The sequence below is a fragment of the Mesorhizobium sp. NFR06 genome (assembly GCF_900115245.1).
Taxonomy (GTDB): domain Bacteria; phylum Pseudomonadota; class Alphaproteobacteria; order Rhizobiales; family Rhizobiaceae; genus Mesorhizobium.
This window is the reverse complement of record NZ_FOVT01000018.1, coordinates 1-56761: the sequence shown is the minus strand read 5'-3', so window position 1 is coordinate 56761 and position 56761 is coordinate 1. Positions and strand designations below refer to the sequence as shown.

Here is a 56761-nt window from a genome sequence, read left to right as displayed (position 1 = left end):
GCATTAAAGGCGACCTTTCCGGGACTTTTAAAATTTGAAGTGAGACGCCATTTTCACGATACGTGACGCGCATAAGTTGTGGATAAAGTCGGCGTCGGCATGCCATAAGCGACCTATGACAACGACACCCGATCCCGCCCGCTTCGCCCATGTCACGGATTGGGTGTTCGACCTCGACAACACGCTCTATCCGCATCACTCGAACCTGTTCGCGCAGATCGACGTCAAGATGACTGCCTATGTCGGCGAGCTGCTGACGCTTTCGCGCGATGACGCGCGCAAGCTGCAAAAGGAGCTCTACCTCGAATACGGCACGACGCTGAACGGGCTGATGAAGCGGCACGGCATCGATCCCGACGATTTTCTCGAGAAGGTGCACGACATCGACTATTCGAGGCTGGTGCCGGATCCGGTGCTGGGCGCGGCGATCCGCCAGCTTCCCGGGCGCAAATTCATCTTCACCAATGGCGACCGCAGGCATGCCGAGCGCACCGCGCGCCAGCTCGGCATACTGGAGCATTTCGACGCCATCTTCGACATCGTCGCGGCGGGGCTCAATCCAAAGCCGGAGCGTCAGACCTATGAGCGCTTTGCCGAATTGCACTCCGTGACGGGACACAATGCGGTGATGTTCGAGGATCTGGCGCGCAATCTGGCCGTGCCGAAAACACTTGGCATGACGACGGTGCTGGTGGTGCCGCGCAATTTCGAACCGACCTTCTCGGAGATCTGGGAACGCGACCCGGCAAATGAGGACGACGTCGATTTCGTCACCGACGATCTCGCCGGTTTCCTGACCGCGATCGTCGACGTCATGGCCTGAGCCAACTCCAGATTGCCACGCGCCGTGGGGCGCAACGCCCTCCGGTGGCGCGGATGATTCGGTTTCCGCGAACCAGCGAACCGGGCCTAGATCAAAGAGATAGAAGCACGATCTCCTCCGAAAACTGCTTCACGCTTTTCGGCATCATGTACGGAGGAAATCTCCTCGCGGCTCAACCTCGGCATAAAAACCATCGAGACCTACCGGACCAGGGCGACGGACAAGCCGGAGCTTCACTGCCGCGCGGCAATCGTCCGTTTCGCGCAGTCGAACGGCTGGCTGCTCGAGCTGCAATGACGAGCGGCACCGCCTCACAGCTTGTAGAAGCGGCGGATGATGTCCCAGGCCTCGTCGGCCGTGTCGACGAAATCGATGATGTCCTGATCGCCGGGCGAGATCGTGCCCTGCTCGGCAAGGAAATCGAGATCGATCGCCCGTTGCCAGAATGCCTTGCCGAACAGGATCACCGGCACGCGCTCCATGCGCCCGGTCTGGATGAGGGTCAGCGTCTCGAAGAATTCGTCCATCGTGCCGAAGCCGCCCGGAAACACCGCGACCGCCTTGGCGCGCATGACGAAATGCATCTTGCGGATGGCGAAGTAGTGAAAGTTGAAGCAGAGCTCCGGCGTGACATAAGCGTTGGGCGCCTGCTCGTGCGGCAGCACGATGTTCAAGCCGATCGACGGTGCGCCGACATCGTCGGCGCCGCGATTTCCCGCCTCCATGACACCAGGCCCGCCGCCGGTGACGACGACGTACTCACGATAATAGGAGGTGGCGGACTGCAGCGAGCAGAGGCGAGCGAATTTGCGCGCTTCCTCATAATATTTGCTGTTTGCCTCGAGGTTCTTCCTCTGCGTCTCGTTCTTGGCCGCCCAGGCCTCGCCGCCGGGTTCGGGCAGGCGCGCGCCGCCGAACAGGATCACGGTCGAGCGGATGCCGCGTTCGGCCAGGATCATTTCGGGCTTCAGGAGCTCGAGCTGCAGCCGCACGGCGCGCAATTCTCGCCGCGTCATGAAGCCGGGATCGTTCCAGGCCAGCCGGTAGGTTTCGGCCCGCGTTTGCGGAGTATCCGGCACGCTTTTCGAGCGTTCCAGGTCCTCGTCCGAATGCGGCAGCGGCGTCCACCCTGCCTTTTCCATGGGAGTCATCGAATCCACCCGTCCAATTCCCTTACTTGCGCCGTCCCGTGACGCAGGCGCGATTGACCCCCATTGAGCCTTAACATAGGGTCCGCGCGACTTTTAAACAGGTTAAGGCGCAGCCCCTTAACAGCTTGGTAATGGAGCGAAATCATGTCGAAGCCCGATCTGGCGAGTCTCGAGAAGACCATCGAGAAGGCCTTCGAGGAGCGCGACGCGATTTCGACCGCGACGCGCGGCGAAGCACGCGAGGCCATCCAGGCCGCGCTCGACCTGCTCGATCGTGGCGTGGCCCGCGTCGCCGAACGGCACGATGACGGCAAATGGCACGTCAACCAGTGGCTGAAGAAGGCAGTGCTGCTCTCCTTCAGGCTGAACCCGATGGAGATCATCAAGGGCGGTCCCGGCCAGGCCGTGTGGTGGGACAAGGTGCCGTCTAAGTTCGACGGCTGGAGCGCCGTCGATTTCGAGAAGGCCGGCTTCCGCGCCGTGCCGTCCTCGATCGTGCGCCGCTCGGCCTATGTCGCGCCGGGCGCGGTGCTGATGCCGTCCTTCGTCAATGTCGGCGCCTATGTCGATACCGGCACCATGGTCGACACCTGGGCCTCGGTCGGTTCCTGCGCCCAGATCGGCAAGAACGTCCATCTTTCCGGCGGCGTCGGCATCGGCGGCGTGCTGGAGCCCATGCAGGCCGGCCCGACCATCATCGAGGACAATTGCTTCATCGGCGCGCGCTCGGAAGTGGTCGAAGGCTGCATCGTGCGCGAAGGTTCCGTTCTCGGCATGGGCGTGTTCATCGGCCAGTCGACCAAGATCGTCGACCGCGCCACCGGCGAGGTGTTTTACGGCGAGGTGCCGGCGAACTCGGTGGTCGTCGCCGGATCGCTGCCGGGCAAGCCGCTACCCAATGGCGAGCCGGGCCCGAGCCTCTACTGCGCCGTCATCGTCAAGCGGGTAGACGCCAAGACCCGTTCCAAGACCTCGATCAACGAATTGCTGCGCGATTGATCCTCCACAACGGAGCGGACGCCATTGTCTGACAGATCGCAATTCCTCTGGCTGTTCTTCAGCCTTTCGGGGCGGCTGAGCCCGGTCGCCTATGCGCTGGCCGGGATTTTGCTGATCCTTGTCCAGTTTTTTCCGTTCTACCAGTTCGCCCGGGTGGAGCTCGGCTCCTCCGCCAGCCAGAACTGGGCCATGATATGCTGGGGCGTGCTGCTGATCTCGGCCTGGGCCACGTTCGCGGTGACGGCAAAGCGCTTCCATGATTTCGGCAAGCCGACCTATTTTGCGCTGATCTCGCTTATCATCGGTCCCATCCTGCTTATCATCCTCGCCTGTTTCCGCAGCGATCCCGGACCGAACCGCTACGGCAGGCGCACCAACGCGCCGGCCGATTCCTGAGACCGTCATGCGCTACCGCGCGCTCGACCCGCAACTGATCATCGAGACAGCCGAAAGGCTGGAAGGGCGGATCGGCGACCGTTTCCCGGAAACCGGCCTGCGCGGCGTCGCCGGCGAACTGGTGTCGCTGTCGCGGGACCTCGCCAAGGCCGCCAGGGAGTTGGAGGCGCCGATCTGGTGGTTGCGCATCGCGATCGTCGCCGCTTTCGTCGCCGGCGTGGCGATGTTTTTGTTCGTCGGCACAATCCTGCCGCTCGACCGTATTTCGGGCACCGACGATGCCGTGCAGTCGATGCAAGGCATCGAGGCGACGATCAACACGGTGATCCTGGCGGTGCTCGGGCTGCTGGCACTGGTCCGTGCCGAGGAGCGGATCAAGCGCAAGAGAGTGTTCCGGCAACTGCACGGGCTGCGCTCGCTGATCCATGTCATCGACATGCACCAGCTGACCAAGGATCCGGCGGCGCTGTCGGCCGACTTCAAGCCGACCGCGCATTCGCCGCAACGCATCACCAACGCCGGCGACCTTGCGCGCTATCTCGACTATTGCTCGGAGATGCTGTCGATCACCGGCAAGATCGCGGCGCTGTTCGCGCAGTCGGTCAATGACGAAGTCGTCATCCACGCCGTCAACGACATCGAGAACCTGGCCTCCAACCTGTCGCGTAAAATCTGGCAAAAGATCACGCTGATCGAGGACCGGGGTTGACGGCATCGGGCGTCAGCCCGGGCGGACCACGCTTGCCCGCTTCCGCCTGACGCACCAGCGCCATGACGCGTTCGTTGATCGGCGTCGGGGTGCCCGTCTGCCTGGCCAGGCGAATGACCGCGCCCTGCAATTCGTCGATCTCGGTCGGACGACCGCGCTTCAGGTCGTCCCACATCGAGGAGCGCGCCTGCGCGTCGATCGCCAGCATGCGGCGCGCCAGGAGCCCGAAAAGCCAGTCGGGAAGCCGCAACACCTTCGGCAGCAGCGACGGCGGCAGGCCTGTGATGCGCGCCGGCGCCACAGCCGCAGCCTTCATCGCGGCGAGCGCCTCGTCGATCTGGCCGGCCAGGATGACGCGCCAGCGGCGGTCGGCCAGTTGCCTTGCCAGCGGCAGGTCGGAGAGCGCCACCAGCGCATTGTTGAGGTTCATCAAGAGCTTGCCCCACTGCACCGCCTTCATGTCGGCGCGCGCTTCCACGGCAAGCCCATCGACGTCGAGCCGATCGGCAAGGCCATCGATGCCGCCGTCGATCATCACCTCGCCCTGGCTGGCGCGATGAACGCGGAACGGCACCTCGCCGTCCGGCGACTGGACGACGTTGAACATCACCATGCCGGCCAGCACTTGCCGGCCGGGGAGCCCGGCGCGCAACCTGTCCGCGTTGTCGACGCCGTTCTGCAGGCTGGCCACGACGGCATCCGGGCGCCCGTGGGCGGCGATAAGCTTGGCCATCTCCGCGGTCCCGCCGCTCTTCACCGTCACCAGGATGATGTCCGCGTCACGCAGCGCGGTCGCCGGATCGTCGGTGGCTGAAATCGCCTGCGCTTCGACGCGGCGATCGCGGCCGTCGAGATCGCTGACGCGGAGTCCGCCCTGGCGCATGGTCTCGACGACGCGGCCGCGGCCAAGCAAAACAACCTTGCGTCCGGCGAGCGCCAGGCAACCGCCGACATAGCAGCCGATGCTGCCAGCGCCGGCAATCGCGATGGTGCTTGCTTCACTGGCCATGCATTCGTTCTCGCTTGGCCCGCAACTATACGCGACGAAAACCATATTGTCGGCGGGATGACCGGCGATCATCTGCCACCGTGACACGACAAACGCTTTCGATTATCGCTTGCCCATGACATTGCCGACCGACCCCGCCGCGAATCTCGCCGCCCTGATCCGCTGCCCTTCCGTCACGCCCGCCGAAGGCGGCGCGCTCGCGGCGCTGGGAGACATGCTGAAGCCGCTGGGCTTCTCGGTCGAACGGCCCGTGTTCTCGGAAGACGGCACGCCGGACATCGAAAACCTCTATGCCCGACGTTCGGGCAACGGCCCGCACCTGATGTTTGCCGGCCATACCGACGTCGTGCCGGTGGGCGACGAGGCGGCCTGGACGCATCCGCCCTTCGCCGCCGAAATCGCCAATGGCGAGATGTACGGCCGCGGCGCCGTCGACATGAAGGGTGGCATCGCCTGCTTCATCGCCGCGGTGGCGCGCCATGTCGAGAAGAATGGCGGCCCGAAGGGCTCGGTCTCCCTGCTGATCACCGGCGACGAGGAAGGTCCGTCGATCAACGGCACCACCAAGTTGCTCGACTGGGCGGCGGCCAGGGGCGAGAAGTGGGATGCCTCGATCGTCGGCGAGCCGACCAATCCCAATGCGCTCGGCGACATGATCAAGATCGGCCGGCGCGGCTCGCTGTCGGGCAGCGTGACGGTCAATGGACGCCAGGGCCATGCCGCCTATCCGCAGCTTGCCGACAACCCGGTGCGCGGGCTCATCAGCCTGGTCGACGCGCTGCTCCATCCGGTGTTCGACAAGGGAACGAGGGATTTCCAGCCGACCAATCTCGAAGTGACGTCGATCGATGTCGGCAACCCGGCGACCAACGTCATTCCGGCGAAGGCGACGGCCATTTTCAACATCCGCTTCAACGACACATGGGATGCCGAAGCGGTCCAGGCCGAGATCCACAACCGGCTCGACAAGGCGGCGGGGCGCAAGAAATACCGGCCGGGCAAGACGACGCCGGTCGACTATGAGCTCGTCTGGCGCGACCGGCCGAGCCATGTCTTCCTCACCCGCGACGACAAGCTGATCGAGACGCTGGGCAAGTCGGTCAAGGCGGTGGTCGGCAAGACCCCGGCGCTCTCCACCTCCGGCGGCACCTCGGACGCGCGCTTCATCAAGGATTATTGCCCGGTGGTCGAGTTCGGCTTGGTCGGCAAGACCATGCATATGGTGGATGAGCGCGTCGCGCTTGCCGACCTCGAGACGCTGACGCAAATCTACGAACGCTTCATCGAAGACTGGTTCGGACAAGGCCTTTCGTGACCATGCTTTCGGCGGACGAAACCTACGCTTCGCTGGCCGGCGCCTGGCGGCTGATGTTCGGCAAGGCCGACGGCCTGCGCCTGCTCGACCTTTCGGCCGACGGTTTCTGGAATTCGTTCTTCGCCATTATCGTGGCGGCGCCGGCGCTGATCGTCGGCTGGGTCGGAATCGCCAATGAGCTCGGCGATCCCGAAGCCTTCGCCGGGCGCCTCGGCATGCTGATCCGGCTGGCCACCGTCGATATCGGCTCCTGGGTACTGCCGCTGGTGGCGCTCGCGCTGGTCGCGCCGCGTGCCGGCATCGGCAGCCGCTTCGTCCACTATGTCGTCGCTTCCAACTGGACGTCGGCGATCATCGCCTGGCTCATGCTGCCGTCGGCGCTGCTGAGGCTCTTCCTGCCTTCGACCAACGAGGTCAGCGGGCTGGTGTCGCTGCTTTTGTTCGCCCTGTCGATGGTGCTGACCTGGCGCATGACCAACGCTTCGATCGGCAGGGGCGCCACCGTGGGCACCGCCGTCTTTGTCGGCATGTTCATTGCCTCGCTGCTCGTCCTGTTCGGCCTGCAGGCGCTGCTCGGCATCGACATACCGGACGCCACGACGGGCTGACCGTGGCCCGGAGTTATGTCGATCGCGGAGCGCCGACACTGGCCGTCTTTGGCACCGATTGGAACCTAGGCGTTTGCCGGTTACGGCGCTGATGCTCTATGCAGCGGTCAGCTGCCTTCCGGGTAATCGACACCCACCAGAAACAGCCCGTCCGGTGGCGCAACCTGGCCGCAGGCCGCGCGGTCGCGCGCTTCGAGCGCCGCCTTGAGATCCGACGCGCCCCAGGAGCCGTCGCCGACGCGCCGCAGCGAGCCGACCATCGAGCGCACCTGATTGTGCAGGAAGGAGCGCGCCGAGGTCCGCACCTCGATGAGATCGCCCGAACGGGTGACGTCGAGACGGCCAAGCGTTCGCACCGGGCTCTCGGCCTGGCATTGGGTGGAGCGGAAGGTGGTGAAGTCATGCCGGCCGAGCAGCACTTTGGTCGCCTCCTGCATGGCCTCGGCATCGAGCCGTTTCGGCACCCACCAGACCTTGCCCTTTTCCAGCGCCGATGGCGCGCGCCGGTTGAGGATGCGGTAGAGATAATGGCGGCCGGTGGCGGAAAAGCGCGCGTCGAAGCCGTCGGCGACGACGCGCGCCTCGAGGATGGCGACGCGCGCGCCGGCCGCCTGCAGATGGGCGTTCACGGCATCGCGCACCTTGTCGCCCGGCCAGTCCCTGGCCAGATCGACATGCGCCACCTGGGCGGTGGCGTGCACGCCGGCATCGGTGCGGCCGGCGGCTCGCAACCTTACCGCTTCGCCGCAGAACTTCTCTATCGCCTGCTCGATCGCCTGCTGCACCGAGGGCTGGTCGGCCTGATGCTGCCAGCCGGCGAACTGGCTGCCGTCATATTCAATGTCGAGCCGAAAACGCGGCATAAGCGATGAGCGCTGGCCGCCTAGGCGGCCAGCGCGGTGAAGGCCGAAGCGTAGACCAGCTTGCCGGTGTCAGGCGCGTCGCCCCAGGCCAGAGCCTGCAGCGCCTCGCCCTGGTATTCGCTTTCGAACTTTCCGGCGCGGGCATGGGAGTAGCCGAAGCGGCCGTAATAGACCGGATCGCCGAGAACCACGGCCAGCGTCTCGCCGGCTTCCTTGAGGCGCACATGCGCCTCGCGGATCAGCGCGCCGCCGATGCCGGTGCCGTGGAAAGACGGCTCGACCGCCAGCGGCGCCAGCGCCACGGCCGCGAAACGCTTGCCGCCATTCTGCACGTAAAGCCTGGAAAACAGGATGTGGCCGACGACCTGGCCGTCTTCCTCGGCAACCAACTCGACGACGGCATCGCCGCCGGTGACAAGCGCGTCGACCAGGCCGGCTTCCGCCTGCTGGCCAAAGGCATGTTCTTCGACGAGGCGGATCGCCTCGCGATCCCGCGGCGTCGCCGCACGTATCGACATCATGCTCATTTGAGTTTCATTCCTTTTTCGATCTTGGCTCCGCGCAAAAACTCCTGCGCGGTGGCTGGCCTTCCGCCAGCCCGTTGAACTTCGACCAGCCTGACCGCGCCTGCCCCGCAGGCGACCGTGAGGCGGTCATCGAGAATTCCTCCCGACTCGCCGACGCCATCCGATAGCGTCGAGCGAAGCAGTTTCAGCCGCTCCATGCGGCCGCCAATGTCGACCTCGCACCACGCGCCCGGAAAGGGCGAGAGGCCGCGAATGTGATTGTGGACTTCGCCAGAAGGCCGCGTCCAATCCACGCGTGTCTCCGATTTATCGATCTTTCGGGCGTAGGTCACCCCTGCCGTTGCCTGTTGGGTAAATGTCAGACAATTTATCCCCAACTGCGCGAGCGCCCGTACCATTAGCGAAGCGCCTTGAAGCATCAGGCGGTCGTGCAATTCGCCGGCCGTCATATCGGGTGCGATGGCGCATTTTTCAACCATTGCCACCGGCCCGGTGTCCAGGCCCTCTTCCATCTTCATGACCATCATGCCGGTCTCGGTATCGCCGGCCATGATGGCGCGCTGGATGGGAGCGGCACCACGCCAGCGCGGCAGAAGTGAGGCATGGCCGTTGAGGCAGCCGAGTCTGGGCGCTTCCAGAACCGGCTTCGGCAGCAGCAAACCATAGGCGACGACCGCGGCGACATCGGCCTGCAAGGCCGCGAAGGCCCGCTGCTCGGCCTCCGCCTTCAAAGATCCCGGCGTGCGCACCTCGACGCCCAGCCTTTCGGCCTCGCGCTGCACCGGCGAAGGCGTCAGTTCCAGCCCGCGCCGACCGGCGGCGCGCGGCGGCTGCGTGTAGACGGCCGCGATTTCGTGGCCGGCCCCGGCGATGGCGCGTAAGGTCGGCACGGAAAAATCCGGCGTGCCCATAAAGATGACGCGAAGCGGCATTGTGGCGATCCTCAGGCGTCCGCTTCGAACGGATTCACGAGCTTCAAGTCAAGCTCGTCGAAGTCTCGCACATTGCGGGTCGCGAGCGTCGCGTCATGGACCAAACAGATCGCGGCAATCATCGCATCGGAAAGACTGATAGGGCGACCAATCTTTTCCCGCTTTGCCCGAAGCTTGCCAGCGAGACGAGGGATGGGACCAGAAAATTCAACGATCCGGCCCGCGAACTGCTCCGAGATCAGACGGTCTAGCGCGCGAATATGGCGTTCGGATCCTGTTTTGTTCAGAAACCTCTCGGCACCAAAGGATTGCTCCATTACGACTGGGCCGCAAAGATAGAGATCGAGGAGTTCTTGTTTGCCAAACCATTCGATCACCTTCGGGTCAGGTGTCGTTCTGCTTGCTTCAGAAACCACATTTGTATCAAGGATTATCACTCGAAATCCTCGATCCGGCGCCCGAAGTCTTGTTTCCTCTCGGCTTCGATTTCGGCCATTATATCGGCAAATTCGTTGTCAATTGCGCTTTCGTTTGCAAATGCAGAACGAATACTGTCCCATGCGGATAGGTTAGGTTCCAGCCTCGCCTCCTTCTCCGCAATCATGCCCTTCCATAAAAGGTCGATGGCTTTGCCCGACAAGCTCTGGCCAACCTTTCGGGCAGCCTGCTCAATTTCGCGTTTTAGCGGCTCGGGAACATTTCGGATTAGCATATCACTCACGGCCAGCCTCCGATTTGATATCATGATATCACGACAAGATGCTCTACTCAACCGGGCTTAATAAGGGCTTTCGCTGCGCTGAGGACTGATCGTTAACTAAGTTCAAATACCTTCCTTCATATGATTCGGCCGCTTGCCTCCTCGGAGCCATTCATATGAAAGCCCGCAAAAAGACATTTGGGACACGCCGTGCGCCAATCGCTGAGTTCAGATCGCTTGAGGAGGAGTTTACGAAAGGCGAGTTGTCCAAAAGGAGTGAGCGAGCATTCGCTATCTATCTCACGCCGCTGTTCGCACTTGCCGTAGTCGCGATTCTAATATTCTCGCCAGAATCCCGCGCACTTGCGTTGGAATTGGGTTCCAAAGCCATCGAACTGGGGAAAGATTGGGTTCTGCGCGGATTACTCGAATAAGGCTTAGCCCACCATCTTGCCCGGCGCCTTGTCCTTGGCGAGCTTCTTGAACTTCCTCACCACCATGTCGCGCTTCAGCTTCGAGATGTGGTCGATGAACAGCACGCCGTTGAGATGGTCGATCTCGTGCTGCAGGCAGGTGGCCATCAGCCCTTCTGCCTGTATCTCCTGCAATTTGCCGTCGCGGTCGAGATATTTCACCCGCACCGAAGCCGGGCGCTCGACCTCGGCGTAATAATCGGGGATCGAGAGGCAGCCTTCCTCATAGACCGAACGCTGGTCGGCGCTTTCGAGGATTTCCGGATTGATGAAGACGTGCGGCTCCGGCGGCTCGCCTTCCTTGGCAAGATCGATGACCAACAGCCGCCGCGGCTCGCCGACCTGGATAGCCGCGAGGCCGATGCCCGGCGCGTCATACATGGTCTCCAGCATGTCGTCGGCGAGCTTGCGCAGGTCGTCGTCGACGCGCTCCACCGGCTTGGAAACCTGGCGCAGGATGGGATCGGGAAGGATGATGAGCGGCTTGATCGACATGGCGTCTCACCTAAGACGTCGTTAGAAAAGCGTCAACGGGGGCATGCGCACGCCGTTCACGTTTTGATCTGTGCCGGCAGGCCGAATCGGTTATGCTGCCGGCATGAACGACACCATGACCACCATCCTTTCCGAGCCTGTCGCGCGGCTCGGCGCCACCACGATCACGCTTGGCCAGGCGTTGGCTTTCGGTGCGATCCTCCTGCTTGTGCTGTTCGTGGCGCTCGTCGTCGCCTTGTGGAGCGCCGCCGGGGCGCGCGCGGCGGCAGCCGCCGAAGCCGCCGACCATGCCCGCGATGCCGAGGCGAGGATGGCCGACATCATGCAGGCGCAGGCAGAGATGCAGGGCCGCATGGGCGCGATCGCCGAAGTGTTCGGAGCAAGGCAGGCCGAGCTCACCCAGTCGCTCGGGCAGCGACTGGACGCCATGACCGGCCGCCTCGGCCAAACGATGACCGAGCAGACCAAGTCGACGCATGAAAGCCTGGCCAAGCTACAGGAGCGGCTGGCGGTGATCGACACGGCGCAGGGCAACATCCAGTCTTTAGCCGGCCAGGTCGTGCAGCTGCAGGCAATCCTGTCCAACAAGCAGACGCGCGGCGCCTTCGGCCAGTCGCGCATGGAGGCGATCGTCGCCGATGGGTTGCCGCACGGCGCCTACGAGTTCCAGGCAAGCCTTTCCAACGGCAGCCGGCCCGACTGCCTGGTGCGGATGCCGAACGGCGCGCCGATGCTTGCCATCGACGCCAAGTTCCCGCTCGAAGCCTGGAATGCCATCCGCGCCGCCGAGGGCGCCGATATGCAGAAAGTGGCGGCGCAGGTCTTCCGCCGCGACATCGAGGTGCATATCCGCGATATCGCGGAAAAATACCTGATCCAGGGCGAGACCCAGGACACCGCTTTCATGTTCGTGCCGTCGGAATCGGTGTTCGCCGAGATCCACGAGAATTTCGAGGCGGTGGTGCAAAAGGCGCATCGCGCCCGCGTCGTCATCGTCTCGCCCTCGCTGCTGATGCTGTCGATCCAGGTCATCCAGGCGATCCTGAAGGACGCCCGCATGCGCGAGCAGGCGCATCTGATCCAGGGCGAGGTCATACGGCTGATGGAGGATGTCGGGCGCGTCGACGAGCGCGTGCGCCGCCTGCAGACGCATTTCGGCCAGGCGGCCAAGGATATCGACGACATCCTGGTTTCGACTTCGAAGGTCACCAAGCGCAGCCAGAAGATCGAGGCGCTGGAATTCGCGGAAGGCGAAGCCGCGGCGCCGCCGGCCAAGGTGGAGGCTGGCGCGCGCGTGGCCGATTCCAAGACGGGCCAGCTTAGGCTGCGCGTCGTCGAGGGCGACGATTGAGCTGCCGCAAGTAGCTACTGACCCTCAACGGTGGTCATGCCTTCGAATTCTGGCAACCAATGCAATGCCGAGCGGTGCCAAACCTGCTTTTTCGGGACGAGTTGCTGGCGCTGACGCGCCGTACCGACCCTGATGCCGTAGATTTTCGGTCCGTCTCCCACGGACGTGGCATAGAGATGCGATCCGCAGTCGCCGCAGAAGGCTTGCGCGCGTTTGGCGCCGCTCGATCCAGTCTTGATGTAGACCTTGGGCGTGCCGCTGGTGATCCTGTAGTCGCTTTCCGATGCAGGAACAGTCACCCGGAACGCGGTGCCGGTGAGTTTCTGGCAATCCGTGCAATGGCAGATCGAGGTCTTTTCGGGATCGACCTCCGCCTCATAGGTGATGGCGCCGCAATGGCACCCGCCGTCGATCTTCATGAGTTTTTCTCCTTACGGGTTCGCGGCGTTAAGCCTAGCCCTCTTCCGATGCCTCTGCGATGGCCTTTCGCCGCAGCTCCCATGTACCAGTGGCCTGCGGCTTGACGAACAGCCTGGCGATCTCCGGCATCTCCTGTTTCAACCGCGCCTCCAGGCGCTCGACGCAGGCCTCGATCTCCGGCGCAGTCAGATGGTCCTCGAACTCGATGCTGAGGCCCGCCACGATTTCCTCCGGACCGATGTGAACGCTCAATATGCCGTTCGCCCGCTGCACCGCGGGATCCTGCTCGGCGATCGCCAGAACCTTGCGCTGCACTTCAGGAGAGGCGGGCTCGCCCATAAGCAGCCCCTTGCTCTCGCGCGCGAGAAAGATAGCGGTGGCGCCAAGAATGATTGCGATGCCGATCGAGCCCACGCCGTCGAGCTCGGGAATTTCCAGCAGCTCGGATGCGAGGATGCCAGCGAACGCAACGACCAGGCCAAGCAGTGCGGCGCTATCCTCGAACAACACCGTGTAGACGCTCGGATCCTTGCTCGATTGCACGGCCTGCAGCCACCCCTGCTTGCCTTTCTGCTGACGAAACTCTTTCAGCGCCACCAGCCAGGAGCTGCCCTCGAACAGGAAGGAGAAACCAAGCACGATGTAGTTGATCTTGGCGTCGACGACCGGCTCAGGCGCCATGATGTGGATGACGCCTTCATAGAAGGACACGCCGGCGCCGAGCGCGAACACCAGAAGCGCGACGATAAAACTCCAGAAATAGAGCTCGCGCCCGTGACCGAGCGGATGCGCGCGATCGGGCGGCCGCGCGGCGCGGTGCATGCCATAGAGCAGCAGCGCGCCGTTGCCGGTGTCGACCAGCGAATGCACGCCTTCCGACAGCATGGCGGACGAACCGGTAAAGGCTGCCGCCGCGAATTTGGTCAGCGCGATCGCCAGGTTGCCGGCAAGCGCGGCGTAGATCACTCGTCTCGACCCGGAATGCCCTGCCATCCGATCTCCCGGCCATGCCCGATACGCCCCGAGCTTAGCGACCCGCCGGCCGAAGCTCCACAGACATTGCGCGGCCGGCGCGAAGTTCAAGCGACGTCAGCGACTTTCGCACGGGCATGTCGACGGGAAATCGGTTGACATCCGGCTAGCCGGCTCTCGAAGCGGCGAACGGCTCTTGCGGTCCGCCGTTTCTCTTGTTTCATTTACATGCCCAAAATCGGAGGAACGAATCATGGCTAAAGGTGCGATGAAGGCGGGCAAGGAAGCCCGCAAGCCGAAGAAGGACGCCAAGAAGCCCGCCGCGGCCCCGGCTCCGAAGGCGCCGCCGGTCAAGGCGATGCGAATCAAGGAAAAGTAGGCGACCGAATTCGGTCGATCCGGCTCAATGCAGGCTCTGAACCGGCGGCATGGCCAATGCTGCCGGTGTTTTGTTGATCGGCGAGCAGGGCTTCCTATGTCAAAGCGCCGAGGACGACCTCGCTTCCCCGAAACAACCGGCCGGGACGACCCGCCACACCGAGCATCGCAACCGATGCCGGAATGACGGAGTGTATTTGATGTCCTGGATCTTTCTTTTCTTCGCCGGCCTGTTCGAGATCGGCTGGGCGATCGGCCTCAAATATACCGACGGCTTCTCCAAGCCGCTAGCGACCCTTCTCACGATTGCCTCGATGATCGTCAGTCTCGGCCTGCTCGGCCTGGCGCTGAAGGCACTGCCCGTCGGCACGGCCTATGCGGTGTGGACCGGCATCGGCACTGTCGGCACGGCGCTGCTTGGCATCTGGCTGCTCGGCGAACCCGCGACCGTTGTCAGGCTCGCCTGCATCGGCCTGATCGTCTGCGGCATCGTCGGCCTGAAACTGGTCGCCTAACGCGTGTCGCCCGTCAGGACTTGCGTCAGAACAAAGAGATGAAGCGTTTCGCCGTTGCCATGAGGCGGTGAAATGCTGTCCACTAACTGTCCGCAAGCGCAAACACGTTCAGGGCCGCTTTCGGCGACCCTGAACAATTCTCCAACGAACCCGAACTTGAGCGCATCGCGCCTGACACGGAGTCAGGCGACGCGCCTTAAGCCGTTGTCTCGATGCATGTCGTTGTCCCAGAACCGCTGCGCGCTTCTGGGCGACATACATTAGCGGGCGGAGAAGCCCGGAGGGGTCCTGCCGACGCGCGACTTGCGCGCGGCGTAGCGTGCGTCACGCTTGGCCTTGCGCGCAGCCTCATTGGCAAGCTCGACCGCAATGCGCTCGGCTTCCTCGGCTTCGCGGCGCTTGGCCTCTTCGGCCGCCGCTGCTTCAGCAGCACGACGCGCCGCCGCAGCAAGCGCGTCGCGCTCGGCCTTTTCGGCCGCTTCACGCGCCAGCTTCTCCTGCTTCACTCTTGCCTTTTCGGCCTCGCGGATGGCGCGGGCCTCAAGGATCGCCTTGCGTTCGGCCTGGCGGGCCTGCACGGCCGGATCATCCGCCGCCGGCTTCGCCTTGAAGCGCTCGAGCAGCGCCTTCTTTGCCTCGTTCGCGGCATTGCGCCGCTCGAAAATGTCTTTTTCCCTGTAGATAGCCAAGTCCACTTCCCTGCAGTCTATTCGCGACGCTTACATACGCGCGAAAGCGGCGAATTCAAGCGCCAAAACGGTATGCCAGCCATGAAAAAAACGGGCTTGTTGCCGCAGGGATACGCTGCGGCAACGCGTGATGCACTGTTCACAGATCGCACCTCTGGCAGGCGGCAAGGCATATGGTTACCTCTAGCGCCGACAAGCGACACCCACATGAACACCTTCAGGATGCAACCAGATGGAACTCGGTCTTTACACTTTCGCCGATGTCAGCCCGGAGCCGGGTCCCGGCGCGATCGGCCCGCATGAGCGGCTGCACAACCTCATCGAGGAAATAGAGCTGGCCGACCAGGTCGGCCTCGACGTGTTCGGCCTCGGCGAACATCACCGCCCCGACTACGCCGCCTCGGCGCCGGTCGTGGCGCTGGCGGCTGCGGCCGAGCGCACGAATCGCATCCGCCTCACCAGCGCGGTCACCGTGCTCTCCTCCGACGATCCGGTGCGCGTCTTCCAGCAATTCGCGACACTCGACCTCTTATCCAACGGTCGCGCCGAGATCATGGCCGGACGCGGTTCCTTCATCGAATCCTTCCCGCTGTTCGGCTACAATCTCGAGGACTATGACGAGCTCTTCGCCGAAAAGCTCGACCTGTTGCTCGCGATCCGCGATCAGGTGAACGTGACGTGGCAGGGCAAGCTGCGCGCACCGATCAACGGTCGCGGCGTCTATCCGCGCCCGCTCCAGGAAAAATTGCCGATCTGGATCGCCATCGGCGGAACGCCGCAATCCGCCGCCCGCGCCGGCGTGCTCGGCCTGCCGCTGGCGCTGGCCATCATCGGCGGCGAGCCGGCGCGTTTCGCGCCACTGTTCGAGATCTATCGCGAGGCGGCGCGCCGCGGCGGCAACGACCCGGCCAGCCTCGCCACCAGCCTCAACGTGCACGGCTTCATTGCCGAGACGACCGAGCAGGCGGCTGACGATTTCTACGGACCGCAGGCCGAGGTGATGAACCGCATCGGCCGCGAGCGCGGCTGGGGCCCGACCTCGCGGGCGCATTTCGACCACGCGCGGGGCCCCAGCGGCGCCTTGTTCGTCGGCAATCCCGAGCAGGTGGCGGAAAAGATCGTCGCCCAGCACAGGATCTTCGGCAACGACCGCTTCCTGCTGCAGATGGCGATCGGCACCATGCCGCATGCCAAGATCATGAAGGCGATCGAGCTCTACGGCACCAAGGTGGCGCCGATCGTGCGCAAGGAGGTAGCGAAGGCTGTAGCCGCAGCGGCGGTGCCGGCCGGTTGAGGCACGGAGCTTGCGTGATCACCGGCTAACGGAACCTTGGCGCGGCGAGTACGTTCTCCCGACGATTGCACCGGTTGCGGTGCCCTTGAGGGGAACCGATGAAGGCCGAACCGATCGCTTCGGGCGCGAGCGTTGCCGAAAGCCCTGATCCGCGCGCCGATGCCTGGGCGGACATGCACCTGATGCGGTCGCTGGTGATCGGCATGTTCATTCTAATGACGACCGCCGCGCTTTATTTGGCCCGCGCCTTCTTCATGCCGGTGGTGCTTGCCTTCCTGCTGGCGCTGATGCTGACGCCGATCGTGCGCTTCCTGCGCAAGCGCGGCATTCCGGAGGTGGTTTCGGCGACGCTCCTGGTGCTGTTTTCCATCTTCGTCTTTGTCAGCGCCGGCTACCTGCTCAGCGGCCCGGTCATCGATCTCATCAACAACAGTTACTCGATCGGCCAGCAGCTCACCGAGCGGCTGGCGCCGTTCAAGCGACCGCTCGAGCGGGTGATGGATCTCTCGCATCAATTGGAAGCGCTGACCGAGACATCGCAGGAGCCGGGCGTGCAGCGGGTCTCGGTGGCGCCTTCCGGCATGCTGTCCACGGCCGCCAGCAACATCATCGAAGCCGGCACCTCGATCACCATCGTCTTCGTGCTGTCGCTGTTCCTGCTCGCCTCGGGCACGCTGTTCTATGAGAAGATCGTCCAGTCCTTCACCAGCCTCACCAAGAAGAAGCGGGCGTTGCGCGTCGTCTATGACGTCGAGCGCGAAATCTCGCACTACCTGCTCACGGTTTCCGTCATCAACGCCGGCCTCGGCACGGTGATCGGGCTGGGTTTGTGGGGGCTGGGCATGCCCAATCCGCTGGTCTGGGGGGCGACGGCGGCGTTGCTCAATTTCCTGCCCTATGTCGGCGCGCTGATGACCGTCCTCTTGGTCGCAGCCATTGCGCTGATCAGCTTCGATTCAATCTCCTACGCGCTGCTGGCGCCGGCTTTCGTGGTGTTGTGCGACATCGTCGAAGGCCAGTTCGTGACGCCGACGATTGTCGGGCGCCGCCTCGAGATCAACGCGGTGGCGATCTTCATCGCCATCGCCTTCTGGTCATGGCTGTGGGGCTTCGTCGGCGCGCTGATGGCGGTGCCGCTGCTGGTGGTGATCAAGGTCTTCTGCGACCATTTCGAAAGTCTGACCCCGGTCGGCAACTTCCTCGCGGCGCAACATACCGCCGTCGTTGACGACGAGCCGGTCGAGAATAACCACCAATCCGCGCCTTGACGCCTGGCCCAATCTCGAACCCCGCCCCTTGTTTGCGGTGCCGATGGCGAGTGCCTATATCGGACCGGTCAAGCCGGACCCTGCCCGCATGAGCTTAGATCTCGATGGCTATTTCGCCCGCATCGGTCACGCCGGACCGACCGACCCTTCGCTCGCCACGCTGCAGGCGCTGCATGCCACCCACCCGCGGGCGATCCCGTTCGAGAATATCGATGCCTTGATGGGCGTTTCGGTCGGGCTCGACCTGGCTTCGCTGCAGGACAAGATCTTAAGCCGGGGCCGCGGCGGCTATTGCTTCGAGCACAACCTCATCTTCATGCATGCGCTGAAGACGCTTGGCTTCACGGTCAGCGGGCTTGCCGCCCGCGTGCTGTGGGGCCAGCCGGATGACGCCATTACCGCGCGCAGCCACATGCTGCTGCGCATCGAGCTTGGCGGCCGCACCTACATCGCCGATGTCGGTTTCGGCGGCCTGACGCTGACGGCGCCGCTGCTGCTGGAGCCCAGACTTGAGCAGCAGACGCCGCATGAAACCTTCCGCCTGATTGCAACAGGTGACCAATTCCGGCTGCAGGCCAATATCGGCGGTGATTGGCGCACGCTCTACCGCTTCGACATGCAGCAGGCCTACGAGGTCGATTATCTGGTCAGCAGCCATTTCCTGTCGACGCATCCGAGCTCGCATTTCCTGTCGACCCTGGTCGCCGCGCTCGCCCTGCCCGACCGCCGCTACGCGCTGCGCAACAACCGGCTGTCGACGCATCATGCCGGCGGCCGCAGCGAGCAGCGCGAGATCGCGACGGCGGCCGAACTCGCCGACGTGCTGGAGAACCAGCTCGCCATCGTCATTCCCGACCGCGCCGCGTTCGAGGCAAGGCTGCGGCAAAAACGCATCGTGGAGACCTGACCCATGACGGCCCTTTCGGTTCTCGACCTGTCGCCGATCACGCAAGGCAGCAACGCTTCGCAGTCGCTTGCCAATTCGCTCGACCTTGCCCGCCATGCCGAGCGGCTGGGCTATACGCGCTACTGGCTGGCCGAGCACCACAACATGCCGGGCATCGCCAGCGCGGCGACTTCCGTCGCGATCGCTCATGTCGCCGGCGGCACCAGGACCATCCGCGTCGGCGCCGGCGGCATCATGCTGCCCAACCATGCGCCGCTGGTGATCGCAGAGCAATTCGGCACGCTGGCCGCGCTTTTTCCCGGCCGCATCGACCTCGGCCTCGGCCGCGCCCCGGGCACCGACATGCTCACCGCAAGGGCCTTGCGCCGCAATCTCGAAAGCGCCGACAACTTCCCGCAGGACGTGGTCGAGCTGATGGGCTACTTCCAGCCGGCCGAGGAGGGCCAGCGCATCCGCGCCGTGCCCGGCGAAGGCCAGGACGTGCCGGTCTGGATCCTCGGCTCCAGCCTCTACGGCGCGCAGCTCGCCGCATTGCTTGGCCTGCCTTACGCTTTCGCCTCGCATTTCGCGCCGGCCGAGCTGGACCATGCGCTTGAGGTCTACCGCACGCGCTTCCAGCCCTCGGCGCAGCTCGACAAGCCCTATGTGATGCTCGGCCTCAATGTCTTTGCCGCGCCGACGGATGCCGAGGCCAAGCTGCTGTTCAGCTCGCTGCAGCAGGCCTTCGTCAACCTGCGCAGCGGCCGGCCCGGGCAATTGCCGCCGCCGGTCGAACATTACGATCGCGATCTCGATCCCGCCGCCAAAACCATGCTCGCCCAGGCGCTGTCCTGCGCCGTAGTCGGCTCGCCGGAAACGGTGCGCCAGGGCATCGACGCCTTCATAAGCCGCACCGGCGCCGACGAATTGATGGTGACGGCGCAGTGCTTCGACCACGCGGCGCGCGTGCGCTCCTTCGAGATCCTCGCCGACGTGCATAAATCGATGTCGAAGGCGGCCTGATCGCATAGCCGCTTTTGCCTGACATGCTCGTCTGCTAAGGGCAGGCTTCCCTGCCCCAGGCGCGAGCGTATTCATGACCGACGATCTCGACGACCGCATGCATTTTGCCATCGACCTGGCGCGGCGCGCCGGCGATCTTGGACTGAAATATTTTCGCGACCTCGACAACCTGACCGTCGAGAGCAAGGGCCATCAGGACCTTGTTTCCGAAGGCGACCGGGAGGTCGAGCTGTTCATCCGCGCGTTGATTGCCGAGGCCTATCCGCAGGACGGCATCGTCGGCGAGGAGCACGCGGCCGTGGGCGGAACGACCGGTCATGTCTGGGTGATCGATCCGATCAACGGCACCGCCAACTTCGTGCGCGGCATTCCCGCCTGGTGCGTGGTGATCGCCTGCGCCAGGGATGGCCAGACGATGGTCGGCGTCATCCACGAGCCTTCGACCGACGAGACGTTTTACGGCCGCCGCGGCGGCGGCGCCTTCGTCAACGGCAAGCCGATCAAGGCCAGTCATGCGGCATCGCTTTCCGAAGGCGCCATCGGCACCGGGCTTTCCAACCGCGCCTCGACCAAGAATGTAGTCATCCTCGTCAGTCTGATAATGGCCGAGGGTGGGGTCTTCTACCGCAATGCCTCGGGCGCGCTGATGCTCGCCTACACCGCCGCAGGCCGGTTGCTCGGCTATGTCGAGGAGCACATGAATGCCTGGGATTGCCTTGCCGGCATGCTGCTGGTCGAAGAGGCGGGCGGCACAGTGCTGAAGGCGGATCCGAAGACGGTGCTCGGCAAGGGCACGCAAGTGATCACCGGCGGCAAGCACATTTTTCCGAGGCTGCAACTGCTCTGCGAGACCGCTTTCGGACTTACGCGCTGACGGTCTGCGCGACCGCGCCCAGCGGCCTGCAGGAATTGCGGATCATCAGCCGGCCCTTGAGGACGAGCTTGCGCGGCGGCGCGTCGCGGTTACCGGCCAGCCGGTCGAGCAGCAGGCTCGCCGCCTGCTCGCCGATCGCCTGTACCGGCTGCGCCACCGTGGTCAGTTGCGGCGCGAACACGTCCGACCACGGAAAATCGTCGAAACAGGCGACCGAAATGTCCTCGGGGCAGTTGAGGCCGATGTCGCGGATCGCCTTCATGGTGCCGATCACCATCGGGTTGTTGGCCGAGAAGATCGCGCTTGGCCGGTCGTGCAGCGACAGCAGCTGCATGGTGGCGTTGTAGCCGTCGATCTCGTGGAAGTTGCCCGAGCGCACCAGCTCCTCCGCCACGGGCAGACCGGCGGCCTGCAGCGCCTCGCGGTAGCCGATCATGCGGTCATGCATGGGGGATATGTCGGAGGTGCCGGTGATGTAGCCGATGCGGCGATGGCCAAGGTGGATAAGATAGGTGACGGCGTCGAACACGGCGCGCTGATTGTCCAGCACCACCGCGTCGGTGTCGACGCCTTCGCAAAGGCGATCGAGCAGTACCACCGGCACGTTCGCGTCCTCGACGATGCCCTTCAAGATGCCGCCATCGCCGACGCGCGCCACGATCAGCCCGTCGACCATGCGGTCGAGCAGCAGGCGGATCTGCTCGTCCTGCGTGTTCAGGTCCTCGTCCGTGCAACACAGCATGACGGCATAGCCGGCACGGTCGAACGCCTGCTGGATGACCGAGACGACATCGGTGAAGAACGGGTTGGTGATGTGCGGCACGGTGAGCCCGATGGTCCGCGTGGTGCCCATCTTGAGGCTGCGGGCAATGGCGTTGCGCTTGTAGCCGATGTCGCGGATCGCCTGCTCGATGCGCTGCGTAAGCTCGGGACTGACGGTGGCGGTGCCGTTGAGCAATGCCGACACGGTGGCCACGGACACACGCGCCGCCTCGGCCACGTGCAGCATCGTCGGCGCCGTGGATTTCCGCTGTTTTTTCCGCCCTGACACTGTCATTTTCGAAACGTTTCGCCACCCTTGTTTGGCTAAACCTACGTAAACTCGGCATTTTTCGCAAGAATTGAATTGGATCAATCCTCGGTGACCAGATATGCGCTTGACACATTCGAAACGTTTCGATTAGCGTTCGAGGCAGCCGAAGACGACGGAGGGAGGCCGTCCTTTGTCATGCAGCGCGCCGACTCCATCACGACAGGGTCCATCACGACGGGGAATGTGGCGGCCGACGGTGCGGCCGTCGTCCTGAGCGCGACCGGTATCTCCAAGCGATTCGGCGGCATCACGGCGCTGTCCGATGTCGGCCTGGAGCTGCGGCGCGGCGAGGTGCATGCGCTGATGGGCGAGAACGGCGCCGGCAAGTCGACGCTGATGAAAATCCTTGCGGGCGTCTACACCGACTACGGAGGCACGGTGGCCATCGACGGACAGACGGTCCATTTCACCGGTGTCCGCGACGCCGAGGACGCCGGCATCGCCATCATCCACCAGGAGCTCAACCTCGTCCCCGAGCTCAGCGTCGCCGACAATATCTTCCTCGGCAGCGAAAAGCTGATCGCCGGGCTCATCGTCGACCGCAAGGCGAGCAGCCGCGCGGCAAGCGCGCTGCTGCAGCGGCTGGGCATCGAGCTCGATCCGGAAGCGCGGGTTCGCTCGCTGCGGGTCGGCGAGCAGCAGCTGGTGGAGATCGCCAAGGCGCTGTCGAAGTCGGCGCGCATCCTGATCATGGACGAGCCGACCTCGGCGCTGTCGCCGGCCGAGTGCCAGAGATTGTTCCGAATCATCGGCCAGCTCGCCGCAGGTGGCGTGGCGATCGTCTACATCTCGCATCGCATCGACGAGGTCATGCATCTGGCAAGCCGGGTGACCGTGCTGCGCGACGGACGCCATGTGCTGACGCAGGGCATGGCAGGACTGGACGAAGACGCCATCATCTCAGCCATGGTCGGGCGCGACCTTCTCGCCTCCTCCGGCCACGAACGCGGCCCCGGCGGCAAGGTCGTGCTCTCGGTCAGGGACCTGTCGCTTTCGAAGCCCGACCGGCATGGCCGGGGCATGGTGATCGACGACGTCGGCTTCGACCTCTGCGCCGGCGAAATCCTCGGCATCGGCGGGCTGCTCGGCTCGGGCCGCAGCGAAATCCTGGAGGCGATCTTCGGCTCCAGCGACGGCCACACCGGCGGCGAGATCCGGCTCGACGGCGCGCCTGTCGAGATCGGTTCGCCGCGCGAGGCCCGCCGGCTCGGCATCGCCTTGGTGACCGAGGACCGCAAGACGCAGGGCCTGCATCTCAAGGCCTCGATCACCGACAATGTCGCCTTGCCGCTGGTCGGCGCACTGGCTCGCTTCGGGCTGCGCTCGCGCTCGGGCGAGCAAGGCCTGGCCCGCGACGCGGTGAGCACCCTCGGCATCCGCTGCGAAAGCATCGAGCAGGCCGCCGGCACGCTGTCCGGCGGCAACCAGCAGAAGGTGGTCATCGGCAAGTGGCTGGCGACGCGGCCGCGGGTGCTTCTGCTCGACGAGCCGACACGCGGCATCGACGTCGGCGCCAAGCGCGAAATCTACGACCTCATCTTCAAGCTGGCCGGCGACGGGCTGGCAATTGCCGTAATCAGCTCCGAACTGCCCGAGCTCCTGCATCTCGCCGACCGCATCCTGGTCATGGCGGAAGGCCGCCAGCGCGGAATCCTGTCCCGCGCGGAAGCCAGCGAGGAAGCGATCATGCGGCTTGCCGCGCCACGACGGACTGCGAGGCCCGCCGCATGAACCTCATCAGCCTGCTCTCCCGCACCAAGCTTTATTGGGGGCTGATCGCCATCTTCCTGATCGGCGTGTTCGGCTCCCCGATCAGCTCCAAGGGCAACAATATCTTCCTGTCCTACGGCAACCTGCTCGACGTGCTGCGCCAGGTGTCGACCACCGGGCTCATCGCCACCGGCATGACCGCGGTGATCCTGACTGGCGGCATCGATCTTTCCGTCGGCTCGCTGATGGCGATCTGCTCGGTGGTCTGCGCCATGTTGTTGACCGTGCCGGGCGTCACGCCGTCGGCGGCACTCGGCGTGCCGACAACCGCGCTGGTCGCTCTCTGCCTCGGCGCGCTGGCCACGCGTTTCATCCTGCTCAACATCGAGAAATCCCGCGCCGGCGCGGAAGCCGGCCGCGACGTGCGGCTGGACAAGGCGCGCGGGCTGGTCATTCCGGGTGTGGTCGGCGTGATCCTGTGCTGCCTTTCGCTATGGTACCTGCTGCCGCAGGTCGAGACCAAGTTCGGCGTGCTGGGCGTGCTTCTGGTCGCGCCTTGCGTCGGCCTTCTGTTCGGCACCATCAACGGCTTCATCATCGTTGCCGGCCGCCTGCAGCCTTTCATCGTCACGCTTGCGATGATGGTGACGGCGCTTGGCATCGCCAGGCTGACGGCCGGCCAGAACAACGCCGTGCTGCCGGTCTATACCGGCTCCAACGCCACCGCCGAATTCGAGATCCTGCGCTCGCTGGTGTTCGGCATCGTGCCGATGCCCGGCCTGTTCTTCCTCGGCGCGATCGTGATCTACGGCGCGGTGCTGCGCTTCACGCCCTTTGGGCGTTACGTCTACGCCATCGGCGGCAACGAGGAGGCGGCGCGGCTTTCCGGCATCGCGGCCGGGCGCGTCAAGATCGTCACCTATGCCGTGTCGGGCCTGCTCGCCGGCATCGCGGCGGTGCTTTACGTGGCGCAATACCGGCAAGGCAAGCCCGATGCCGGCGCCGGGCTGGAGCTCGATGCCATCGCCGCGGTGGTGATCGGCGGCACCAGCCTGATGGGCGGGCGTGGCAGCCTGATGGGCACCTTCTGCGGCGTGCTGATTTTCGGGCTGCTGTCCAACATCCTGCAGCTGCACAACATCAATTCGAACCTTCAGCTGGTGCTGAAGGGCGCGATCATCATCGGCACCGTGCTCGTGCAGGAGCGCAATGCCGGCGATCTTCTAAGCTATCTGCGCCTGCCCGGCCGACGGACGGCGCAAAAGGAAACGGCCGCAGCCAAGCGGCCGTCACAGGAGACCTCGTCTCTATAATCCCGGAGGAAACAGGACATGAAACGACGTGACATGCTGAAGCTCGCCACCTTCGCGGCGGCGCTTGCGACGACCACCGCGCTCTTTTCCGGCAGCCATGCCTTTGCCCAGGACAAGAAGTGGAAGATCGGCTTCTCGCAGGTGACGACCATCGAACCGTGGCGCGCCCAGTTCAACAAGGACATCATCGCCGAAGCCGCCAAGCATCCTGACGTCGAGCTGATCATCACCGACGGCGAGGACAAGACCGAAAAGCAGGTCGCCGACGTCGAGAACCTGATCCGCCAGGAGGTCGACGCGCTGCTGGTGTCGCCGAAGGAATCGGCCGGCCTCACCGGCGTGGTGCAGCAGGCGATCGATGCCAAGATCCCGGTCTTCGTGCTCGACCGCAATGTCGACACCAAGGACTACACGCAGTTCGTCGGCGGCGACAATAAGCTGATCGGCCGCGCGGCCGGCGAATATGCCGTCGAGCTCCTGGGCGGCAAGGGCAAGGCGGCCGGCAACGTCGTCGAGATCTGGGGCGGCATGGGCACGCAGCCGGCGCATGACCGCCATGACGGCTTCCACGAGTTCACCGACAAGGAGCCGGGCATCAAGTACCTGCTCGACCAGCAGTCGGGCGACTGGAAGCAGGACCAGGCCTACAACATCATGGCCAACGCGCTGAAGACCAACGAGAAGATCGACCTCGTCTACGGCCACAACGATCCGATGGCCTATGGCGCCTATCTCGCGGCCAAGGACGTCGGGCGCGAAAAGGACATCAAGTTCATCGGCATCGACGGCCTGCCCAACGAAGGTGTGCAAATGGTGAACAAGGGCGAGCTGACGGCGACCTTCACCTATGTCACTCCGGGCGCCGAGGGCCTGCGCCAGGCGATCAAGTTCCTGAATGGCGAGAAGGTCGAAAAGACCATCACCCTGCCGACGGAAAGGATCACCAAGGAGAACGCGGCCAAGATCCTCAAGGACAACGGGCTTTAAGCTCACAATCCCTGCCGGGCGACCTCGTCCGGCAGGGATTGCCGGAGCGCCAGGCGCTCTCCACAGCTTGCCGCCAGATGCCAAACGCCTGGCGGCAAGGCTGAATTTCCGCTCTTTCGCGACCGAAAGTCACGCCTGCCGGGGCAAGCCCGGCCCTTGCCGGATCGCGAATTTGAGCGCAGCCAGCGGCATCAATTCCAAAAACTCAAGGCGGAACAACTGGATAGAACGATGGCACGCCGATCCCGTTGCGAATCGCGGCACCTCGCGCTCCGGTCCTTGTCGAGACATTGGACAGCTTGCGCAGAATGCTTGCGCCCCGTCTCGCCTGTTCTTATATACGCGCCAGCCGTCCGGCCCTGAAAAGCGGGGACCGCGATGGGATTTCTTGTGAACAGGGGCTTTCGTCGGAACGCCTTTTGAAGGGTCCTGAGAGCCTGCTTTGAGGAGAGACTAGAACAATGGCAAAAGTTATCGGTATCGATCTCGGCACGACCAATTCCTGTATCGCCATCATGGATGGCAAGGACCCAAAGGTGATCGAGAACGCTGAAGGCGCGCGCACCACGCCTTCCATCGTCGCCATCTCGAATGACGGCGAACGTCTCGTCGGCCAGCCGGCCAAGCGCCAGGCGGTCACCAATCCGGAAAACACCATCTTCGCGGTCAAGCGCCTGATCGGCCGCCGCTATGACGACCCGGTGACGGAGAAGGACAAGAAGCTTGTCCCTTACAAGATCGTCAAGGGCGACAATGGCGACGCGTGGGTCGAGGCCGGCGGCAAGAAGCAGTCGCCCAGCCAGATCTCGGCCATGATCCTGCAGAAGATGAAGGAGACGGCGGAGGCCTATCTCGGCGAGAAGGTCGAGAAGGCGGTCATCACCGTTCCGGCCTATTTCAACGACGCCCAGCGCCAGGCGACCAAGGATGCCGGCAGGATCGCCGGCCTCGAGGTGCTGCGCATCATCAACGAGCCGACGGCCGCGGCGCTCGCCTATGGCCTGGAAAAGAAGGACGGCAAGACCATCGCCGTCTATGACCTCGGCGGCGGCACCTTCGATATTTCGGTGCTCGAGATCGGCGACGGCGTGTTCGAGGTGAAGTCGACCAATGGCGACACCTTCCTCGGCGGCGAGGACTTCGACATGCGGCTCGTCGAGTACCTGGCGGCCGAATTCAAGAAGGAACAGGGCATCGACCTCAAGGCCGACAAGCTCGCGCTGCAGCGCCTGAAGGAAGCGGCCGAGAAGGCCAAGATCGAGCTGTCGTCGACGACGCAGACCGAGATCAACCTGCCCTTCATCACCGCCGACGCGAGCGGCCCGAAGCACCTGACGATGAAGCTCACCCGGGCGAAGTTCGAAAGCCTGGTGGAGGACCTCGTGCAGCGCACGATCGACCCCTGCAAGGCGGCGCTCAAGGATGCCGGGCTGAAGGCGGGCGAGATCGACGAGGTGGTCCTGGTCGGCGGCATGACCCGCATGCCCAAGATCCAGGAAATCGTGAAGCAGTTCTTCGGCAAGGAGCCGCACAAGGGCGTCAACCCCGATGAGGTCGTGGCGCTTGGCGCTGCGATCCAGGCCGGCGTGCTACAGGGCGACGTCAAGGACGTGCTCTTGCTCGACGTGACGCCGCTGTCGCTGGGCATCGAGACGCTGGGTGGCGTGTTCACCAGGCTGATCGAGCGCAACACGACGATCCCGACCAAGAAGAGCCAGACCTTCTCGACCGCCGAGGACTCGCAGTCGGCGGTGACGATCCGCGTCTTCCAGGGCGAGCGCGAAATGGCAGCTGACAACAAGCTGCTCGGCCAGTTCGACCTGGTCGGCATCCCGCCGGCTCCGCGTGGCGTGCCGCAGATCGAGGTCACCTTCGATATCGACGCCAACGGCATCGTCAACGTCTCGGCCAAGGACAAGGGCACCGGCAAGGAGCACCAGATCCGCATCCAGGCTTCGGGCGGCCTGTCCGATGCCGACATCGAGAAGATGGTGAAGGACGCCGAGGCCAATGCCGAGGCCGACAAGAAGCGCCGCGCCCTCGTGGAGGCCCGCAACCAGGCCGAAGCGCTGGTGCATTCGTCCGAGAAGTCGCTCAAGGATTATGGCGATAAGGTCTCGGAGGCCGACCGCACCGCGATCTCCAACGCGATCGCCGCGTTGAAGAGCGCTGCCGAAGGCGACGACCCGGCCGATATCGAGGCCAAGTCGCAGTCGCTCGCCGAAGTTTCGATGAAGCTCGGCCAGGCCATGTACGAGGCCTCGCAGAAGGAAGCGGCCGAAGCCGACGCCAAGGCGGATGCCGCCAAGGATTCGGACGTGGTCGACGCCGACTTCGAGGAGATCGACGAGGACGACGAGAAAAAGAAGTCGGCCTGAGCCGGTCGACGGCAGAATATGCGAAGAGCCCGGCGCAAAGCCGGGCTTTTTTGCAACCCTGCCTGAAAAAGTGACGGAAAACCCGGATCGCGCATGGCCTGGTACTAGCATCCGGGAAACATCGCTCCTAAATCCAAGAACGTGCCGGCAAACGTCGCCAACAATGCTTGAAGACATTGAGCATCCGGACAGCGGGAAAAAATGAAAGCTGATTTCTACGAAACGCTGGGCGTGCAAAAAGGCGCCGACGAAAAGGAACTCAAGAGCGCTTTCCGCAAGCTCGCCATGCAGTTCCATCCCGACCGCAATCCCGGCGACCATGCCTGCGAGCACAAATTCAAGGAAATCAACGAAGCCTACGAGACGCTGAAGGACCCGCAGAAGCGCGCCGCCTATGACCGCTTCGGCCACGCCGCCTTCGAGCAGGGCGGCATGAACGGCGCCGCGCACGGCTTTGGCGCCGGCGGCTTCGCCGACATCTTCGAGGACATCTTCGGCGACATGATGGGCGGCCGCCAGCGCCGTTCTTCCGGCGGCCGCGAACGCGGCGCCGACCTGCGCTACAACATGGAAATCACGCTCGAAGAGGCCTTTTCCGGCAAGACGGCGCAAATCCGCGTGCCGGCCTCGATCTCATGCACGGAATGCTCCGGCAGCGGCGCCAAGCCCGGCACGCAGCCGGTGACCTGCTCGATGTGCCACGGCCACGGCAAGGTGCGCGCCACGCAAGGCTTCTTCTCGATCGAGCGCACCTGCCCGCAATGCCAGGGCCGCGGCCAGACGATCAAGGACCCCTGCCCGAAATGCGCTGGACAGGGCCGCGTCACCGAGGAGCGCTCGCTGTCGGTCAACATCCCGGCCGGCATCGAGGACGGCACTCGCATCCGGCTTGCCAATGAGGGCGAGGCCGGCCTGCGCGGCGGGCCGTCCGGCGACCTCTACATCTTCCTGGCGGTGAAGCCGCATGAATTCTTCCAGCGCGACGGTGCCGATCTCTATTGCAAAGTGCCGATTTCGATGACGACGGCGGCGCTTGGCGGTTCGTTCGAGGTCACCACGCTCGACGGCACGCAGACCAAGGTGAAAGTGCCGGAAGGCACGCAGAACGGCCGCCAGTTCCGGCTCAAGGGCAAGGGCATGCCGGTGTTGCGCCAGCCCAATGTCGGCGACCTCTATATCCAGACGGCGGTCGAGACGCCGCAGAACCTGTCGCGCCGCCAGCGCGAATTGCTGGAGGAGTTCGAGCAGCTCTCCTCGAAGGACAACTCGCCGCAGTCGAGCGGCTTCTTCGCCCGCATGAAGGACTTCTTCGAGTCGTTCGGCGAAGGCTGATCGGCGTGCCCCGCATTTCGCACCGGTATTCGAGATGCGGGCGCTTCGCGAGCGTCGTCAACATCTTATGCCAGATTGACGCCTTGCCTTGTCCCACCCAACTGCTAAGTAGCGGGTCGGGGGGTGAGCATTGAGGAGAGCTCGCATGGCACGTGGTCCCGGATTGCGCAAAGCGCTGGCGGAAAAATTCGACGACGAGCTGAAGTTCTTCAAAGGCTGGATCGACAAGCCGAAAGCGGTCGGCTCGATCGTTCCCACCAGTTCCATCACCGCGCGCAAGATGGCCTCGATCGTCAATCCGAGATCGGGCCTGCCGGTGCTCGAGGTCGGCCCCGGCACCGGCGTCATCACCCGCGCCATCCTCGCCCAGGGCGTGAAGCCGGAAAACCTCTACGCGATCGAATATTCGACCGATTTCGTGCGCCACCTGCGCCGGCTCTATCCGCGCGTCAACGTCATCGAGGGCGACGCCTTCAATCTTGACGCCACGCTCGGCGACAAGCGCGACATGGTTTTCGATTCCGTCGTCTCGGGCGTGCCGCTGCTCAATTTCCCGGTCGCCCGGCGCATCGCCTATATCGAAAGCCTGCTCGACCGCATCCCCGCCGGCCGGCCGATCGTGCAGCTGACCTACGGCCCGCTATCGCCGATCCCGCCCGGCCGCGGCGACTACACGGTCAAGCATTTCGACTTCATCATCCGCAACATTCCGCCGACGCAGCTGTGGATCTACCGGCGTGAGGCGCATTAGAGATAAGGGAATAGGCAGTAGGCAATAGGGAGTAGGGAAACGTCTGGAAATTGAGCCGCCCATTCCTCTACTGCCTACTGGCTACTGCCTACTCCTGTTTCCCTATCCAGTCGTTGATTTGCGCGTCCCTTGGCTGTACCTGTCCCGGAACAAGGGTGGCCGATGGCAGTAATCCCAAGAATCCTCGTCTTCGCCGGCTCGGTCCGCGCCGGCGCCTTCAGCGGCCGGACGGCGGATGTCGCGCAGAAGGAACTCGCCATGCAGGGCGCTGAGGTGACGCGCATCTCGCTCGGCGACTATCCGTTGCCGATCATGGACGAGGACCTGGAAAAGGAAACAGGCGTTCCCGAGAACGCCGTCAGGCTCGGCCGTCAGATCGCGGCGCATGACGGGCTGTTGATCGCGACGCCCGAGTATAACGGCTCGATCCCGCCACTGCTCAAGAACTCGGTCGACTGGGTGAGCCGGATACGGCGCGCCGGCAGCCGGACGTTCAGGCCGCTTGCCGGCAAGCCGGTCGGGCTCTGCTCATCCTCCGGGGGGAAGTTCGCCGGCATACGCTGCATCAACCATCTGCGCGCGGTGCTGGTGCGCTGCCAGATGGAGGTGATCACGCCGGAATGCTCGGTCTCCGAGGCCGGCGATGCCTTCGCCGAGGACGGACAATTCAGGGACGACAGACTACACCAATCGATGGAGCGCCTATGCCGTACACTGATCGAAACCTCGCGCATGCTGTCGACCCGGATAGAGACGTGATGCAATTCGCCGAGGCCGATACGATGCGCGCCAAATCCATGCAAGAGCGGCTGATCGTCGGCCTCGACGTGCCGACGCTGAAGGAAGCCGAGAAGGCTGTGCGCGAGCTCGAAGGCGCCGTTTCCTTCTACAAGATCGGCTATCAGCTCGCCTTCGCCGGCGGGCTCGATTTCGCGCGCGAGTTGGCCAGCGGCGGCATCAAGGTGTTCCTCGACATGAAGCTGCTCGACATCGACAACACGGTGGCCAAGGGCGTCGAGAACATCGTCAGAATGGGTGTGACGATGCTGACGCTGCATGCCTACCCCAAAACCATGAAAGCGGCGGTCGAGGCGGCCAAGGGCAGCGAGCTCTGCCTGCTCGGAGTGACGGTGCTGACCTCGATGGACGAGCAGGACATGATCGACGCCGGCTACGAATACGACCCGCACACGCTTGTGCTCAGGCGCTCGGAACAGGCGCTGCATGCCGGCATGGGCGGCATCGTCTGCTCGGCGGAGGAGGCTGAGGCGGTGCGCCGTATCGTCGGACCGGACATGGCGGTGGTGACGCCGGGCATCCGGCCGGCAGGCAGCGACCATGGCGACCAGAAACGCGTGGTGACGCCGGCGCAGGCAATTCGCAACGGCTCCAGCCACCTCGTCGTCGGCCGGCCGGTCGTGGCGGCCCCAGACCGTCGCGCCGCGGCCGAGGCGATACTCGCCGAAATGCGGTCCGCCTGATCTTTCGAACCGGAGAAGAAAGAATGCCAAAAGGATATTGGATCGCCCGTGTCGATGTGCGCGACGCCGAGGGCTACAAGGACTATGTCGCCGCTGCAAAGCTCGCATTCGACCGCTTCGGCGCGAAGTTCCTGGCGCGCGGCGGCGAGCATGAGAAGGCCGAGGGACCGGGCCGCGCCCGCAACGTGATCATCGAGTTCGAATCGCTGGCGGCGGCGCATGACTGCTACCATTCGCCGGAATACCAGCGCGCCGCCGCCATCCGCCAGAAAGTGGCCGACGGCGAGATCGTGCTGGTCGAGGGAATTTAGAGCAATTCCAGGAAAATTGTGACACGGTTTTCCGTCAGGAATTGCGTCAAAACAAAGAGATGGAGCGTTTCGCCGTTTCCGTGAACCGGTGAAATGCTCTAGCCAAAGACCCTGTTGGCGGCCGTCTCGGCCATCGCGTCGGCAAGGCCCATGCCCCATTGCTTGCGGCAATAGTCGCGAAAATCGAAGCAGGGCAGGCCGGGGCAGACTTCGAACTCGATGAGATGGACGGTATCGTCGGCCTCGACCCTGAAATCGATGGAAAAAACATCTTTCAGGCCGAGGCCCCTGATCAGTTTTTGCGCGATGGCGCGGATTTTGCGGTCGGCGGCCGGCTGGCTCGAGCCGACAGGCTCGAGCTCCGGCTCGACATAGGTTCCCGCAGCCCTTGCGGCGTGGCCGGTGTCGCCATAGAGCGCCATCGAGTCGGCCATGGTCTGAAAGTCGCCGCCGGAATCGACAAAGACGACGCCGAGCGCCTCGACGCCGGTTTGTTGCTTCAACCCCAGGAAGCTGGCGCGCACGTTGCGGCCGGCGACATAGGGCTGGACGACGACATCGTCGCGATAATGGGAAAACACGCGCCGGCTAAGCTCCAGCGCATGGCCGAGATCGCTGATGCGTGAATCCGGCCAGATGCCGATCTTGGCGCCGAGCCGGTTCGGCTTGACGAACCAACCGTCGGCCGATGGCGGCGGCTCGACCAGCCATTCGCCGTTGCGCGCCATGCCGGCCGCCGGCGCCGGCAGGCCGAGGGCGCCGAGCACCGCGCCGGAACGGAACTTGTCCTGGCAGAGCGCGAACAGCGAATCGTCGGCGCCCACGGTGCGCAATCCGTGCAGCCGCGCCAAAGCGGGCGCCGCGCCGCCACGGAAATAGGTGATGCCGTCGGTCAGTGTCCAGACCAGCGTCGAGGCCGGATCGGCCTTTGCCAGCACCGGCGCCGCGTCGTCGAGCTCGACCGCCATGAAAGCGAGGCCGCGCTCTTCGCAGGCCGTTGCAAGCAAGCCAAATTCCGGAGCCAGATCGGTCGACTGGGCCAGATAGGACGAAATCTCGGTGGCGCGCTCCGCCGGGTAGCCATCGGCGACAAGCCGGTCGAAACAGGCCTTTTCCGGCTCATGGACGAGGATCAGCGTCGGCCCGTCAAGCGGCATGGAAGTCCCCAGCGCATCAGGCGCTACCATCGCATAGCCGTTGCGATCGGCTTGCGGGAAACCGACCGGGCCGGGCGGTTGCGTGATAGATCAGGCGATCAGCACGCGCGGCTCGAGGCGGCCCCTGACCGGAATGTCGAGCAGGAAGGTCATGCCAGCCTGCGGATCGAGGGCGCGCTGCTTTTCGTCCTTGCCTTTCCAGGCCGAGGTCACCGCCAGGCGGTCGGCCTTCTGGCCAATGAAAGCCGGGCAAGAGGCCTGCGTCACCGGCATCGCGATCTCGCGCAGCAGCGCGCCGTCCGGCGAATAGGCCTTCACCGCCTTGCCGCCCCAGACCGCGTTCCACAGCACACCGTCGCGGTCGACGACGGAACCGTCGACATAACCCTTCGAGGAGCGATGATCGACGAAGACCTTCGGTTCGCCCGCGGGCAGGCCGGTCGCCGGATCACAGACAACGCGCATCAGCAGCCCGGTCGCGGTGTCGGTGTAATAGGCGGTCGCGCCATCTTCGGAAAAGCAGATCGAGTTCGACACGGTGATGTCGGAAAACAGCCGGCGCAGCTCGCCCTTGAAGAACCAGTAGATCGAGCCGGCGCCCTTCTCCTCGCCTTTGCCCATCGTGCCGGTCCAGAAGGCGCCGCAAGGATGGACGCGGGAATCGTTGGAACGCGTCGCCGGATTGTCGGCCTCGATCGGCGTGTGCAAGGTCAGCTTGCCCGTCTTGACGTCCCTGACCTGCAAGCCGATCTCGGTGGCGATGAGTTGCCTATCGTCGTCGATGACGGCGATGGCGCTGGCCATGACGCCGAGATCATGGACTTTCAGCGCCCCGGCGAGCGGTTTTTCGAGCAGCTTGCCGTTGACGATGTCGAACCAGAACAGCGTGTCGGTGCCCGGATCGTAGCTCGGTCCCTCGCCGAGCTCGCAGATATGGTCGGAAAAAACCGAAACGCCATCCATGTTCATCCTCCGAAGGCTTCGTCCCAGGCGGCGACCGCGGCGCGGGCGCGCTGGCTCACGTCGGCGACCGTCGCCCCCGGTTTGTAGAGGCTCGAGCCCAAGCCGAAGACGCTGACGCCAACCGGCTTGTAGCCGGCAAAATCCTTGTCGGAAACGCCGCCGACGGCGCCGATCAAGGTGGTCGGTGGCAAAACCGCGCGGATCGCAGCGATGCCGCTCGATCCCAGCACGCTCGCTGGAAAGAATTTCAGCGCCGAGGCGCCGAGCCGGATCGCCTGGAAGGCTTCGGTGGGCGTGAACACGCCGGGCATCGTCACCATGCCGTGATGCATGGCGCGGCCCATGACCTCGGCATCGATGTTGGGGCTGACCAGCAGGCGCCCGCCGGCCTCGTGCAAGGCGTCGACATCGGCGGCGCTCAGCACCGTGCCGGCGCCGATCAGCGCCGTTTGCGGAAGCGCCTCGACGAGGCTGGCGATGGAGGCGAACGGCTCCGGCGAATTGAGCGGCACTTCGATCGCCTCGATGCCGGCGTCATGGATCGCCCGGCCGATCGCCACCGCTTCGGAGGGCTTCAAACCGCGCAGGATGGCGACAAGGCCGCGCCTCAATTTCGGGAAAGCTGCGGTCTGGGTCTGGGTCACTGGGCGTCTCCAATCATGCCGTTCTCGCGCGCGGCCTCGACAAGGCCGGCGCGCACCGCTTCATCGGCGTCCACCGTGCGAAAGGCAAGGCCGGCAAGGTCGAGCGCCGCCCCATAAAGCGTGGCCAGCGCGCCGGAGGCGATCAGCGCCACCGGCGCCTCGCTTGCGCCGTAGCGTCGCCTCGCCGAGGCGATCTCGCCGCCGATCAAAAGTCCGGACAGGCATGCCGCGGCATCGTCGGCCTGCAGATGCTGCAGAAGGCCGGCGGCGCGAATGGCAAACAGCTTCGAAGTGATGTCGCCGCCCTCGCCAAGCGCGCGCTGGCACCATTGGGCGAAGAACGGGCTGTCTGCCGCAACCGGCGCCGGATGCTCGCCCAGCGAATGTTTGAGGATCGAATGCGCGGAGAGCACCGAATAGAGCTCGCCGGTCGGCCAGGTGCCGAAGCCCTCGACCGCGCCGTCCCCGACCGCGACCCATTTCGAATGCGTGCCCGGCATGCAGACGAGATGGCGTCCTTTTGCCGGCAAACCGGCGCCGGCAAGCTGGGTTTCCTCGCCGCGCATCACATCCGGCGCGTCGGCCAGACGCTGGGCGAGGCCGGGCACGATGCGGATGTCGCGGCTCGAGCCTTCGACGCGGGCGGCGCCGCGCAAAATGGCGCCGATCGGCGCCGGGACCGTGACGTAAGGCGCTTCGATCCAGCCCTGGCGCGAGCCGGCCATGCCGCAGATGATGACGGGCAGCGTCTGCGGCGCACCCAAGGCGGCAAGGTGACCTTCCAGCACCTTGGCAAAACCTTTTTCGCGCGCGGTGATCAGCCCGTCGTCGCCGCGGCGCTCAGCAAGCACCTTGCCCGCGCCGTCGAGCAACCAGGCCCTGAGCCGCGTCGTGCCCCAGTCGAGCGCGGCAACCGCGGGCGCCGGGCTCACAGGAAGCCTCCGTCGACGATCAGCATCTGGGCGGTCAGCATGCGCGAGGCGTCCGAGGCCAGGAAAAGCACCGTGCCCACCATGTCGTCGGGCTGCATGACCTCCTTGATGCACTGCTTGGCGACATGGGCGGCGAGCCCCTCATCCGTGACCCAGAGCTCGCGCTGGCGCTCGGTGATGACCCAGCCGGGCGCCACCGCGTTGACGCGGATACGGTCGGCGCCGAGCTTGCCGGCGAGGCCCTTGGTGAGGCCGAGTATACCCGCCTTGGCCGCGGTATAGGCCGGCATGTCAGGGTGGTTGATGAGGTAGGAGGTGGAGGTGAAGTTGACGATCGAACCGCCGCCGGCGCGCTTCATGCCGGGCGCCACCGCCTGCGCGGTGAAGAAATGCGGCCGCAGATTGATGGCGAGGTTGTTGTCCCAGAACTCGACCGTGACGTCTTCCACCGCATGACGGTCGTCGAGCGCGGCGTTGTTGACGAGCACGGTGACATCGCCATGCGCTTCGGCTGCCTTTGCCGCGGCAGCGCGCAGCGCCTCGACGTCACGCAGGTCGGCCTTGATATAGAGCGGGCGGCGGCCAAGCTCCTTTTCCAGCCGGTCGGCAAGCGCCGCGCTGGACTTGTCGGCTATGTCGATGAAAGCAACCCGGGCGCCCTGCCGCATAAAGCCTTCGGTCAGCGCCGCGCCGATGCCGGAGCCGCCGCCGGTGATCAGCACCGAGGCGCCGTCGAGGTCGGCGAACCGCGCCGATGGCATCATCATCTTTTCTCCCATTTGGCCGGCGCGCATCCTAGCCATGCCGGCCCTTGGGGCAAGGGCCAAAGCGCGGATTCCGAACCTTATGTCGGACAAAACGCCCTCGCGCCCGAGCGAGGGCGCTCCGATCGACGCCAGTTGGGAGATAGCCGTCAGATCGCCTTGGCGTGCAACGCGCCGCGATAGGAATCGCGCAGGTAGCCTAGCGTGGCGTCGGCATCGACCGGCTTGCCGAACAGATAACCCTGCCCGCCGGCGCAACCGAACTGGACGAGACGGTCGGCCTGCGCCTCGTCCTCGATACCCTCGGCCACGACATCCATGCCAAGCCCTTCGCACATGGCGAGGATGGCACGGATGATGTGTTCCGATGGCCGGTCGTCGAGGATGGAGGAGACGAAGGCGCGGTCGATCTTGAGCTTGTCGAAATGGAACTCGCGCAGGCGGCCAAGCGACGATTGGCCGGTGCCGAAATCGTCGAGCGAGACGCGGATGCCGACGCGGCGCAGGTCCTCGACGATCTTCTCGGCGGAGGCCGGATCGTTCATCAGGCCGGTTTCGGTGATCTCGATCTCCAGCCGGCGCGGATCGAAGCCGGTGCGGTCGAGGATGGCCAGGATGTGCAAGCCGGTGTTCTGGTCGACGAGCTGGGAGGGCGACAGGTTGAAGGAGAGGAACAGCTCCTTCGGCCAGCTGCGCGCCGCTTCGGCCGCCTTGCGCAGCACCAGCTGCGACAGCGGACCGATGATGCCGCGCTCCTCGGCGATCGGGATGAAGACGCTGGGCGGCACGACGCCGAGATCGCGATCGGTCCAGCGCGCCAGCGTCTCGAAGCCGATGGTGCGGCGGCTGCTCAAGTCGACGATGGGCTGGAAATGCGGCTCGACCTCGCCGGCCGAGACGGCGCGGCGCAGCGCCTGCTCGATGCGGGTGACGCGCTTGGCCGCCTCCTCCATCTCGCGGGTGTAGACGACGACGCGGCCGCGGCCCGAACGCTTGGCGTGATAGAGCGCGGTCTCGGCCTTGTTGATCAGGATCTCGGTGGTCTCGTCACCGGAATAGAACAGCGAGCAGCCGACCGAGGCCGAGAGCCTGGCGGTGCGCTCGCCGACGTCATAAGGCGCCGACAGGATCTCGATCAGCATGCGCGATTTCTCGGCCGCCTGCTCCTCGCTGAACACCATTGGATAAAGATAGGCAAACTCGTCGGCGCCGATGCGGCAGACGGCGGAATGGCCGTCCATCGAGGCGCGCAGCCGCATCGCCACCTGGATCAGGATGTCGTCGCCGGCCTTGTGGCCGAACAGGTCGTTGATCGGCTTGAAGCCGTCGAGGTCGAGGATGCCGACCGTGAAGGGCGCGGGATCGTCGGCGCGGTCGCTGATCAGGCGATCGACCTTGTCAAAGAAGCGACGATGATTGCCAAGCCCGGTCAACGGATCGGTGAAGGCCAGATCCGTGTTTTCCTTGCCTGGCTGACCGGTGCCAAAGGTCGTTTGCATCATGCCTCTGTTCTTATGTCGGTATTGTCGGCCAGACTGGCAGCAAAGCGTTTAGGAAGAGTATCGGAAAATCGATTTTCCATCGCCCAAAAGCTGCCTCGTCGCGGAAGGGGTTCAGCTTTCGGCAAGGAACGCGGACCCGCCTCGAATATTCGTTTATGCGAAATCTCTAATTTAAATGCCGAATACTTTCTTTCCTGGGAGTCCGGCTTCTGTCTTCAAGCAACTCCGGACCGGGGGCCGCTGCTTTTAGCCGGCTTGCCTGACGCGGTAGAGCTCGATCGGGCTGCCCTTCCCGCTGACCGGCTCGAGCCAGTCCGGGACGCTGCCGCGCAGCAAGCCGGCAAGGAAGCCCTGCGGCGCCTTCTGAGTCAGGATCCGGTTCTCGCCGTTGCCGGGGCAGATGGCGACGAGGCCGACACGATGCGACTCGACGATTGCGCGCGCGTCATCGGCCGAGCCGAGAAAGGCGTCGAGGGCCAGGAGATTGCCGGCGACATTACGGTGATAAGGACCGGCGAAGACGCGGTGGCCGCTATAGGCGAGGACCGGCGCGCCGAGATTGGAGATCGCCAGCACGGTGGTGCCGGTCATGCCGGCAAGCGGCGCAAAGGTGGCCTTTTTCTCGCATGTCTTGTCCGTGGCACCGCCGTCGCCGACGGCCGTGCCCTTTTCAAACGCCACCGAGGCGGCGGCGGCAACACCGGTCCAGACCGGGTTGATCGAAACCAGCCAGACGGCCGCCAGCCGCAGCGCCACGCCGGGCGAAGAGCTGGTTTCGGCCCGCGCCCGCCATTTGGCGATCCATGCCGACAGCGGAATGACCGCGAAAGCGATCGAGAAGGTGGTGCCGCGCACCTGCCAGGCGCCGACCAGGAAGGCGACGACGAGCAGCGCGGCGACGAGGCTGTCCTGCCGGCGCCAGCCGCCGCGACGGAAGTGCTGCGCCATCAGGATGATCGCGACCAGCGGCGTCGCGTAGCGCGCCGCGACGCGCGCCGGATCGCGGACAAGCAGCGTGAACAGCGACTGGGCCTCGTCGATATGGTCGAGCCACAATTCCTTGAGGCGCGGGTCGAGATTGGCATAAGGCGCGGCGAGGCATTGCGGGAACAGCGCCACCACGACGACGGCGAGAGCGACGCCGAGCGCGGCGAGCGACGCCAGCCTGCGCTGCCAGCGGCGGGCGGCGGGCTCGATCGAGGCGATCGCCGCCAGGCCGGTGCCGGCAATTGCCGCGACTGCGAACTGCGCCACCGAAAAGGCATCGCATTGCGCCACGCCCCAGGCGGAAGGCGGGATGGTGGTGACGAAGACAAGCGCCGCGATGCCGGCGAAGCCGAGGCCGAAATCGCGGGCGATCGCCCGCTCGCTGCCCGCATCGACAACGAACAGCAGCGACACGCACACGCCGATGGTGGCGACGTAGGGCACGGTTTCCATACCGACGGCGAGCGTCAGCGCGGCGCAGAGGCCGGAAAACAGCGCTGCCCCGCGCGGCGCCGGCGCCTCGAGCAGCAAAGCGAGGCTCGCCATGGTGAGCATCAGCTGGACGTTATGGTGATCGAGCGCGCCGGGATCGTAGATGCCGACGAAATAATAGCCGGCGCCACCGATCAGGATGGCAGGCAGCACCGCGGCGCCGCCGCCGAAAGAGCGCGCGGCGCGGGCCGTGAAGAACAAGGTCGACCAGAGCAGCAGCGCCGGCCACAGCACCTGCGCCACATCCTCGGCAAGCGGCCTGCTGCCGGTGAGCGCGGAGGCGGCAAGGACGATGGCGGCGATCGGCGCGTCGACCAGCCTCGACCAGTGCATGACGAAGCCGCCTTCCAGCCCCATCCGGTACTGGTGCAGGTCGAACCAGCCCTGGCCGGCGAGCAGGTCGCGGACCTCGACGAGGCGCAGCAGATTGTCGCTGTCGCCGCCTGCATCGGTCAGTTGGCCGAAGCCGGCCCACGCATCGAGCGCGAACGCGAGCGAGGCAGCCAGCAGCGCCAGCATGAGATCGGACTTCCAGGTGGCGGCGCCGCTTTCAGCTTTGCCCATTGCCGTAGCCTTTGAAGGGAGAGGATCGGTTTAAACCTAGCCTTAACGGCTTCAATAAATAGTAAAGCAGCCCGACGGGCCGGCGCAGCGACTGCCGGAGGCTGGTCGCGCGCCCGGAGACAGACATGCCGCATGCAGTCCGCCACGAGCCGGTCATCGCCGTGCTCCTGCCTTGCTACAACGAGGAACTGACGATCGGCGAGGTCGTGCGACGGTTTCGCGAGACCCTGCCTTCGGCCGCGATCTATGTCTACGACAACAATTCCAAGGACCTGACGGCGCTGAAAGCCCGCGCCGCCGGCGCCATCGTCGTGCGCGAGCCGCGCCAGGGCAAGGGCAATGTGGTGCGCCGCATGTTCGCCGACATCGACGCGGACATCTATGTGATGGCCGACGGCGACGGCACCTATGCGCCCGAAGATGCGCCGCAGCTGATCAACGTTCTGCAAACCGAACGCTCCGACATGGTGGTGGGCACAAGGCGCGGCGTGACCGACGATGCCGGCCGCAACGGCCATGCCTTCGGCAACCGCGTCTTCAACCGGCTCTACAAGGGCCTGTTCGGGACCGATTTCACCGATATCTTCTCCGGTTACCGGGTCTTTTCCCGCCGCTTCGTCAAGAGCTTCCCGGCCGTATCCGGGGGCTTCGAGATCGAGACGGAGATGTCGGTGCATGCCTCGCAGCTCAAGCTGCCGGTGAGCGAGATGGCGCTCGATTACGGCCGCCGCCCGGAAGGCTCGTCGTCGAAACTGTCGACCTTCCGCGACGGCGCCAGGATCCTGTGGATGTTCGCCATGCTGGTGAAGGAGACGCAGCCGCTGCGCTTCTTCGGCACCTTCGCGCTGTTCTTCCTGGCGGCCAGCATCGGACTGATGATCCCGGTGCTGGTCGAATTTGCCGAGACCGGGCTGGTGCCGCGCATGCCGACCTGGGTGCTGTCGATCGGTATGCTGCTGTTGGCGATGCTGTCGATGATGACGGGGCTGATCCTTGATTCCGTCTCGCGCGGCCGGGCCGAGCAGAAGCGCATCTTCTATCTGTCGATTTCCTCCGGCCGCGCCGAGCGCGTTGTATCCGGGCAGGCCTTGCCGAAGAGCGAGCCGGGCAAGGCCCCGCGGGCGGCATGATGGGCCGCCTCGTCCGCTTCGCCCTCGCCGGCGGCATCGGCTTCGTCGCCGACGCGGCGGCGCTCTGGCTGCTGCTTTCCGCCACGCCGCTCGGGCCCCTGGGCGCGCGCGCGCTGTCGATCGGCTTCGCACTCTGCGTCACCTGGCAGGTCAACCGCCGTATGACCTTCTCGCCGTCGAGCCGGGGCATCGCGCAGGAAGGCGCGCGCTATGGCGGCGTCGGCGTCGCCACCAGCATCGTCAACTACATGGTCTACTGCGCCCTGCTCTTCGCATTGCCGGCCTTGCCGCCGCTGGCGGCGCTCGCCTTGGCCTCGATCATCGCCATGACGCTCTCGTTCTTCGGCTATTCGCGCCTAGTCTTCGACCGCTAAGCTTCTGCACCAAGCAAGCACGATTGGCAGACGCCGCCGATTTCCTTATATCGGGCGACCAAGATCGCCGGAGCGCAAAATGCCGTTGAATATCGCTGTCCAGATGGACCATGTCTCCACCGTGTCGATCGCCGGCGACACGAGCTTCGCGCTGTCGCTGGAGGCGCAGCGGCGCGGCCACAAGCTTTTTCACTACACGCCCGACCGGCTGTCGATGCGTGACGGCAAGGTGTTCGCGCGCGTCGAGGAGATGCAGGTGCGCGACGAGAAGGGCAACCACTATTGGCTGGGCGAGAAGGTGCGCACCGACCTCTCCGAGATGGACGTAGTGCTGCTCAGGCAAGACCCGCCCTTCGACATGAACTACATCACCACCACCCACATATTGGAGCGCATCCATCCGAAGACACTGGTGGTCAACGACCCGGCCTGGGTGCGCAACAGCCCCGAGAAGATCTTCGTTACGGAATTCCCGGACCTGATGCCGGAGACGCTGATCACCAAGGACCCGATGGAAGTGGCCACCTTCCGCAAGGAGTTCGGCGACATCATCGTCAAGCCGCTCTACGGCAATGGCGGTGCCGGCATCTTCCACCTGCACGAGGCCGACCGCAACCTCGCCTCGCTGCTCGAAATGTTCGGCCAGCTGTTCCGCGAGCCCTATATCGTGCAGCGTTATCTCAAGGACGTGCGCAAGGGCGACAAGCGCATCATCCTGATCGACGGCGAGCCGGTGGGCGCCATCAACCGCGTGCCGGCCGAGCACGATTCCCGCTCCAACATGCATGTCGGCGGCCGCGCCGAGAAGACCGAGCTGACCGAGCGCGAACGCGAGATCTGCGCCCGCATCGGGCCGGCGCTGAGGGAACGCGGCTTCATCCTCGTCGGCATCGACGTCATTGGCGACTACATGACCGAGATCAATGTCACCTCGCCGACCGGCGTGCGCGAGGTGCAGCGCTTCGGCGGCGCCAACATCGCCAGCCTGTTCTGGGACTGCGTGGAAGGCAAGCGAGGGTAATCAACTCCCCGTCTGCTTCGCAGGACCTTCAGATTCTGATGCAGATCGGCGCCCGTCCGGGGCAGCTGTGCGTCACAAGCCAAGCGAACGAAGAAGCCGCACGAATGGCGTCGAAATCGGCTTCGTGACGGATTCGTTCCAATACGTTCTGGACCAGGTCGTTACAGGGCGCGGTCGTCGAGCGAATTTCTCGGCAGCCTATTGATGTGCGACCTGGGACGCTACCGATATCAGTTCCTCGGGTTTCGGCGCCCTGAACGTTTGGAGACCAACCTCCAGAACTTCAGTGAAGCTCCAGCGCACGATGCCCTCCCGGTCGATTAGGAACTGACCGACAAGCTGCCCCTGGCCGGAAGCCATCATCTGCTGATCGGCTTCCGTAATCTCATATCCTTCCTTCTTGTTGAGAAACTCGTTCATTGCCATCACGTCCATAGGCTCTGGCAACTCGCCCGGAAGGTCAATCCGTATCGCCGTGACCGTGTCCATCCCGACCTCGCGCAAGCCGAAAGCACGATGCGAGGTCCGCTCCGGGTCGGACGCGGCGAGAAGGTGGGGCATCGGGTGGTAGCGGAAATAGAGCCTTGCCCGTTCGACCGGCGTATTGACCACTGCCAGGCATTCGACGCCTTTCTCATGCAGAGCCGGATTGAGTTGCGCCATGGTCGCGACGTGACGGCGGCAGAACGGACAGTGCAGACCGCGAAACAAACCGATCAACAACGGGCTACGGCCTCGAAAATCATCGAGCGCAATCTTGCCTTCGCGCGAGATAGCATCGAGCACTATATTGGGCGCTGGGTCGCCCGGCTGCAGTTGGCGGTCAACACTACACATGGACATGGACAAACTCCTCGCCCAAGCTCAGTCGGCAAAAGGCAGCAACACCACATTCCGGGTTGGGCCCGTGCTGGGCGCAACTCCCGCGCCAGAGCAAACAGCGTTCGGCCTCTGCCATATTGCCGAGGTCAAGATTGCAAGCCCATCATAGCACGGAAAAGCATCTGCGGCTCACGCGTATCGCGAGCCGTCTCGGGCGCCGCGGCAAACAGTGGTCGTCCTCATCCGTGCCATGGGACGACCACAGGGGCGAGACCGACAGGATCTTTCAGATGCGCGTTCTAACGGTGCCCAACGTCTTGAAACTTGGGCAGCTTCGATGTGACCGGAGCCAATGTGGCGAATGAATTTCACTCGGTAGCACTCCCGAATTGCTGTGCTGAAGGTCAGGTTCCGAAGCTTGTTTTGACGCTGAAGTCTGCGGCGACCAGGGTCGTCAACGGATCGTATCGCGACACTTGCGAGGCTGGCCGGCAATGTCGGGAGCTGGCGCTAGCTGTCCATTCCGGTCGCCGGCTCAAACGGTATAGTCCAACCCAACTCGGTCATTGCCGCCACACAAGCGGAATGTCGGGTTGCACACCAGAAGCGGACCCCTTGCGGTCAATTCGGTGCCTCTCCCCACTAGGCGCCATTTCCTTTACTATGTTCCGCAATCGCGGGAGGGTAGCGCCTTGGATCGCGTTCACCGCAGATTGGCCACTGTCCTCGCCGCCGACGCAGTTGGCTACAGCCGTCTGACTGGCAGAGGCGAGGAAGGGGCGATTGCGACACTTCGGGCGCATCGTCAGGTCATTGACCGGGTGATCGAGCAACATGAGGGCCGAGTGTTCGGCAGCGCTGGGGACAGCGTCGTCGCCGAGTTCGCGAGCCCAGTCGAAGCGGTTCGGTGCGCCACCGAAATCCAATTCGAAGTCGACAAACAAAATGCCGAACTCTCCGAGGCGAGCCGGCTACGCTTTCGCATCGGCATCAATCTCGGCGATGTTGTCGTCGAGGGTGACAATCTCATGGGCGACGGTGTGAACGTCGCCGCCCGTCTGGAAGCGCTGTCACATCCGGGTGGAATGTGCATTTCGGAAGCGGTCTACGCACAGGCCCGCGATCGGCTCTCGCTCGAATTCGTCGATCTTGGCGAGCACAGGGTGAAGAACATCGCCCGGCCTGTGCACGCTTACCGCGTGCCTCTCCCTTCGGAGGAGCAGGTCACGTCACCTTTTCGAGGTCTCAACCCCTTCGAGTTCGAAGACGCTGAACTCTTCTTCGGACGAGCTCGGGCGACTGCTGCCTGCATAGAACGCCTGGAGCAGCAAGCTGCCAATGGCAAGGCATTCCTGCTCATCTATGGTATGAGCGGCTCGGGCAAGTCCTCTCTCCTGCGAGCAGGGCTGCTGCCTTCCATCACTCGGCCTGGCGCAGTGGCTGGCATCAATTTTTGGCGCCGCTGTCTGGTCCGCCCATCGGAGGGTCCTGATCCGGTCACATCACTGGCCGCGGGGCTGCTTCACCAAGGCGCCCTCCCTGAGCTGGCTTGCGAACCGGCAGCGCTGGCTCAACTCTGTTGGAGTTCACCCGATCGAGCTCTGGCGCTGATACGGCAAGCCCACGCCAAAGCCGCGGCGTCCGCAGGTTCGGTCCCTACGCAACTGCGACTGATAGTTGCCGTCGATCAGATGGAGGAGTTGTTCACGACGGAGGAGAAGCCGGCATCGCGCGAAGTGCTGGTACGGCTCCTCGCGGCACTCGCCGGCAGTGGACTGGCTTGGGTGATTGCGACGATCCGATCGGATTTCTTTCACCGTTGCGGCGAAGTCCCCGGCTTCTCGGGGCTGAAGGATGGGCTCGCCAGCTACGAACTCTTGCCGCCATCCGGCCCTGAGATCGCCCAGATTATCCGCGAGCCGCCCCGCGCCGCGGGGCTCCGCTTCGAGGAGAGTCCTGATCGAGGACGGCTCGACGATGTGCTGCAGGATGCGGCAGCTGCTGATCCCAGATCTTTGCCGCTTCTCGAATTTGTGCTCGACGCTCTGTACGAGACCGGACGGGAGCGCCGGATCCTCACCTTTGCTGCATATCAGGCACTTGGCGGCCTCGATGGGGCGATCGCGCGCCGCGCCGACGAAGTCGTAGACGCTCTCCCGCCGGACATCCAGGAGGAGCTGCCGATAGTGTTGCGTGCCCTAACCACGGTGCGCCCAGGCGATGAAACTGTTGCGGCACGTCCGGCCTTGCGCGCCGAAGTCACGGGCACGCCTCAACGATTGGCTCTCGTTGAGGCGTTGGTCGCCGCTCGCCTCCTCGTCAGTGATGAGGATGCCGCAGGCCACGTCTTCGTTCGCGTGGCACACGAAGCTTTGTTGGGCCGCTGGCCGCGCGCTAGCGACATTGTCAATTCAAACAGAAGCTTCCTCGAGACCCGGGCTCGGCTCATGGCTGACGCCGATCGCTGGCATTCGGATAACAGGAACCAGGAACTTCTCTTACCATCCGGCAAGCGTCTCGCCGAAGGCGAGGAACTGCTGCAGTCGAGACGGGAAGAAGTCGACGATCATGTCATCGAATACATCGAAGAGTCTTCTCGTGCCCAGAAACAGAGGGAGGAGAAGGACCGACAAGCGGAGCGGGCATGGATCGAGGCGGCCGAAGCTGCAAGACGCGAGCGCCTCGAGCGTGAGGCCGAACGCCGCAGTCTTGCGGCCGCGGCGGCGAGCCGGCTCGCGCAGCGCACGCGCTATGCGGCCCTCGTTGCGACGGCGTTGGCTCTCATGGCCGGCGCAGGCGCGTTCTTCGGGTTCAGAGCACAACAGGAAGCAACGCGGCAAGCGGAGTTGGCGGAGCAGAGCGCAGACAAGGCGAGGTCGGCCGAAAAGGAGGCCCTCGAGGCGCGCGATCAGGCGCTCCGCAATCAGTCTCTTTCGATTTCGTTTCTTTCGCAGCAGACCGCGGCGAGCGGTGATACGGAGGCCGCGATCCTGTTGGCGCTGGAAGCGCTGCCGAAGGGTGGATCGGGGCCCGCGCGGCCATATCTCTTTGAAGCCGAGGCCGCACTTTTCAACGCTCTGCTGGTGCACCACCAAACAGCGGTCTTCAAACACGACGCCGGGGTGACTCAGGCAGCCTTCAATCAGACGGGTGATCGCATTGTCACCGCGTCCTACGATAAGACCGCACGCATTTGGGACGTCGCGAAGGGTAGCGAGATTGCAAACTTGAAGGGCCACCAGGGACCCGTGGAGAGAGCCGGATTCAGTCCGGACGGACGCCGGGTCATTACGGCCGCAAGGGACGGCACCGCGCGCATCTGGGATGCCGACTCTGGAGCGCAGCGTGCTGTGCTTGCGCCGGTCGGCGATTATCCAACGGCTGTGTTCGATTCGAACGGCGACCGGGTGTTGACGGCGGGGCAGAACAGTCACGCCTCACTCTGGGATGCCCGGACGGGAACGAAACTCCTGAGCGTAGCCAGCACTGGAGACGGATTGGCTGGCTTCAATCCGGATGGTCGCAGCTTTGTGACCTCACAAGAACGGAAGGTCTTCGTCTGGAATGCCGCGGATGGCGCGCTGATCCGTGAATGCCGCGTTAACACTTACGCATCCACACTCACATTCAGCCCGGACGGAAGTCGGCTGTTGGTAGGCTCGTGGGGGGATATTTCATACGGCAACTTCCCTGCGCTTTGGGACCCATCGAACGGAACCGAAATCGCAAGGCTCCTTGGCCACAAGAGCGACACCCAATTACACGGCGCAACGTTCAGTCACGACGGCCGCCGGATTGCAACGGTCTCGCTCGATGGCAGCGCACGAATCTGGGACGGAAAGTCGGGATTCTTGCTTGACGTTCTCGGTCAAGAGTCCCCCAACTTGAAACTGAAAGACATCGATCGGGACGACCGTGATGTCGAAATGAACAGCGCGTTCAGCCCCAACGATCGCCTTTTGGCCACCGCTTCCATGAACGGTCCAATACGCATCTGGGACGTCGGTCGAGCGTCGCTGTTCACCACCATCACCGGCCATCGTGCCTTGATCGAGCACCTCGAGTTCAATCCAGTCGACAGCAATATTCTTCTCACGGCTTCACACGATGGCACCGCCCGCCTTTGGGACGTCGACGGGGTTCTCACGACCGATCTGATGAACGAGTATCCGCCGACCTTTGCGGTGTTCAGTCCTGACAATGTGCATCTTCTGACCGGAGGCGGGGACGCCAAAGGGCACCTGTGGGATTTAGCCGGCCATGAAATAGCCGAGTTCGACACAGGCGAGATTGTCAACGGTGCGACGTTCAGCCCTGACGGAAGTCGCGTTGCAACCGCATCCCTTTCGGGCCGAGTTCTCATCTGGGACGTTGCGGGCAGACGCGAGATCGCGCGCCTCCAATATCCTCTCGGGCTCCTTCAAGTTCAGTTCAGTCCGAAAGGAGATATCCTGGCGTCGAGTTCGACTGACGGCACGGCACGGTTGTGGAACACAGCAACTGGCGCCGAAGTCGCCACTATCCAGACAAGTGGGAGGCAGGTTGTTTTCAACCCGGACGGCGATCTCGTCCTCGCCGCGACCAGCGACAACGCCGCGCACCTGTTGGAAACGAACGGGACCGAACTGAAGGAACTGGTCGGGCATGAGGGCCGAGTCACCGGGGCGGCATTCAGTCCGGACGGCAAACTGGTCGCTACAGCCTCACTCGACCACACCGCGCGGATCTGGTCGGTCAAGGACGGAAGCACCGTCGCGATCCTAAGAGGTCATGGCGATCAGCTCACCGAAGTCGCGTTCAGCCCGGACGGTCAGTCACTCCTGACTGCCTCACGCGACGGCACCGTAAGAATCTGGAGCGTCCCAGACGGAACGGAAAGGGTCGTTCTCAGGGGGCACACCGGCGCAGTGACCAGCGCGCAATTCAGTCCTAACGGTCTCTATGTCCTGACAGCCTCGACTCAGGACGGAACGGCCCGGCTCTGGACCGCGCGGGCGGGGCGCGAGATGGCAGTGCTTGCCAGTCCGAAGGAGGAGAACAAGCGGCCGGCACCGACACGCGCGGCCTTCAATTCAGATGGAACGAGGATCGTGATCGTGTCCTATGAAGAAGACGTTCGCGTCATACGGGTTTTTCAGACACCCCAAGATCTCATCGATTTCGCGAAGCAAACTGTGCCACGCGAACTGACCGCATGCGAACGGCTTCGCTTCTTCCTTCCCGTCGAAGGCGACGTTAGCGATTGTCCAAGTTGATGTCGCCAAACGCCCGTGGCTGGTGACCTAACCGGCTATGCCGCAGCACAACGAGTTAGTCGCAAAGGCGCGTATTGGATCCTATGGCGGTCATTTCCAAGCCGTTCGCAGTCGACTGCAGCCAACGGCACCTTCCCCTCCGGCCAGTGGAATGTCTGGATTCGGCGCGCGAATCCGACCCCAGCGAACGAAGTTATGCCGCGCCATTCAAGCGAAGGATCGCTTAGCCAATTGCACTGTGGTCACAGCCGGGGTGCTCGCGCTTGCTCAAGGGGCTGTCGGCTCTGACGGGTTTGGCGTAAGCTACCGACAGGGATGCACCCATGCACCGCATCATCGCCATAGCGATCTTAGTTCTCGCGGCCATGTTCAGCGCCGCGCGGGCGGAGGTGCTGATCGGCGTCTCGGCTGCGATGACGGGACGCCTCGCCTGGATCGGCGAGCAGGGACAGCGCGGCGCGGAGATGGCCGTGGCCGACGTCAACACGGCGGGCGGCGTGCTTGGCCAGAAGGTGAGGCTCATCTCGGTCGACGACTTCTGCGATCCCGAGCAAGCTGTAGCGGCCGCCAAGAAGCTGGTGGCTGACGGGGTCGTGCTCGTCGTCGGGCATTATTGCTCCGGGGCCTCGATCCCCGCATCAAAAGTGTACGAGGAGGCGGGCGTCGTCGAGATATCCCCAGGCTCGACCAATCCGCAGCTGACCGAACAGGGCCGTGCCAATGTCTTTCGCACCATTGGCCGCGATGACGCGCAAGGTTTCATCGCCGGCAACTACCTTGCCGATCATTGGGGCAGCAAGAAGATTGCGATCCTCCACGACAACTCGACCTATGGGAAGGGTCTCGCCGACGAGACCAGGAAGCAGCTGAACAAGCGGGGCGTGACTGAGGCCGTTTACGACGCCTACACGCCCGGGAAGGATGACTATTCAGCCGAGGTCGCTGCGTTGCAGACCGCCGGCGTCTCCGCCTTGTATGTAGGTGGGTATCATGCCGAGGTTGCGCTGATTGCTCGCGCCGCACACGACAGGGGCTACAAGGTTCAGCTCATATCCGGAGATGCTTTGGCGACCGAGGAATTTGCCCTGATCGCCGGCCCCGCGGCGGAGGGGACCCTCTTCACGTTCCCGGCGGACCCGAGGCGAAGCCCCGAAGCGGCCGCGGTCGTTGAACAGTTCCGTGCCGAGAACTTCGAGCCCGCGGGCTACACGCTGTTGAGCTACGGCGCCGTCCAGGCCTGGGCCCAAGCAGTCTCGAAGGCAGGTTCGCTGGAGCCGAAGGCCGTCATTGCGGCACTGCACGAACAGGAATTCGACACCGTCATCGGCCGGGTCGATTTCGACGACAAGGGCGACCTCACGAAGCAGAGCTGGGTTTGGTACGTCTGGCGCGGCGGAGAGTACGTGCCGGTTGAATAGGGTTCGCTGATCGCCGGCTGAGATGTCTAGTCTGATGCAGACCAGTGTGGCCGGACTGTCCCGACTCGCCGAGATGCTTGAACGCCTCGGCATACGCGGCCGGCTGCTGCTCGCCTTTTTCGGGATCAGCGCCCTTGCGTTGCTAGCGACCGCTGCTGCGCTTTATGCCTTCCTCCAGGTTGGCGATGTCGTCGACCGAATTACCACGGATCGCGTGCCGTCGGCGCTCGCTTCCCTCCAGCTGTCGCGCCAGGCCGAACGGGTCGCTGCTGCCGCGCCATCGGTGCTGGCAGCGACAAGCAGGGCTCAGCACAGCGAGGTCTCGGCTGCCGTCGCGCTCGAGATGTCCCGCCTCGAGGCCCTGCGCACGGACCTCCGGGATGCCACCTTGGGCACGGTGCCTTTGGCCGAGATCGAGGAAGCCGCGATCGTTCTGAGGCGCAACCTGAAGGAGCTCGACTCCCTTGTTGTCGCCCGGCTCGACGTGGTCGCCCGCAAGGAGGAGCTCCTGAACCGCCTCGCCGCGACGACGACCGGAAGCCAGCGCCTTGTCGCCACCGGCATCCTGGTGATGGATTCCAGGCTCCCGCAATGGCAGGCGGTCGCGGCCGACACGTCGCTGTCGCCCGATCGACGCGCAGCGGCGATGGCCGACCTGGTCCAGGCGATTGCGGCCTACATCCCTCAGCAGAAGGCGCAGCTGGAGATCTCGGCGGTCAACGACGCGCTGGTGAAGATCGCGAACGCGCCGACGCCGGGCGACCTGGCGCTGATGCTTTTTCCGCTACGCCGTTCGCTCACTGCTCTTGAAAAGGTTTCCATGGAGATCGACGAAAAGTTGCGGACCCGCTTCCGGCAGCGTGTCGACGAGTTCAAAGGTTTGACCGACGGCGAGGATAGCATCCCCAAGGCGCGGGGGGACGAGTTTGCTGTCCTGGCACAGGGCGAAAGGCTTCTGGCCGAGAACAATCGACTGTCGCGCAACCTCACCGCTGGCGTCGATCGCCTGGTCGCCACGGCAGACCAGGAGATCGCTGCGTCCGGTCGCGAAGCCGCGCTCGTCCAGCGCTACGGCACCGCGGTTGTGCTCGGCTCCGCCTTCCTCAGCCTCCTGAGTTCGGTTCTGGTTGTCTGGCTCTATGTCGACCGCAGCCTCCTCGCCCGACTGGGGGCCGTGAGCCAGGGCATGCTCGAGATTGCGGGGGGCAACCTTCGTGCGCCGCTGCCAGCCGCGGGCAGCGACGAAATCGGGCGCATGGCCGAAGCGCTGAGACTGTTCCGGGATACTGCTGTCGAGGTCGAGGAAAAGAACCTGCGCGACGTTGCGGAAGCTCGTCAGCGGCTCATCGATGCCATCGAAAGCATCTCCGAAGGATTCGCTCTGTACGACTGGGAGGACCGGCTCGTCCTCAGCAACAGCCGCTACCGCGAATTGCTCTACACCGGTCTGGAGACCGAACTGACGCCCGGCACGACATTCGAGCAAATCATTCGCCGATCCGCCGAGCGCGGCTACATCAGGGACGCCGAGGGGCGGGTCGAGGAGTGGGTCGCCGAGCGCCTCTCGCGGCACCGCAACCCTGGCGAACCTTGGGTGCAGCGGCGAGGCGACGGGCGATGGGTCATGATCAGCGAGCGGCGGATCAGCGCCGGCGGCACGGTCGCCGTCTATTCGGACATCACCGAGCTGAAGCAAAGGGAGGAGAACCTCGCCGAGAAATCCGTGGTTCTGGAGGCGCTTTCCAGCAAGCTGGCGAAGTATCTGGCGCCCCAAGTGTACCGCTCGATATTCACCGGCCGCCAGGAGGTCAGGATCGCCAGCCAGCGGAAGAAACTGACAATATGCTTCTCCGATATCGCCGGCTTTACCGAGACCACTGACAAGATGGAATCCGAGGATCTCACCCAACTCCTCAATCACTATCTGACGGAAATGTCGAGAATTGCTTCGGATCACGGCGCGACGATCGACAAATATGTCGGCGACGCGATCCTGATGTTTTTTGGCGATCCCGAGACTCGCGGCGTCAAGGAGGACGCGCTGGCTTGCGTGCAGATGGCTCTAACCATGCAGAAGCGGATGAGCGAACTTGCCGAAATCTGGCGCGACATCGGAATTGAGGCACCACTGCGCTGTCGCATCGGCATCCATACCGACTACTGCACCGTCGGCAACTTCGGCAGCGAGGACCGGATGGACTACACGATAATCGGCGGCGCCGTGAATCTCGCCTCGCGCCTGGAGCAGGAGGCGCCGCCGGGGGCCATCCTCATTTCCTACGAGACGTTTGCGCAAGTGAAGGACTCAATCGACTGTGAGGAGCTGGGGCACGTCCAGGTCAAGGGGATCGCCTATCCCGTCGCCACCTACCGCGTCATCGATCTGAAGGCCAATCTGGCGGCCGCTCGTCGTGCTGTTCGAACCGAGCTGCCGCACCTCAGGCTGGAACTTGAACCGGAGCTGATGTCCCCTGACGAGCGTGGCGATGCCGCCACCGCGCTTCGAGACGCGCTGGATCGGGTCTGTCACAAGCCCGGGTAAGCAGGGCCTGGTCCACAACGATCCCTCCCGATGGAGGCAAGGAGTAGGACGTGAGACGCCGCTCATTGGCGCTATCGATGCGAAGGTAGCGGAACAGTCGCGGTCAGTCTTCGAACTCGGGCGCAACGTCCGCATCGGGCCTTAACATTCACTGCATCACTGCAAGGTCCGGATATGGCGCGACCTTCGCGTTCGCGAAACCGGAAGGATTGACCCTTCTGTGACGTTCCAATTGGGGCGCACCGACCTCTCCGAGATGGACGTGGTGCTGCTGAGGCAAGACCCGCCCTTCGACATGAACTACATCACCACCACGCACATATTGGAGCGCATCCATCCGAAGACGCTGGTGGTCAACGACCCGGCCTGGGTGCGCAACAGCCCGGAAAAGATCTTCGTCACGGAATTCCCGGACCTGATGCCGGAGACGCTGATCACCAAGGACCCGATGGAGGTGGCCGCCTTCCGCAAGGAGTTCGGCGACATCATCGTCAAGCCGCTCTACGGCAATGGCGGTGCCGGCATCTTCCACCTGCACGAGGCCGACCGCAACCTCGCCTCGCTCCTCGAAATGTTCGGCCAGCTGTTCCGCGAGCCCTATATCGTGCAGCGTTATCTCAAGGACGTGCGCAAGGGCGACAAGCGCATCATCCTGATCGACGGGCCGGCACTCAGGGAACGCGGCTTCATCCTCGTCGGCATCGACGTCATTGGCGACTACATGACCGAGATCAACGTCACCTCGCCGACCGGCGTGCGCGAGGTGCAGCGCTTCGGCGGCGCCGACATCGCCAGCCTGTTCTGGGACTGCGTGGAAGGCAAGCGGGGGTAGCGCGCGATCGCGGCGGAACCATCGTTGTCATTCATATGATGGCGACAGTCGGCGGCGAGCGCGTTCGACTTCGCTGCCCATTTTCATTTCCAGGGATCGACGGGGCATGATACATTAGAGGACACTTTAACGTGTTACCTTGACCGCGAGCGTGCTCGCGATCCATCCACCACAGCCGGGTTTAGCTACCCGCTTTCCCGGGGCCCGGAATTTCATGATAATTGTTACTGCAAGTGACAATAACTTTGTACCCGGCCTTTTTTTATTTATTTTTTCTGCCTGGATTCATAATCGCGACGCGACATTCTTCGTTATAGACGCAGGAATAGAGCCTGCCGCCGCGATACAGCTTCGCCGTTTTTGTGAACAAAACGGAATTGATTGTCAGCTTGTCCAAGCAGACGGCAAGCGGATTTCCGATCTGCCGACAAGAGGCAAACTGCTGACGACTGCCGCATATGCCCGGATACTCATTCCGGAGATGTTGCCTGATTGCGACAAGGCCATCTACATGGATGCAGATACGCTGGTGGTGTCCGATCTCAGCGGCCTCTGGTCGGCGGACTTGGGCGACAACTTGGTCGCCGGCGTGATTGACGGCTTCGTCGAGCAGGAGGAACTCGATGACGTCGGAATGTCCCGGAATGAATACATCAATTCCGGCGTTCTTACGATGAACCTCGCCGCCTGGCGCAGGGACGGCATTGCGGACAGGATCTTTGCAAAAGTTCGGCAAACCGCCAATTCGCGATACCTCGACCAGACGGCCTTGAATACGGTGGTGCGCGGACGAGTTCTCTTCCTGGACAGGGAATGGAATTTCTTTTCAGAGCGGTATATGCAGATCGAACGGCGGCCTCCCAAGGTGATCCACTATGCGGGATCGGCCAAGCCCTGGCGCTACAAGCGCGTGCCTTTTGCAGATATTTTCAATTTCTACAGAATCATGTCGGGATTGAATATTCCTGGGGGGACTTTGGTCTTAAAATCCGCCCGCAGGCGGAAGATGATACTCGGTCTTCTAGGGCTGAGAAGAAAATACTGGTCTTCCGCCCTGGCAATTTACTACTACCGCCGGCGATTTACAAAGCCGCACCTACGAAGCTTGGACAGGATGCTGTCGAAGGCGCCGCTGCCCGGGCAAGGTTCGACTGCCGCGCCGTAACGAGACTCGCAATTACCTATGTTCCCGTAATGTTCTTGCCTAAGCCACAAATCTGTGGTTGTCTTACCTGACTTCGCTCGCGGCCTGATCGCAGGCCGCGGCGAGCCGGTATCGGGGGCTTGAGACAAATGGTGGCGCGGGTTCGCACGGTGGCTTTCCAGGGCATCGAGGCCGTGCCGGTCGATGTCCAGGTGATGGTCGGGCCTGGCAAGGTCGGCATGCAGATCGTCGGCCTTCCGGACAAGGCGGTGGCCGAGAGCCGTGAGCGCGTGCAGGCGGCGCTGCATGCCTCGGGCCTGTCGATGCCGTCGAAGAAGGTCACGGTGAACCTAGCGCCGGCGGATCTTCCCAAGGAAGGCAGCCATTACGACCTGCCGATCGCACTCGGGCTGATGGCGGCGCTCGGCGCCATTCCGGGCGACATGCTCACCGGCTATGTGGTGCTGGGCGAGTTGTCGCTCGACGGCACCATCGCCGGCGTGGCCGGCGCGCTGCCGGCGGCGATCGGCGCCAATGCCGAAGGCAAGGGCCTGATCTGCCCCTTCGCCTGCGGCCCAGAGGCTGCCTGGGCCGGCAAGGATTTCGACATACTGGCGCCGCGCAGCCTCATCGCCGTCGCCAACCATTTTCGCGGCACGCAGGTGCTGTCGCGGCCCGAAGCCGGCATCCAGCTCGCGGCGCGCGACCTGCCGGACCTCGCCGACATCAAGGGCCAGGAGAGCGCCAAGCGGGCTCTCGAAGTGGCCGCCGCCGGCGGCCATAACCTGCTGATGGCCGGCCCGCCAGGCTCGGGCAAGTCGATGCTGGCGCAGCGCCTGCCCTCGATCCTGCCGCCGCTGGCGCCGAAGGAGCTGCTCGAAGTGTCGATGATCGCTTCCGTTGCCGGCGAGCTTGGCGAAGGCAAGCTGACCGACCGGCGGCCGTTCCGCGCCCCGCACCACTCCGCCTCGATGGCGGCGATGGTCGGCGGCGGCATACGCGCGCGGCCGGGCGAGGTCTCGCTTGCCCATCACGGCGTTTTGTTCCTCGACGAATTGCCGGAATTCGCGCCGCAGACGCTGGATGCGCTGCGCCAGCCGCTGGAGACCGGCGACTGCATGATCGCGCGCGCCAATCACCGCGTCACCTATCCGGCGCGCATCCAGCTGGTGGCGGCGATGAACCCGTGCCGCTGCGGCATGTCGGGGGAACCTGGCTATCGCTGCCTGCGCGGCGACCGCTGCCGCACCGATTATCAGGCGCGCATTTCCGGCCCGTTGCTCGACCGCATCGACCTCAGGATCGAAGTGCCGGCGGTCTCGGCGAACGATCTTATCCGGCCGGACAAGGCCGAGACGAGTGCTTCGGTGGCGCAGCGCGTGGCCCGCGCCCGCGCCATGCAGCGCGAGCGGCTGGAAAAGCTGGGCGCCGGCGCCACCACCAACGCACATTGCCCGCCGTCGATCATCGAGGCGATCGCCAAGCCCGATACGGCCGGCCTGACGCTGCTCAAGGACGCCAGCGAAAAACTCGGCTTTTCGGCGCGGGCCTATCACCGCGTGCTGAAAGTGGCGCGCACGCTGGCCGACCTCGACGCCAGCGAGACGGTCGGCCGCATCCATCTCGCCGAAGCGATTTCCTACCGGATGAGTGCGGAGCGGATGGCGCAGGCGGCGTAACGCCCGACCCGGAGCAAACGCGCTCTCTGGGGCGTTCGCGCCCAAGGCCCCGCGTGTGGTATGGTGGTGCGTTTCCGCGCGGGGGCGAGTGATGATTTCAGTTTTGCCGGCGCGCAGCGCCGAAGACTTCGAGACCATGGCCATGCTCTGCGGCAGGCTAGAGCACGTCCTGTTTAATCCGGTTCATATCCTGCGGCTTTGAAGTAGTTGGCACATTCGACTGGGGTGAAGAGGTCGACGACCGCGCCGACCGCGTCCCACAGAGCCTTGATGGTTCTCTCGGCCTTTGCTCGCAACAGCGCCTTGAGTTTGGCGAAGGCGTTCTCAATCGGATTGAAGTCGGGACTGTAGGGCGGCAGGTAGAGCAGGCTCGCGCCTGCGGCCTCAATCGCGTCGCGCACGCCGGCGGCCTTATGGGCGGGCAGGTTGTCCATGACGACTACGTCGCCATCCGACAATGTCGGGACCAGCACCTGCTCGACATAGGCCAGGAACACGTTGCCGTTCATGGCG

Annotated in this window: 53 protein-coding genes and 1 pseudogene; 33 read left to right on the top strand and 21 right to left on the bottom strand. The window is 64.1% G+C overall.

All coding sequences use genetic code 11. The features are described 5' to 3' along the window. Positions 1-115 precede the first annotated feature (115 nt). A complete protein-coding gene (locus F3H96_RS25250) occupies positions 116-823 on the top strand; it encodes a pyrimidine 5'-nucleotidase (RefSeq protein ID WP_149804399.1) in 708 nt (235 codons plus the stop codon). Between the two features lie 311 nt (positions 824-1134). On the opposite strand, the gene F3H96_RS25245 is transcribed toward F3H96_RS25250, so the two are convergent. Beyond that, positions 1135-1974: an LOG family protein gene (locus tag F3H96_RS25245; RefSeq protein ID WP_149804398.1), complete on the bottom strand. Its 840-nt coding sequence runs from the start codon at positions 1972-1974 to the stop codon at positions 1135-1137. A gap of 144 nt (positions 1975-2118) precedes the next feature. Between F3H96_RS25245 and dapD the strand changes: the two genes are divergently transcribed. The 3 genes from dapD to F3H96_RS25230 are packed head-to-tail and all read left to right on the top strand — an operon-like array spanning position 2119 to position 4078. Further along, entirely contained in the window at positions 2119-2973 is an 855-nt protein-coding gene (dapD, locus tag F3H96_RS25240) for a 2,3,4,5-tetrahydropyridine-2,6-dicarboxylate N-succinyltransferase (protein WP_149804397.1), read from the top strand. Between the two features lie 24 nt (positions 2974-2997). After that, entirely contained in the window at positions 2998-3369 is a 372-nt protein-coding gene (locus F3H96_RS25235) for a DUF805 domain-containing protein (protein WP_149804396.1), read from the top strand. 7 nt (positions 3370-3376) lie between these two features. Next, on the top strand, positions 3377-4078 hold the full coding sequence (locus F3H96_RS25230) for a hypothetical protein (RefSeq protein ID WP_149804395.1): 702 nt from the start codon (positions 3377-3379) through the stop codon (positions 4076-4078). Here the strand turns inward: F3H96_RS25230 and F3H96_RS25225 are convergent. Next, entirely contained in the window at positions 4053-5087 is a 1035-nt protein-coding gene (locus F3H96_RS25225; protein ID WP_149804394.1) for a 2-dehydropantoate 2-reductase, read from the bottom strand. The genes F3H96_RS25230 and F3H96_RS25225 overlap by 26 nt on opposite strands. 115 nt (positions 5088-5202) lie before the next feature. Here F3H96_RS25225 and dapE point away from each other — a divergent pair, with 115 nt between their 5' ends. Further along, positions 5203-6402, top strand: coding sequence for a succinyl-diaminopimelate desuccinylase (dapE, locus tag F3H96_RS25220; protein WP_149804393.1), 1200 nt, complete (start codon positions 5203-5205; stop codon positions 6400-6402). Between the two features lie 2 nt (positions 6403-6404). Beyond that, positions 6405-7010 carry a transporter gene (locus tag F3H96_RS25215; protein ID WP_149804449.1) on the top strand — a complete coding sequence of 202 codons (606 nt, stop codon included), beginning with the start codon at positions 6405-6407 and terminating at the stop codon, positions 7008-7010. Between the two features lie 107 nt (positions 7011-7117). On the opposite strand, the gene truA is transcribed toward F3H96_RS25215, so the two are convergent. The 5 genes from truA to F3H96_RS25190 are packed head-to-tail and all read right to left on the bottom strand — an operon-like array spanning position 7118 to position 10044. Further along, the gene (truA, locus tag F3H96_RS25210) at positions 7118-7873 is read right to left on the bottom strand and encodes a tRNA pseudouridine(38-40) synthase TruA (RefSeq protein WP_149804392.1); all 756 of its coding nucleotides are present in this window, start codon (positions 7871-7873) and stop codon (positions 7118-7120) included. A gap of 20 nt (positions 7874-7893) precedes the next feature. Then, a complete protein-coding gene (locus F3H96_RS25205; protein WP_149804391.1) occupies positions 7894-8400 on the bottom strand; it encodes an N-acetyltransferase in 507 nt (168 codons plus the stop codon). Next, positions 8397-9332 carry a methionyl-tRNA formyltransferase gene (gene fmt / locus F3H96_RS25200; protein WP_149804390.1) on the bottom strand — a complete coding sequence of 312 codons (936 nt, stop codon included), beginning with the start codon at positions 9330-9332 and terminating at the stop codon, positions 8397-8399. The genes F3H96_RS25205 and fmt overlap by 4 nt, the downstream gene beginning before the upstream one ends. 11 nt (positions 9333-9343) lie before the next feature. Further along, on the bottom strand, positions 9344-9769 hold the full coding sequence (locus tag F3H96_RS25195; RefSeq protein ID WP_149804389.1) for a type II toxin-antitoxin system VapC family toxin: 426 nt from the start codon (positions 9767-9769) through the stop codon (positions 9344-9346). Beyond that, a complete protein-coding gene (locus tag F3H96_RS25190) occupies positions 9766-10044 on the bottom strand; it encodes a plasmid stabilization protein (RefSeq protein ID WP_244620146.1) in 279 nt (92 codons plus the stop codon). Before F3H96_RS25190 ends, F3H96_RS25195 begins: the two co-directional genes overlap by 4 nt. A gap of 164 nt (positions 10045-10208) precedes the next feature. On the opposite strand from F3H96_RS25190, the gene F3H96_RS25185 reads away from it, so the two are divergent. Beyond that, positions 10209-10466, top strand: a complete 258-nt coding sequence (locus F3H96_RS25185; RefSeq protein ID WP_149804387.1) for a hypothetical protein — start codon at positions 10209-10211, stop codon at positions 10464-10466. Positions 10467-10469: 3 nt separating this feature from the next. On the opposite strand, the gene def is transcribed toward F3H96_RS25185, so the two are convergent. After that, on the bottom strand, positions 10470-11000 hold the full coding sequence (def, locus tag F3H96_RS25180; RefSeq protein WP_149804386.1) for a peptide deformylase: 531 nt from the start codon (positions 10998-11000) through the stop codon (positions 10470-10472). Between the two features lie 103 nt (positions 11001-11103). Between def and F3H96_RS25175 the strand changes: the two genes are divergently transcribed. Continuing rightward, positions 11104-12351 carry a DNA recombination protein RmuC gene (locus F3H96_RS25175; protein ID WP_149804385.1) on the top strand — a complete coding sequence of 416 codons (1248 nt, stop codon included), beginning with the start codon at positions 11104-11106 and terminating at the stop codon, positions 12349-12351. Positions 12352-12365: 14 nt separating this feature from the next. On the opposite strand, the gene F3H96_RS25170 is transcribed toward F3H96_RS25175, so the two are convergent. Next, entirely contained in the window at positions 12366-12770 is a 405-nt protein-coding gene (locus F3H96_RS25170; RefSeq protein WP_149804384.1) for a GFA family protein, read from the bottom strand. A 34-nt stretch (positions 12771-12804) separates the two neighbouring features. Then, entirely contained in the window at positions 12805-13764 is a 960-nt protein-coding gene (locus tag F3H96_RS25165) for a cation diffusion facilitator family transporter (RefSeq protein WP_149804383.1), read from the bottom strand. Between the two features lie 232 nt (positions 13765-13996). Between F3H96_RS25165 and F3H96_RS31555 the strand changes: the two genes are divergently transcribed. Together F3H96_RS31555 and sugE are read left to right on the top strand one after the other, a co-directional pair. Beyond that, positions 13997-14122, top strand: a complete 126-nt coding sequence (locus F3H96_RS31555) for a hypothetical protein (RefSeq protein WP_095819016.1) — start codon at positions 13997-13999, stop codon at positions 14120-14122. Between the two features lie 199 nt (positions 14123-14321). Next, positions 14322-14636, top strand: coding sequence for a quaternary ammonium compound efflux SMR transporter SugE (sugE, locus tag F3H96_RS25155; RefSeq protein ID WP_149804382.1), 315 nt, complete (start codon positions 14322-14324; stop codon positions 14634-14636). A 260-nt stretch (positions 14637-14896) separates the two neighbouring features. Here sugE and F3H96_RS25150 read toward each other — a convergent pair whose 3' ends face one another. Beyond that, the gene (locus F3H96_RS25150) at positions 14897-15325 is read right to left on the bottom strand and encodes a DUF6481 family protein (protein ID WP_149804381.1); all 429 of its coding nucleotides are present in this window, start codon (positions 15323-15325) and stop codon (positions 14897-14899) included. 232 nt (positions 15326-15557) lie between these two features. Here F3H96_RS25150 and F3H96_RS25145 point away from each other — a divergent pair, with 232 nt between their 5' ends. The 5 genes from F3H96_RS25145 to F3H96_RS25125 all read left to right on the top strand — a co-directional run bounded on the left by F3H96_RS25145 (position 15558) and on the right by F3H96_RS25125 (position 20670). After that, positions 15558-16619 (top strand): LLM class flavin-dependent oxidoreductase, encoded by a 1062-nt coding sequence (locus F3H96_RS25145; protein WP_149804380.1) that lies wholly within the window; start codon positions 15558-15560, stop codon positions 16617-16619. Positions 16620-16717: 98 nt separating this feature from the next. Then, positions 16718-17887, top strand: a complete 1170-nt coding sequence (locus F3H96_RS25140; protein WP_149804379.1) for an AI-2E family transporter — start codon at positions 16718-16720, stop codon at positions 17885-17887. A 43-nt stretch (positions 17888-17930) separates the two neighbouring features. After that, the gene (locus F3H96_RS25135; protein WP_244620142.1) at positions 17931-18794 is read left to right on the top strand and encodes an arylamine N-acetyltransferase; all 864 of its coding nucleotides are present in this window, start codon (positions 17931-17933) and stop codon (positions 18792-18794) included. A 3-nt stretch (positions 18795-18797) separates the two neighbouring features. Then, a complete protein-coding gene (locus tag F3H96_RS25130) occupies positions 18798-19796 on the top strand; it encodes an LLM class flavin-dependent oxidoreductase (RefSeq protein WP_149804378.1) in 999 nt (332 codons plus the stop codon). Between the two features lie 73 nt (positions 19797-19869). Beyond that, on the top strand, positions 19870-20670 hold the full coding sequence (locus tag F3H96_RS25125; RefSeq protein ID WP_149804377.1) for an inositol monophosphatase family protein: 801 nt from the start codon (positions 19870-19872) through the stop codon (positions 20668-20670). Here F3H96_RS25125 and F3H96_RS25120 read toward each other — a convergent pair. Beyond that, the gene (locus F3H96_RS25120; RefSeq protein WP_149804376.1) at positions 20660-21679 is read right to left on the bottom strand and encodes a LacI family DNA-binding transcriptional regulator; all 1020 of its coding nucleotides are present in this window, start codon (positions 21677-21679) and stop codon (positions 20660-20662) included. The genes F3H96_RS25125 and F3H96_RS25120 overlap by 11 nt on opposite strands. A gap of 219 nt (positions 21680-21898) precedes the next feature. Between F3H96_RS25120 and F3H96_RS25115 the strand changes: the two genes are divergently transcribed. The 9 genes from F3H96_RS25115 (at position 21899) to F3H96_RS25075 (ending at position 32026) form a co-directional block, all read left to right on the top strand. Next, positions 21899-23494: a sugar ABC transporter ATP-binding protein gene (locus tag F3H96_RS25115; RefSeq protein ID WP_149804375.1), complete on the top strand. Its 1596-nt coding sequence runs from the start codon at positions 21899-21901 to the stop codon at positions 23492-23494. Continuing rightward, complete coding sequence (locus tag F3H96_RS25110; RefSeq protein ID WP_149804374.1) at positions 23491-24786, top strand: ABC transporter permease; 1296 nt, start codon at positions 23491-23493, stop codon at positions 24784-24786. Before F3H96_RS25115 ends, F3H96_RS25110 begins: the two co-directional genes overlap by 4 nt. A gap of 18 nt (positions 24787-24804) precedes the next feature. Further along, the gene (locus tag F3H96_RS25105; protein ID WP_149804373.1) at positions 24805-25773 is read left to right on the top strand and encodes a substrate-binding domain-containing protein; all 969 of its coding nucleotides are present in this window, start codon (positions 24805-24807) and stop codon (positions 25771-25773) included. Between the two features lie 461 nt (positions 25774-26234). Further along, on the top strand, positions 26235-28151 hold the full coding sequence (dnaK, locus tag F3H96_RS25100) for a molecular chaperone DnaK (RefSeq protein ID WP_149804372.1): 1917 nt from the start codon (positions 26235-26237) through the stop codon (positions 28149-28151). A gap of 201 nt (positions 28152-28352) precedes the next feature. Then, the gene (gene dnaJ / locus F3H96_RS25095) at positions 28353-29483 is read left to right on the top strand and encodes a molecular chaperone DnaJ (protein ID WP_149804371.1); all 1131 of its coding nucleotides are present in this window, start codon (positions 28353-28355) and stop codon (positions 29481-29483) included. Between the two features lie 145 nt (positions 29484-29628). Beyond that, positions 29629-30234 (top strand): phospholipid N-methyltransferase PmtA, encoded by a 606-nt coding sequence (gene pmtA, locus F3H96_RS25090; RefSeq protein WP_149804370.1) that lies wholly within the window; start codon positions 29629-29631, stop codon positions 30232-30234. A gap of 162 nt (positions 30235-30396) precedes the next feature. Next, positions 30397-30993: an NADPH-dependent FMN reductase gene (locus F3H96_RS25085; RefSeq protein WP_149804369.1), complete on the top strand. Its 597-nt coding sequence runs from the start codon at positions 30397-30399 to the stop codon at positions 30991-30993. After that, a complete protein-coding gene (gene pyrF / locus F3H96_RS25080; RefSeq protein WP_188131526.1) occupies positions 30993-31715 on the top strand; it encodes an orotidine-5'-phosphate decarboxylase in 723 nt (240 codons plus the stop codon). The genes F3H96_RS25085 and pyrF overlap by 1 nt, the downstream gene beginning before the upstream one ends. Before the next feature lie 23 nt (positions 31716-31738). After that, positions 31739-32026 (top strand): DUF1330 domain-containing protein, encoded by a 288-nt coding sequence (locus F3H96_RS25075; protein ID WP_127226868.1) that lies wholly within the window; start codon positions 31739-31741, stop codon positions 32024-32026. 98 nt (positions 32027-32124) lie between these two features. On the opposite strand, the gene F3H96_RS25070 is transcribed toward F3H96_RS25075, so the two are convergent. The 7 genes from F3H96_RS25070 to F3H96_RS25040 all read right to left on the bottom strand — a co-directional run bounded on the left by F3H96_RS25070 (position 32125) and on the right by F3H96_RS25040 (position 40031). Further along, complete coding sequence (locus F3H96_RS25070; RefSeq protein WP_149804368.1) at positions 32125-33183, bottom strand: D-alanine:D-lactate ligase-like protein; 1059 nt, start codon at positions 33181-33183, stop codon at positions 32125-32127. 90 nt (positions 33184-33273) lie between these two features. Further along, positions 33274-34152, bottom strand: coding sequence for an SMP-30/gluconolactonase/LRE family protein (locus F3H96_RS25065; RefSeq protein ID WP_149804367.1), 879 nt, complete (start codon positions 34150-34152; stop codon positions 33274-33276). Next, entirely contained in the window at positions 34149-34790 is a 642-nt protein-coding gene (locus F3H96_RS25060) for a 2-dehydro-3-deoxy-6-phosphogalactonate aldolase (RefSeq protein WP_149804366.1), read from the bottom strand. Before F3H96_RS25060 ends, F3H96_RS25065 begins: the two co-directional genes overlap by 4 nt. Then, a complete protein-coding gene (locus tag F3H96_RS25055) occupies positions 34787-35722 on the bottom strand; it encodes a 2-dehydro-3-deoxygalactonokinase (protein ID WP_149804365.1) in 936 nt (311 codons plus the stop codon). The genes F3H96_RS25060 and F3H96_RS25055 overlap by 4 nt, the downstream gene beginning before the upstream one ends. Beyond that, positions 35719-36486, bottom strand: a complete 768-nt coding sequence (locus F3H96_RS25050) for an SDR family oxidoreductase (protein ID WP_149804446.1) — start codon at positions 36484-36486, stop codon at positions 35719-35721. Before F3H96_RS25050 ends, F3H96_RS25055 begins: the two co-directional genes overlap by 4 nt. A gap of 149 nt (positions 36487-36635) precedes the next feature. After that, a complete protein-coding gene (locus F3H96_RS25045; RefSeq protein WP_149804445.1) occupies positions 36636-37985 on the bottom strand; it encodes an EAL domain-containing protein in 1350 nt (449 codons plus the stop codon). Between the two features lie 249 nt (positions 37986-38234). Further along, positions 38235-40031, bottom strand: coding sequence for a GtrA family protein (locus F3H96_RS25040; protein ID WP_149804364.1), 1797 nt, complete (start codon positions 40029-40031; stop codon positions 38235-38237). 125 nt (positions 40032-40156) lie between these two features. Between F3H96_RS25040 and F3H96_RS25035 the strand changes: the two genes are divergently transcribed. From F3H96_RS25035 to gshB, 3 genes are all read left to right on the top strand, one after another. Then, positions 40157-41161 (top strand): glycosyltransferase, encoded by a 1005-nt coding sequence (locus F3H96_RS25035; protein ID WP_149804363.1) that lies wholly within the window; start codon positions 40157-40159, stop codon positions 41159-41161. Further along, positions 41161-41535, top strand: a complete 375-nt coding sequence (locus tag F3H96_RS25030; protein ID WP_149804362.1) for a GtrA family protein — start codon at positions 41161-41163, stop codon at positions 41533-41535. Before F3H96_RS25035 ends, F3H96_RS25030 begins: the two co-directional genes overlap by 1 nt. A 79-nt stretch (positions 41536-41614) precedes the next feature. Further along, positions 41615-42556: a glutathione synthase gene (gshB, locus tag F3H96_RS25025; protein WP_149804361.1), complete on the top strand. Its 942-nt coding sequence runs from the start codon at positions 41615-41617 to the stop codon at positions 42554-42556. A 198-nt stretch (positions 42557-42754) separates the two neighbouring features. On the opposite strand, the gene F3H96_RS25020 is transcribed toward gshB, so the two are convergent. Continuing rightward, positions 42755-43399: a peroxiredoxin-like family protein gene (locus F3H96_RS25020; protein ID WP_149804360.1), complete on the bottom strand. Its 645-nt coding sequence runs from the start codon at positions 43397-43399 to the stop codon at positions 42755-42757. Between the two features lie 671 nt (positions 43400-44070). On the opposite strand from F3H96_RS25020, the gene F3H96_RS25015 reads away from it, so the two are divergent. The 6 genes and pseudogenes from F3H96_RS25015 (at position 44071) to F3H96_RS24990 (ending at position 56248) form a co-directional block, all read left to right on the top strand. Beyond that, the gene (locus F3H96_RS25015; protein WP_149804359.1) at positions 44071-48633 is read left to right on the top strand and encodes an adenylate/guanylate cyclase domain-containing protein; all 4563 of its coding nucleotides are present in this window, start codon (positions 44071-44073) and stop codon (positions 48631-48633) included. A gap of 323 nt (positions 48634-48956) precedes the next feature. Continuing rightward, entirely contained in the window at positions 48957-50051 is a 1095-nt protein-coding gene (locus F3H96_RS25010; RefSeq protein ID WP_149804358.1) for a branched-chain amino acid ABC transporter substrate-binding protein, read from the top strand. A gap of 73 nt (positions 50052-50124) precedes the next feature. After that, positions 50125-52593, top strand: a complete 2469-nt coding sequence (locus F3H96_RS25005; protein WP_149804444.1) for an adenylate/guanylate cyclase domain-containing protein — start codon at positions 50125-50127, stop codon at positions 52591-52593. A gap of 163 nt (positions 52594-52756) precedes the next feature. Further along, positions 52757-53425 (top strand): annotated as a pseudogene (locus tag F3H96_RS25000) (glutathione synthase); the annotation flags it as partial. Positions 53426-53564: 139 nt separating this feature from the next. Further along, positions 53565-54590 carry a glycosyltransferase family 8 protein gene (locus F3H96_RS24995; RefSeq protein ID WP_149804357.1) on the top strand — a complete coding sequence of 342 codons (1026 nt, stop codon included), beginning with the start codon at positions 53565-53567 and terminating at the stop codon, positions 54588-54590. 128 nt (positions 54591-54718) lie between these two features. After that, the gene (locus F3H96_RS24990) at positions 54719-56248 is read left to right on the top strand and encodes a YifB family Mg chelatase-like AAA ATPase (protein ID WP_149804356.1); all 1530 of its coding nucleotides are present in this window, start codon (positions 54719-54721) and stop codon (positions 56246-56248) included. A 173-nt stretch (positions 56249-56421) separates the two neighbouring features. Here F3H96_RS24990 and F3H96_RS24985 read toward each other — a convergent pair. Next, a partial coding sequence (locus F3H96_RS24985) for a transposase (RefSeq protein WP_149804355.1) occupies positions 56422-56761 on the bottom strand: 340 nt, incomplete at its 5' end.

Bases quoted from the DNA above. Each gene is read 5' to 3' on its own strand.
- truA (WP_149804392.1), bottom strand. From the start codon at position 7,873: ATGCCGCGTTTTCGGCTCGACATTGAATATGACGGCAGCCAGTTCGCC.
- pmtA (WP_149804370.1), top strand. From the start codon at position 29,629: ATGGCACGTGGTCCCGGATTGCGCAAAGCGCTGGCGGAAAAATTCGAC.
- F3H96_RS25190 (WP_244620146.1), bottom strand. From the start codon at position 10,044: ATGCTAATCCGAAATGTTCCCGAGCCGCTAAAACGCGAAATTGAGCAG.
- dnaJ (WP_149804371.1), top strand. From the start codon at position 28,353: ATGAAAGCTGATTTCTACGAAACGCTGGGCGTGCAAAAAGGCGCCGAC.
- F3H96_RS25140 (WP_149804379.1), top strand. From the start codon at position 16,718: ATGAAGGCCGAACCGATCGCTTCGGGCGCGAGCGTTGCCGAAAGCCCT.
- F3H96_RS25035 (WP_149804363.1), top strand. From the start codon at position 40,157: ATGCCGCATGCAGTCCGCCACGAGCCGGTCATCGCCGTGCTCCTGCCT.
- F3H96_RS25005 (WP_149804444.1), top strand. From the start codon at position 50,125: ATGCTTGAACGCCTCGGCATACGCGGCCGGCTGCTGCTCGCCTTTTTC.
- dapD (WP_149804397.1), top strand. From the start codon at position 2,119: ATGTCGAAGCCCGATCTGGCGAGTCTCGAGAAGACCATCGAGAAGGCC.
- F3H96_RS25030 (WP_149804362.1), top strand. From the start codon at position 41,161: ATGGGCCGCCTCGTCCGCTTCGCCCTCGCCGGCGGCATCGGCTTCGTC.
- def (WP_149804386.1), bottom strand. From the start codon at position 11,000: ATGTCGATCAAGCCGCTCATCATCCTTCCCGATCCCATCCTGCGCCAG.
- F3H96_RS25110 (WP_149804374.1), top strand. From the start codon at position 23,491: ATGAACCTCATCAGCCTGCTCTCCCGCACCAAGCTTTATTGGGGGCTG.
- F3H96_RS25165 (WP_149804383.1), bottom strand. From the start codon at position 13,764: ATGGCAGGGCATTCCGGGTCGAGACGAGTGATCTACGCCGCGCTTGCC.
- F3H96_RS25075 (WP_127226868.1), top strand. From the start codon at position 31,739: ATGCCAAAAGGATATTGGATCGCCCGTGTCGATGTGCGCGACGCCGAG.
- F3H96_RS25040 (WP_149804364.1), bottom strand. From the start codon at position 40,031: ATGGGCAAAGCTGAAAGCGGCGCCGCCACCTGGAAGTCCGATCTCATG.
- F3H96_RS25205 (WP_149804391.1), bottom strand. From the start codon at position 8,400: ATGAGCATGATGTCGATACGTGCGGCGACGCCGCGGGATCGCGAGGCG.
- F3H96_RS25115 (WP_149804375.1), top strand. From the start codon at position 21,899: ATGCAGCGCGCCGACTCCATCACGACAGGGTCCATCACGACGGGGAAT.
- gshB (WP_149804361.1), top strand. From the start codon at position 41,615: ATGCCGTTGAATATCGCTGTCCAGATGGACCATGTCTCCACCGTGTCG.
- F3H96_RS25170 (WP_149804384.1), bottom strand. From the start codon at position 12,770: ATGAAGATCGACGGCGGGTGCCATTGCGGCGCCATCACCTATGAGGCG.
- F3H96_RS25010 (WP_149804358.1), top strand. From the start codon at position 48,957: ATGCACCGCATCATCGCCATAGCGATCTTAGTTCTCGCGGCCATGTTC.
- F3H96_RS25020 (WP_149804360.1), bottom strand. From the start codon at position 43,399: ATGTCCATGTGTAGTGTTGACCGCCAACTGCAGCCGGGCGACCCAGCG.
- F3H96_RS24990 (WP_149804356.1), top strand. From the start codon at position 54,719: ATGGTGGCGCGGGTTCGCACGGTGGCTTTCCAGGGCATCGAGGCCGTG.
- F3H96_RS25135 (WP_244620142.1), top strand. From the start codon at position 17,931: ATGGCGAGTGCCTATATCGGACCGGTCAAGCCGGACCCTGCCCGCATG.
- F3H96_RS25065 (WP_149804367.1), bottom strand. From the start codon at position 34,152: ATGAACATGGATGGCGTTTCGGTTTTTTCCGACCATATCTGCGAGCTC.
- F3H96_RS25225 (WP_149804394.1), bottom strand. From the start codon at position 5,087: ATGGCCAGTGAAGCAAGCACCATCGCGATTGCCGGCGCTGGCAGCATC.
- F3H96_RS25130 (WP_149804378.1), top strand. From the start codon at position 18,798: ATGACGGCCCTTTCGGTTCTCGACCTGTCGCCGATCACGCAAGGCAGC.
- F3H96_RS25085 (WP_149804369.1), top strand. From the start codon at position 30,397: ATGGCAGTAATCCCAAGAATCCTCGTCTTCGCCGGCTCGGTCCGCGCC.
- F3H96_RS25125 (WP_149804377.1), top strand. From the start codon at position 19,870: ATGACCGACGATCTCGACGACCGCATGCATTTTGCCATCGACCTGGCG.
- F3H96_RS25120 (WP_149804376.1), bottom strand. From the start codon at position 21,679: ATGCTGCACGTGGCCGAGGCGGCGCGTGTGTCCGTGGCCACCGTGTCG.
- F3H96_RS25185 (WP_149804387.1), top strand. From the start codon at position 10,209: ATGAAAGCCCGCAAAAAGACATTTGGGACACGCCGTGCGCCAATCGCT.
- F3H96_RS25050 (WP_149804446.1), bottom strand. From the start codon at position 36,486: ATGATGCCATCGGCGCGGTTCGCCGACCTCGACGGCGCCTCGGTGCTG.
- dapE (WP_149804393.1), top strand. From the start codon at position 5,203: ATGACATTGCCGACCGACCCCGCCGCGAATCTCGCCGCCCTGATCCGC.
- F3H96_RS25105 (WP_149804373.1), top strand. From the start codon at position 24,805: ATGAAACGACGTGACATGCTGAAGCTCGCCACCTTCGCGGCGGCGCTT.
- F3H96_RS31555 (WP_095819016.1), top strand. From the start codon at position 13,997: ATGGCTAAAGGTGCGATGAAGGCGGGCAAGGAAGCCCGCAAGCCGAAG.
- F3H96_RS25245 (WP_149804398.1), bottom strand. From the start codon at position 1,974: ATGACTCCCATGGAAAAGGCAGGGTGGACGCCGCTGCCGCATTCGGAC.
- sugE (WP_149804382.1), top strand. From the start codon at position 14,322: ATGTCCTGGATCTTTCTTTTCTTCGCCGGCCTGTTCGAGATCGGCTGG.
- pyrF (WP_188131526.1), top strand. From the start codon at position 30,993: ATGCAATTCGCCGAGGCCGATACGATGCGCGCCAAATCCATGCAAGAG.
- F3H96_RS25145 (WP_149804380.1), top strand. From the start codon at position 15,558: ATGGAACTCGGTCTTTACACTTTCGCCGATGTCAGCCCGGAGCCGGGT.
- F3H96_RS25045 (WP_149804445.1), bottom strand. From the start codon at position 37,985: ATGCAAACGACCTTTGGCACCGGTCAGCCAGGCAAGGAAAACACGGAT.
- F3H96_RS25250 (WP_149804399.1), top strand. From the start codon at position 116: ATGACAACGACACCCGATCCCGCCCGCTTCGCCCATGTCACGGATTGG.
- F3H96_RS25215 (WP_149804449.1), top strand. From the start codon at position 6,405: ATGCTTTCGGCGGACGAAACCTACGCTTCGCTGGCCGGCGCCTGGCGG.
- F3H96_RS25070 (WP_149804368.1), bottom strand. From the start codon at position 33,183: ATGCCGCTTGACGGGCCGACGCTGATCCTCGTCCATGAGCCGGAAAAG.
- F3H96_RS25175 (WP_149804385.1), top strand. From the start codon at position 11,104: ATGAACGACACCATGACCACCATCCTTTCCGAGCCTGTCGCGCGGCTC.
- F3H96_RS25230 (WP_149804395.1), top strand. From the start codon at position 3,377: ATGCGCTACCGCGCGCTCGACCCGCAACTGATCATCGAGACAGCCGAA.
- dnaK (WP_149804372.1), top strand. From the start codon at position 26,235: ATGGCAAAAGTTATCGGTATCGATCTCGGCACGACCAATTCCTGTATC.
- fmt (WP_149804390.1), bottom strand. From the start codon at position 9,332: ATGCCGCTTCGCGTCATCTTTATGGGCACGCCGGATTTTTCCGTGCCG.